Annotated in this window: 47 protein-coding genes and 4 tRNA genes (2 of these 51 cut by a window edge); 34 read left to right on the plus strand and 17 right to left on the minus strand. The window is 57.3% G+C overall.

Going from position 1 to position 57671, the window contains the following annotated elements; translation table 11 throughout:
* On the plus strand, nucleotides 1–2609 hold the 3' portion of the coding sequence (acnD, locus tag FHJ80_RS03285; RefSeq protein ID WP_139525601.1) for a Fe/S-dependent 2-methylisocitrate dehydratase AcnD. It extends 31 nt beyond the left edge of the window; 2609 of the gene's 2640 nt are visible here — the last part of the coding sequence; its start codon lies beyond the left edge, outside the window; its stop codon occupies nucleotides 2607–2609.
* Between the two features lie 79 nt (nucleotides 2610–2688).
* Nucleotides 2689–3867, plus strand: coding sequence for a 2-methylaconitate cis-trans isomerase PrpF (prpF, locus tag FHJ80_RS03290; protein WP_139525602.1), 1179 nt, complete (start codon nucleotides 2689–2691; stop codon nucleotides 3865–3867).
* Nucleotides 3868–3933: 66 nt separating this feature from the next.
* On the opposite strand, the gene FHJ80_RS03295 is transcribed toward prpF, so the two are convergent.
* Nucleotides 3934–4218: a ComEA family DNA-binding protein gene (locus FHJ80_RS03295; RefSeq protein WP_139525603.1), complete on the minus strand. Its 285-nt coding sequence runs from the start codon at nucleotides 4216–4218 to the stop codon at nucleotides 3934–3936.
* Nucleotides 4219–4492: 274 nt separating this feature from the next.
* Here FHJ80_RS03295 and pyrF point away from each other — a divergent pair, with 274 nt between their 5' ends.
* A complete protein-coding gene (gene pyrF, locus FHJ80_RS03300) occupies nucleotides 4493–5194 on the plus strand; it encodes an orotidine-5'-phosphate decarboxylase (RefSeq protein WP_139525604.1) in 702 nt (233 codons plus the stop codon).
* On the opposite strand, the gene lapB is transcribed toward pyrF, so the two are convergent.
* From lapB to FHJ80_RS03315, 3 genes are all read right to left on the minus strand, one after another.
* Nucleotides 5195–6388 carry a lipopolysaccharide assembly protein LapB gene (gene lapB, locus FHJ80_RS03305; protein WP_139525605.1) on the minus strand — a complete coding sequence of 398 codons (1194 nt, stop codon included), beginning with the start codon at nucleotides 6386–6388 and terminating at the stop codon, nucleotides 5195–5197.
* The gene (locus FHJ80_RS03310; RefSeq protein ID WP_139525606.1) at nucleotides 6389–6694 is read right to left on the minus strand and encodes a lipopolysaccharide assembly protein LapA domain-containing protein; all 306 of its coding nucleotides are present in this window, start codon (nucleotides 6692–6694) and stop codon (nucleotides 6389–6391) included.
* A gap of 95 nt (nucleotides 6695–6789) precedes the next feature.
* Complete coding sequence (locus FHJ80_RS03315; protein ID WP_139525607.1) at nucleotides 6790–7086, minus strand: integration host factor subunit beta; 297 nt, start codon at nucleotides 7084–7086, stop codon at nucleotides 6790–6792.
* Nucleotides 7087–7304: 218 nt separating this feature from the next.
* Between FHJ80_RS03315 and FHJ80_RS03320 the strand changes: the two genes are divergently transcribed.
* Together FHJ80_RS03320 and FHJ80_RS03325 are read left to right on the plus strand one after the other, a co-directional pair.
* A complete protein-coding gene (locus tag FHJ80_RS03320) occupies nucleotides 7305–7598 on the plus strand; it encodes a succinate dehydrogenase assembly factor 2 (protein ID WP_139525608.1) in 294 nt (97 codons plus the stop codon).
* The gene (locus FHJ80_RS03325; protein ID WP_231125524.1) at nucleotides 7558–7956 is read left to right on the plus strand and encodes a hypothetical protein; all 399 of its coding nucleotides are present in this window, start codon (nucleotides 7558–7560) and stop codon (nucleotides 7954–7956) included. Before FHJ80_RS03320 ends, FHJ80_RS03325 begins: the two co-directional genes overlap by 41 nt.
* 4 nt (nucleotides 7957–7960) lie before the next feature.
* Here FHJ80_RS03325 and nadB read toward each other — a convergent pair whose 3' ends face one another.
* The 7 genes from nadB to uvrY all read right to left on the minus strand — a co-directional run bounded on the left by nadB (nucleotide 7961) and on the right by uvrY (nucleotide 13292).
* Nucleotides 7961–9547 carry an L-aspartate oxidase gene (gene nadB / locus FHJ80_RS03330; RefSeq protein ID WP_139525609.1) on the minus strand — a complete coding sequence of 529 codons (1587 nt, stop codon included), beginning with the start codon at nucleotides 9545–9547 and terminating at the stop codon, nucleotides 7961–7963.
* 182 nt (nucleotides 9548–9729) lie between these two features.
* A tRNA-Leu gene (locus tag FHJ80_RS03335) sits at nucleotides 9730–9816 on the minus strand.
* Nucleotides 9817–9855: 39 nt separating this feature from the next.
* Nucleotides 9856–9929: transfer RNA gene (locus FHJ80_RS03340), tRNA-Cys, on the minus strand.
* A 31-nt stretch (nucleotides 9930–9960) separates the two neighbouring features.
* Nucleotides 9961–10035: transfer RNA gene (locus FHJ80_RS03345), tRNA-Gly, on the minus strand.
* Nucleotides 10036–10133: 98 nt separating this feature from the next.
* Entirely contained in the window at nucleotides 10134–10682 is a 549-nt protein-coding gene (gene pgsA, locus FHJ80_RS03350; protein WP_139525610.1) for a CDP-diacylglycerol--glycerol-3-phosphate 3-phosphatidyltransferase, read from the minus strand.
* Nucleotides 10683–10780: 98 nt separating this feature from the next.
* The gene (uvrC, locus tag FHJ80_RS03355; RefSeq protein WP_139525611.1) at nucleotides 10781–12595 is read right to left on the minus strand and encodes an excinuclease ABC subunit UvrC; all 1815 of its coding nucleotides are present in this window, start codon (nucleotides 12593–12595) and stop codon (nucleotides 10781–10783) included.
* A gap of 46 nt (nucleotides 12596–12641) precedes the next feature.
* Nucleotides 12642–13292 carry a UvrY/SirA/GacA family response regulator transcription factor gene (gene uvrY / locus FHJ80_RS03360; protein ID WP_139525612.1) on the minus strand — a complete coding sequence of 217 codons (651 nt, stop codon included), beginning with the start codon at nucleotides 13290–13292 and terminating at the stop codon, nucleotides 12642–12644.
* A gap of 174 nt (nucleotides 13293–13466) precedes the next feature.
* Here uvrY and FHJ80_RS03365 point away from each other — a divergent pair.
* Nucleotides 13467–13542, plus strand: a tRNA-Ala gene (locus FHJ80_RS03365).
* Between the two features lie 135 nt (nucleotides 13543–13677).
* Here the strand turns inward: FHJ80_RS03365 and argF are convergent.
* Complete coding sequence (gene argF / locus FHJ80_RS03370) at nucleotides 13678–14598, minus strand: ornithine carbamoyltransferase (RefSeq protein ID WP_139525613.1); 921 nt, start codon at nucleotides 14596–14598, stop codon at nucleotides 13678–13680.
* 218 nt (nucleotides 14599–14816) lie between these two features.
* Between argF and grxD the strand changes: the two genes are divergently transcribed.
* The 8 genes from grxD to FHJ80_RS03410 all read left to right on the plus strand — a co-directional run bounded on the left by grxD (nucleotide 14817) and on the right by FHJ80_RS03410 (nucleotide 20805).
* Nucleotides 14817–15167: a Grx4 family monothiol glutaredoxin gene (gene grxD, locus FHJ80_RS03375; RefSeq protein ID WP_139525614.1), complete on the plus strand. Its 351-nt coding sequence runs from the start codon at nucleotides 14817–14819 to the stop codon at nucleotides 15165–15167.
* A 160-nt stretch (nucleotides 15168–15327) separates the two neighbouring features.
* Nucleotides 15328–17250, plus strand: coding sequence for a DNA polymerase III subunit gamma/tau (dnaX, locus tag FHJ80_RS03380; protein ID WP_139525615.1), 1923 nt, complete (start codon nucleotides 15328–15330; stop codon nucleotides 17248–17250).
* 48 nt (nucleotides 17251–17298) lie between these two features.
* Nucleotides 17299–17625: a YbaB/EbfC family nucleoid-associated protein gene (locus FHJ80_RS03385; RefSeq protein WP_139525616.1), complete on the plus strand. Its 327-nt coding sequence runs from the start codon at nucleotides 17299–17301 to the stop codon at nucleotides 17623–17625.
* Nucleotides 17626–17628: 3 nt separating this feature from the next.
* Nucleotides 17629–18240: a recombination mediator RecR gene (gene recR / locus FHJ80_RS03390; protein ID WP_139525617.1), complete on the plus strand. Its 612-nt coding sequence runs from the start codon at nucleotides 17629–17631 to the stop codon at nucleotides 18238–18240.
* A gap of 47 nt (nucleotides 18241–18287) precedes the next feature.
* Nucleotides 18288–19421 (plus strand): ribonuclease D, encoded by a 1134-nt coding sequence (rnd, locus tag FHJ80_RS03395; protein WP_139525618.1) that lies wholly within the window; start codon nucleotides 18288–18290, stop codon nucleotides 19419–19421.
* Nucleotides 19418–19711, plus strand: a complete 294-nt coding sequence (locus FHJ80_RS03400; RefSeq protein WP_139525619.1) for a YcgL domain-containing protein — start codon at nucleotides 19418–19420, stop codon at nucleotides 19709–19711. The genes rnd and FHJ80_RS03400 overlap by 4 nt, the downstream gene beginning before the upstream one ends.
* Before the next feature lie 25 nt (nucleotides 19712–19736).
* Entirely contained in the window at nucleotides 19737–20315 is a 579-nt protein-coding gene (locus FHJ80_RS03405) for an ACP phosphodiesterase (protein WP_139525620.1), read from the plus strand.
* Nucleotides 20316–20346: 31 nt separating this feature from the next.
* Nucleotides 20347–20805, plus strand: a complete 459-nt coding sequence (locus FHJ80_RS03410) for a YcgN family cysteine cluster protein (RefSeq protein WP_139525621.1) — start codon at nucleotides 20347–20349, stop codon at nucleotides 20803–20805.
* Between the two features lie 60 nt (nucleotides 20806–20865).
* On the opposite strand, the gene FHJ80_RS17295 is transcribed toward FHJ80_RS03410, so the two are convergent.
* A complete protein-coding gene (locus FHJ80_RS17295; protein WP_168444442.1) occupies nucleotides 20866–21036 on the minus strand; it encodes a hypothetical protein in 171 nt (56 codons plus the stop codon).
* Nucleotides 21037–21209: 173 nt separating this feature from the next.
* Nucleotides 21210–25184, minus strand: a complete 3975-nt coding sequence (locus FHJ80_RS03415) for a bifunctional diguanylate cyclase/phosphodiesterase (RefSeq protein WP_139525622.1) — start codon at nucleotides 25182–25184, stop codon at nucleotides 21210–21212.
* A gap of 243 nt (nucleotides 25185–25427) precedes the next feature.
* On the opposite strand from FHJ80_RS03415, the gene FHJ80_RS03420 reads away from it, so the two are divergent.
* From FHJ80_RS03420 to FHJ80_RS03430, 3 genes are read left to right on the plus strand one after another with little or no spacing between them, the layout of a single operon-like run.
* A complete protein-coding gene (locus FHJ80_RS03420) occupies nucleotides 25428–29984 on the plus strand; it encodes an EAL domain-containing protein (RefSeq protein ID WP_139525623.1) in 4557 nt (1518 codons plus the stop codon).
* A complete protein-coding gene (locus FHJ80_RS03425) occupies nucleotides 29981–31471 on the plus strand; it encodes a GAF domain-containing protein (RefSeq protein WP_139525624.1) in 1491 nt (496 codons plus the stop codon). The genes FHJ80_RS03420 and FHJ80_RS03425 overlap by 4 nt, the downstream gene beginning before the upstream one ends.
* Nucleotides 31461–32075 carry a biliverdin-producing heme oxygenase gene (locus FHJ80_RS03430; RefSeq protein ID WP_139525625.1) on the plus strand — a complete coding sequence of 205 codons (615 nt, stop codon included), beginning with the start codon at nucleotides 31461–31463 and terminating at the stop codon, nucleotides 32073–32075. The genes FHJ80_RS03425 and FHJ80_RS03430 overlap by 11 nt, the downstream gene beginning before the upstream one ends.
* On the opposite strand, the gene FHJ80_RS03435 is transcribed toward FHJ80_RS03430, so the two are convergent.
* Nucleotides 32047–34122, minus strand: coding sequence for a S9 family peptidase (locus FHJ80_RS03435; protein WP_139525626.1), 2076 nt, complete (start codon nucleotides 34120–34122; stop codon nucleotides 32047–32049). The genes FHJ80_RS03430 and FHJ80_RS03435 overlap by 29 nt on opposite strands.
* Before the next feature lie 62 nt (nucleotides 34123–34184).
* Here FHJ80_RS03435 and FHJ80_RS03440 point away from each other — a divergent pair, with 62 nt between their 5' ends.
* From FHJ80_RS03440 to FHJ80_RS03475, 8 genes are all read left to right on the plus strand, one after another.
* Complete coding sequence (locus FHJ80_RS03440) at nucleotides 34185–34610, plus strand: hypothetical protein (RefSeq protein WP_139525627.1); 426 nt, start codon at nucleotides 34185–34187, stop codon at nucleotides 34608–34610.
* A 27-nt stretch (nucleotides 34611–34637) separates the two neighbouring features.
* Nucleotides 34638–35417, plus strand: a complete 780-nt coding sequence (locus tag FHJ80_RS03445) for a class II glutamine amidotransferase (protein WP_139525628.1) — start codon at nucleotides 34638–34640, stop codon at nucleotides 35415–35417.
* Nucleotides 35418–35581: 164 nt separating this feature from the next.
* Nucleotides 35582–37255, plus strand: a complete 1674-nt coding sequence (locus FHJ80_RS03450; protein WP_139525629.1) for an AMP-binding protein — start codon at nucleotides 35582–35584, stop codon at nucleotides 37253–37255.
* Nucleotides 37256–37458: 203 nt separating this feature from the next.
* Entirely contained in the window at nucleotides 37459–41370 is a 3912-nt protein-coding gene (gene hrpA / locus FHJ80_RS03455; protein WP_231125545.1) for an ATP-dependent RNA helicase HrpA, read from the plus strand.
* 98 nt (nucleotides 41371–41468) lie between these two features.
* The gene (locus FHJ80_RS03460; RefSeq protein ID WP_139525631.1) at nucleotides 41469–42590 is read left to right on the plus strand and encodes a beta-ketoacyl-ACP synthase III; all 1122 of its coding nucleotides are present in this window, start codon (nucleotides 41469–41471) and stop codon (nucleotides 42588–42590) included.
* A 79-nt stretch (nucleotides 42591–42669) separates the two neighbouring features.
* Nucleotides 42670–43473: a VacJ family lipoprotein gene (locus FHJ80_RS03465; RefSeq protein ID WP_231125525.1), complete on the plus strand. Its 804-nt coding sequence runs from the start codon at nucleotides 42670–42672 to the stop codon at nucleotides 43471–43473.
* An 8-nt stretch (nucleotides 43474–43481) separates the two neighbouring features.
* The gene (locus tag FHJ80_RS03470) at nucleotides 43482–44675 is read left to right on the plus strand and encodes a PP2C family protein-serine/threonine phosphatase (protein WP_139525633.1); all 1194 of its coding nucleotides are present in this window, start codon (nucleotides 43482–43484) and stop codon (nucleotides 44673–44675) included.
* Nucleotides 44665–45183, plus strand: coding sequence for an STAS domain-containing protein (locus FHJ80_RS03475; RefSeq protein WP_139525634.1), 519 nt, complete (start codon nucleotides 44665–44667; stop codon nucleotides 45181–45183). Before FHJ80_RS03470 ends, FHJ80_RS03475 begins: the two co-directional genes overlap by 11 nt.
* 59 nt (nucleotides 45184–45242) lie before the next feature.
* On the opposite strand, the gene tal is transcribed toward FHJ80_RS03475, so the two are convergent.
* Nucleotides 45243–46181, minus strand: a complete 939-nt coding sequence (tal, locus tag FHJ80_RS03480; RefSeq protein ID WP_139525635.1) for a transaldolase — start codon at nucleotides 46179–46181, stop codon at nucleotides 45243–45245.
* Nucleotides 46182–46206: 25 nt separating this feature from the next.
* Nucleotides 46207–47865, minus strand: a complete 1659-nt coding sequence (locus tag FHJ80_RS03485) for a methyl-accepting chemotaxis protein (protein WP_255303847.1) — start codon at nucleotides 47863–47865, stop codon at nucleotides 46207–46209.
* Between the two features lie 156 nt (nucleotides 47866–48021).
* Between FHJ80_RS03485 and FHJ80_RS03490 the strand changes: the two genes are divergently transcribed.
* The 9 genes from FHJ80_RS03490 to FHJ80_RS03530 form a co-directional block, all read left to right on the plus strand.
* On the plus strand, nucleotides 48022–49197 hold the full coding sequence (locus FHJ80_RS03490) for a multidrug effflux MFS transporter (protein WP_139525636.1): 1176 nt from the start codon (nucleotides 48022–48024) through the stop codon (nucleotides 49195–49197).
* A gap of 5 nt (nucleotides 49198–49202) precedes the next feature.
* Nucleotides 49203–49940, plus strand: coding sequence for a sulfite exporter TauE/SafE family protein (locus FHJ80_RS03495; RefSeq protein ID WP_139525678.1), 738 nt, complete (start codon nucleotides 49203–49205; stop codon nucleotides 49938–49940).
* A gap of 166 nt (nucleotides 49941–50106) precedes the next feature.
* The gene (locus tag FHJ80_RS03500) at nucleotides 50107–51126 is read left to right on the plus strand and encodes a substrate-binding domain-containing protein (RefSeq protein ID WP_139525637.1); all 1020 of its coding nucleotides are present in this window, start codon (nucleotides 50107–50109) and stop codon (nucleotides 51124–51126) included.
* 102 nt (nucleotides 51127–51228) lie between these two features.
* Nucleotides 51229–52608, plus strand: coding sequence for a phosphate ABC transporter permease subunit PstC (gene pstC, locus FHJ80_RS03505; protein WP_139525638.1), 1380 nt, complete (start codon nucleotides 51229–51231; stop codon nucleotides 52606–52608).
* Between the two features lie 6 nt (nucleotides 52609–52614).
* On the plus strand, nucleotides 52615–53973 hold the full coding sequence (gene pstA, locus FHJ80_RS03510; RefSeq protein ID WP_139525639.1) for a phosphate ABC transporter permease PstA: 1359 nt from the start codon (nucleotides 52615–52617) through the stop codon (nucleotides 53971–53973).
* A 90-nt stretch (nucleotides 53974–54063) separates the two neighbouring features.
* Entirely contained in the window at nucleotides 54064–54810 is a 747-nt protein-coding gene (gene pstB, locus FHJ80_RS03515) for a phosphate ABC transporter ATP-binding protein PstB (RefSeq protein ID WP_231125546.1), read from the plus strand.
* 124 nt (nucleotides 54811–54934) lie between these two features.
* Nucleotides 54935–55966: an ArsJ-associated glyceraldehyde-3-phosphate dehydrogenase gene (locus FHJ80_RS03520; RefSeq protein WP_139525640.1), complete on the plus strand. Its 1032-nt coding sequence runs from the start codon at nucleotides 54935–54937 to the stop codon at nucleotides 55964–55966.
* Nucleotides 55959–57182 carry an organoarsenical effux MFS transporter ArsJ gene (arsJ, locus tag FHJ80_RS03525; protein ID WP_139525641.1) on the plus strand — a complete coding sequence of 408 codons (1224 nt, stop codon included), beginning with the start codon at nucleotides 55959–55961 and terminating at the stop codon, nucleotides 57180–57182. The genes FHJ80_RS03520 and arsJ overlap by 8 nt, the downstream gene beginning before the upstream one ends.
* Nucleotides 57179–57671: the 5' end (the start) of an MFS transporter gene (locus tag FHJ80_RS03530; protein WP_139525642.1), read on the plus strand. It continues 659 nt past the right edge of the window; only the first 493 of its 1152 coding nucleotides appear in the window; the start codon lies at nucleotides 57179–57181; its stop codon lies off the right edge, out of view. Before arsJ ends, FHJ80_RS03530 begins: the two co-directional genes overlap by 4 nt.

Here is a 57671-nt window from a genome sequence, read left to right on the forward strand (position 1 = left end):
GCGTTCTGGTAGAGGGCGAGCCGGTAGAGTTCTTCGATGCACGTCAGGCGGTCGAGGACACACAGCCCGGCGCCTATGCCACGCTGCCCTATACCTCACGGGTATTGGCCGAACAGTTGGTGCGTCGCTGCGACCCTGAGCTGCTTAGCGATGCGCTAAAACAGCTCATCGAGCGCAAGCAGGAGCTGGACTTTCCCTGGTATCCGGCGCGGGTGGTGTGCCACGACATTCTCGGCCAGACGGCGCTGGTGGATCTGGCGGGGCTGCGTGACGCCATTGCCGAAAAAGGTGGCGACCCCGCCAAAGTGAATCCCGTGGTGCCTACCCAGCTCATCGTCGATCACTCCTTGGCGGTGGAGCACGCGGGGTTCGAGAAGGATGCCTTCGAGAAAAACCGTCAAGTGGAAGATCGTCGCAACGATGATCGCTTCCATTTCATCAACTGGACCAAGCTGGCGTTCGAGAACGTCGACGTGATTCCTCCCGGCAACGGTATCATGCACCAGATCAATCTGGAGAAGATGTCGCCGGTGGTGCAGTGCCGCCCAGATGAACAAGGGTTGCGTATTGCTTATCCCGATACCTGCGTGGGCACCGATAGCCATACGCCCATGGTCGACGCGTTAGGCGTGATCTCCGTGGGTGTGGGTGGCTTAGAAGCCGAAAGCGTCATGCTGGGGCGCGCCTCCATGATGCGCCTACCGGATATCGTCGGTGTCGAGCTCACCGGTAAGCTACAGCCGGGCGTCACCGGCACCGACATGGTGCTGGCGATTACCGAGTTTCTGCGTAAAGAGCGGGTGGTGGGCGCTTATCTGGAGTTTTATGGCGAAGGGGCCGATGCGCTGACCGTGGGCGACCGTGCCACCATCTCCAATATGACACCGGAGTACGGTGCCACGGCGGCGATGTTCTACATCGATGATCAAACCATCGAGTACCTCAAGCTCACCGGGCGGGAAGACGAACAGGTGGCGCTGGTCGAAGCGTACGCCAAGCAGACCGGCCTATGGGCCGATAGTTTGACGACGGCCGAGTACGAGCGGGTACTCCGCTTCGATCTCTCCCGCGTGGCACGCACGTTGGCGGGCCCCTCGAACCCCCACGCCCATTTGCCGACCTCGGAGCTCGCCAAGCGCGGCATTGCCATCGATTTGGATAAAGCCCGAGCCGATGAACAGGCCGGGAAAATGCCTGATGGCGCCGTCATCATTGCCGCCATCACCAGCTGCACCAACACTTCCAATCCGCGCAATATGGTCGCGGCAGGGTTGATTGCCCGCAATGCCAACCGATTGGGGCTGACGCGCAAGCCGTGGGTGAAATCGTCCCTGGCGCCCGGCTCGAAAACCGTCAAGATGTACCTGGAAGAGGCGCACTTGATGGACGAGCTGGAAAACCTCGGCTTTGGCGTCGTGGCCTATGCCTGTACGACGTGTAACGGCATGTCGGGGGCGCTGGAGCCCAGCATTCAGCAGGAGATCATCGACCGCGACTTGTACGCCACGGCGGTGCTGTCCGGTAACCGTAACTTCGATGGACGTATCCACCCCTACGCCAAACAGGCGTTCTTGGCCTCGCCGCCGCTGGTGGTGGCGTATGCCATTGCGGGCACGATCCGCTTCGATATCGAAAAAGACGTGTTGGGGTACGATCCTCAGGGGAATCCGGTCACGCTCAAAGACATCTGGCCCGACGATAGCGAAATCGACGCCATCGTAAAGTCGGCGGTGAAGCCCGAGCAATTCCGCCAAACCTATATCCCGATGTTCGACCTGGACAAGAGCGCGCGTACCAAGGTAAGCCCGCTGTACGAATGGCGGCCCCAAAGCACTTACATCCGCCGCCCGCCCTATTGGGAAGGCAACATGGCAAAAGAGCGTGGACTAAAGGGCATGCGTCCGCTAGCGATTTTGCCGGACAACATCACCACCGATCACCTGTCTCCCTCCAATGCCATCATGCTCGATAGTGCGGCGGGGGAGTATCTGCACAAGATGGGCCTGCCGGAGGAGGACTTCAACTCCTACGCCACCCACCGTGGCGACCACCTGACCGCCCAGCGGGCCACCCTGGCGAATCCAAAACTGTTCAACGAAATGGTCCACGATGAGCAGGGTAAGGTGCTGCAGGGGTCGCTGGCGCGGATCGAGCCGGAAGGCAAGGTGACTCGCATGTGGGAAGCCATCGAAACCTATATGGCACGTAAGCAGCCGCTCATCATCATTGCCGGGGCGGATTACGGGCAGGGCTCATCCCGTGACTGGGCGGCAAAAGGCGTTGCCCTTGCGGGGGTAGAGGCCATCGTCGCCGAGGGCTTTGAGCGTATTCACCGCACGAACTTGATCGGTATGGGTGTTATGCCGCTGCAGTTCGAGGAAGGGACCACGCGGAAAACCCTAGAGTTGGACGGCACGGAAGTCTTCGATGTGGAAGGCACGCCCGAACCGCGCGCCATGCTCACCCTAGTCATTCACCGTACGAGTGGCAGCACCGAGCGCGTGCCAGTGGTTTGCCGATTGGATACGGCCGAAGAAGTGACCATCTATTCTGCCGGTGGCGTGCTGCAGCGTTTTGCTCAGGACTTTTTGGAATCCTCCGTTGCCTAGTCGTCTCAGCGCGATGGTAAGGGGGTGATGAATAGCGAATAGCCTGGCCGTAGCCAGGCTATTGTTTAAGAGGTGCGTCATGGCTCATCAAGCACAAATGCGTATTCCCGCCACCTATATGCGGGGCGGCACCAGTAAAGGGGTGTTTTTCACTTTGAGTGACCTGCCCACCGCCGCTCAGGTGCCGGGTGAAGCGCGCGATAAGCTGCTACTGCGCGTGATCGGTAGCCCCGATCCTTATGAAAAACAGATTGATGGCATGGGAGGAGCTACGTCCAGCACCAGCAAAACGGTGATTCTCTCGAAGAGTGACTCGCCCGATCACGATGTGGATTACCTATTCGGCCAAGTCTCGATCGATAAACCCTTCGTGGACTGGAGCGGTAACTGCGGAAATCTATCCGCGGCGGTAGGGCCTTACTCTATCGCCAACGGCTTGGTCGATCCCGCCAAGGTGCCTCGAAACGGCATCGCGGAAGTGCGTATTTGGCAGGTCAATATTCAGAAAACCATCGTTGCCCAAGTACCCATGGCGGAGGGTGAGGTGCAAGAGACCGGTGATTTCGAGCTGGATGGCGTCACCTTTCCTGCGGCGGAAATTCCCGTCGCGTTCATGGATCCTGCCGACGGAGAGGGAGCGATTTTCCCCACCGGCAGCGTGGTCGATGACCTAGAGGTGCCGGGCCTTGGTGTCCTGAAGGCGACGCTGATCAATGCCGGTATCCCGACGGTGTTCGTCAATGCCGAGGCGTTGGGTTACACCGGATGCGAACTGCAAGACGCGATCAACGGGGACGCCAAGGCGCTGGCGATGTTCGAGACGATTCGTGCCCACGCGGCGGTTAAAATGGGGCTCATTCAGCGTGTGGAGGAGGCGGCTAGCCGCCAGCACACCCCGAAAGTCGCCTTTGTCGCGCCGGCCTCGAGCTATACCGCGTCAAGCGGTAAAGCCGTTCGTGTGGAGGATGTCGACCTGGTCGTACGAGCCCTATCGATGGGTAAACTGCACCATGCCATGATGGGCACAGCGGCGGTGGCGATTGGCGCAGCCGCGGCCATTCAAGGCACGTTAGTGAACCTGGCCGCAGGAGGCATCGAGCGCGAGGCGGTCACGTTTGGGCATCCGTCAGGTACCCTTCGAGTGGGAGCAAAAGCCAGCTTGGTTGATGGCCGTTGGCAAATCGATCAGGCGTTGATGAGCCGCAGTGCCAGGGTATTGATGGAGGGTGAGGTCCGTATCCCCAGCGATACGTTCTGATCGGTAGAGGTAGTCTGCCGCCGCTGGCTATCGTCAAGCGGCGGCAGAGCGCGGTGATGGCTCACGTTACTCTTCGAACGTGACCTGGTCGCGCATACGGTCTACCGTGGCAGGGCCAATGCCGCTCACCCGAGTGAGGTCATCGGCATTCGTAAAGGCGCCGTTGGTTTCGCGCTCTTCGATGATGGCGGCGGCGCGGCTTGGGCCGATGCCTGGTAATTCAGCTAACAGTTCTTCATCGGCGCTGTTGACGTTGATGGGAGCCACGGTTTGGGCAAATGCTGCACTGGAAAGTCCTAGGCTCAGACTGATGAGAAGTGCAACGACAAAGCGTTTGACGGCTGTGTGCATGGTTCATGTCCCTTATTTGGTGCTTAGGTGCCAGCCACGTGCTCAACGTGATGGCGAGTAGTCGCGGTCACCTTCATGGTCGCCGCCTTAATGAACTTAAACTTTTCAAAACGTAAGTGCTGTAAGCGATCAACGATAACTTTTGTAAGTCTTTCGCTACAGGGTAATGGCGAATCGCTTACACAGCTTATATGGCGAGGCTGGTACACTAGGCGCTTGCCCCTGCGTCCAAGACGTGATTTTTCAACAGCGTTCACGAACACGGAGTAAGCGCGTGTCCACCGATTCCCCACTGATTATTGCCCTCGATTACCCCTCGCTCGATGCGGCGCTCTGCATGGCCGACCAGCTCGACCCGGCTCGCTGTCGTGTCAAAGTCGGTAAAGAACTCTTTACGCGCAGTGGCCCTGCGGTGCTGGAAGCGCTTCACGGCCGTGGCTTCCAGGTATTTCTGGATCTTAAATTCCATGATATTCCCAACACGGTGGCCAGTGCCGTTCAGGCGGCAGCGGAACAGGGGGTTTGGATGGTGAACGTACACGCATCGGGCGGGCGTAAAATGATGGAAACAGCCGCCAAACGGTTATCCGATCATCGACTCGCGACTCACTTGATCGCCGTCACAGTGTTAACCAGTATGGGCAAAGAGGATTTGGCGGAGGTGGGCTTAACGGCAAGCCCTGCTGAGCATGTCATGCACTTGGCGGCTTTGACGCAGCAAAGTGGTTTGAACGGCGTCGTCTGTTCGGCCCAGGAGGCGGCCCAAATTCGTGCGAAGTGTGGCGAGGCGTTTTTGAAAGTCACCCCAGGCATACGGCCAAGCTTTGCTGCAGCGAACGATCAACAGCGCATCATGACACCCGCTGATGCGATGCGCGCGGGCAGTACGCATTTGGTGATTGGTCGTCCGGTGACCCAGGCCGAGGATCCCATGGCAGCGTTGGCAGCCATCGAGGCCGAGCTTTCGGGCGTGTGATCACTCGCCCTCTACGCCGGTAATCGGTTTGATCGTTCCCCAGCGGCGACAGCTTGGGCACTGCCATGCCAAACTGTCGCTGCTAAAGCCGCAGCGGCGACAGCGTTGGCGGGGCCTCCCGCCCATCAGGGCCTTGGTGTGATGTTTGAGCAGCATCAAGCGTGTATCGGGCGTCTCTTTACCCATGAGGCGCTCGCTTTCCAAGTAAAGGTCTACCAGATAATCCAGTCCCCCCAAGCTAGGGGCTTCTGCTAGCCATTCGCCGGTGCGCTCGATAGCGCTGTCGACGCCATCTCGTTGATGTACCAGTGCGCCTAGTGCCACGATGACGCTAGTGTAGGGGGCTTCGCCTAATAGTTGGTAGAGGTGGGTTTCCAATCCAGCTAGGTCGTCGTGGCGTGCATAGGCGCGTTGCAAGGCTGGTAACATGGTCGGGATGTGAGCGATATCCTGTTGGGGAATATGGCTGAGACGTTCGATGGCTTTGGCGTATTGGCCATTGTCCATGTCCAGATCGGCAAGCATCAGCGTCGCACGTACACAACGCTCGTCTAGCTGTAGCGCTTTTTTGAGATGTTTACGTGCCAAAGCACGGCTGGATTGGTCGATCTCTTGCTGAGCAAGCTCGCATAGCCAGTGAGAGGCAGGTCGGCGCATGGCAGGCTGCTGTTTCATGAGCGGTTGAACGATTTCTAAGGCATCCTGCCACTCTTTTTCACGCTCGAGCAGGTCGATCAATAGTCGTTTAGCCTCCAGGCGCAGGTCCTCTTGGCTGGAGTGCTCCAGCAGTGCCCGCAGCAAACGCTGCGCTCTATCATGCACGCCCAGGGCGATGAAATCCCGTGCGAGTTCGAGCTGAACGATTTCATTGGTCGTGGTAGAGAGGGCGGGGCGGGCGAGCAGGTTTTGGTGGATGCCGACGGCTTTGTCCGCTTCACCCCGCGAGCGAAACAGCTTCCCCAAGGCAATGTGTGTCTCAACGGTTTCGCTGTTGACATCTAGTGCATGGATGAACGTTTTGATGGCTTCGTCAGGCTGCTCGTTCAATAAGTAGTTCAGCCCGACGAAGTATTCTCTGGAGAGGCCCGGAGCGCGGGAGGGTCGCTGGGCGCGGCGGTGGGCGTAGCGAAAACCCAGGCCAAAGCCAATGGCTATGGCTGCCAAGAGAACGCCTAGCAGCACCGCATCCTGCATTTAGGCAAGTTCCTTAAACCCCTGCGTACGTAAACGGTCTAGCTCTTTACGCTGCTGTTTGTTGTGGCGCTCGCTACGGGCGAGCTGCGCTTTTAGGCGGACGTACACACCGAGCATGGCCAGCATGCCGACGATGACGCCAACCGCCAACGTGGCCAGCAACCACACCGATAGCGAGACCGGAGGCAGTTCGGCCCAGATCAGGTTCAAGGGGATGGCCTGCTGATTATTGACGGCGAACAAAATGCCGACCAGCAGCACTACCAATAAAATGACGGCCAGAATCAGCCCTTTGATCCAACGCATGAGAGTTTCCTAGTCAGTGACATTCATGGTGCTATTGTGTCTGAGTCTCGGCACGGCGTCATCCCGCAGAAGGTCGGATACCGCTACTTTCGCGGTCAGTAGCCGAGCGCACGACTGGCGTCGACTTGCTCGCGCAACTCCTTGCCCGGTTTGAAATGCGGGACGTACTTGCCATCCAGGTCCACCGGGTCACCGGTTTTAGGATTGCGCCCTGTGCGCGGCTCGCGATAGTGAAGCGAGAAACTGCCAAAACCACGTATCTCCACTCGCCCTCCGTTGGCAAGCGCATCGGTCATATCGTCCAAGATAATACGCACCGCCGTCTCGACTTCTTTGGCGGATAGCTCCGGTTGACGCATCGCAATTTGTTCGATTAATTCAGATTTGGTCATCGGTTGGCTCCCTGCGAACTTTAAAGGCCGTGACGCACATGCGACCTCGATAACATCGAAATCAGCATACTGCGCATAAACGCATAAAACAATTCAGATAAAACAAGGTACTAGGTAAGTACAAAGCTGATTAACAGCATAGGCGATGCTCGGCGCTGGCGCGACCCTGCAGCTTCGGTATACTGGCCTTTCATTTCACTGACTCGGAGAAGCGACCGTTGAGCGACGACACTTCCCCTGCTGCCGTTCTACGAAAGCGGCTTTACTGGCACTCCCGACGCGGTATGTGGGAGCTGGATCTGCTGTTGATTCCCTTTTTGGAGCAGCGATTCGACGCGCTAAGCGAACAGGAACAGCGCACCTACCAGCGCTTGATCGAAGAAGAGGATCAAGATCTGTTCGTGTGGTTGATGCATCGAGAATGGCCCGAAGACCCTGAGCTTCGCCATCTCGTCCAGATGATCGTCGAGCATGCTGAAACCACCGATAACGCTGCCTATCGTACGCTCTAAATTAGCCGTTGGTGTTCAAGTTGCTTTGGTGCTGGGTTTGGCACTACTCACCGCTCGGGCATTAAGCGTCTGGGTGTCGTCAGGTATGCTCGTGATCAGCGTGTGGCTGATCGTTAGGGCTTATCGTACACAACGGTGTGGTGAGCTTCATCTGGTGCAAAACGGCAGTCAGTGGGAAGGTTACTGGCTGCAGAGCACGGGTGAGCCGGGCGTGAGATTAGGTGTAAGCTGTGACTACCTTGGGCCTTGGCTGGTCGGTCTGCGTATCGGTGCCCGGCGAATGTGGGTGTGGCCCGACTCATTGCCGAATGCCAGTCAGCGCGCATTGCGTCGCTGCTTTCATCGGCCGGGCCGCTGATCCTTTAGACCAGGTCATCTAGCTTTATCCACGATGGCTGAGTATCCAGTGCGGGGCGCGGCCAATCCTTCGAGTAGTGCAACCCCCGTGATTCGTGGCGCTTTGCGGCGGCCATCACCGTCATTTTGGCCAATGCCAGGGCCTGCTGGAAGCGAATGCTCTCTGGATGTGCCTTGGCGGATTCGTTCGACTCCCATTCATCGCTCAGAGCGGCTAACGCTCTGCGGGCAGCTTCTAGGCCTTGATCGCTCCGAACGATGGAAACATGTTGGCTCATGATGCTACGCATCGTGTGGCGATACCGGTCGAGCTGCTTAGCGTCAAAAGGGGCGTCTGGGGTTAAGGGAGGGGGGCTTACGGTTTCTTGCGTGACCGTCTCGCGTGCGTGCTTAGGGGACGCAAGGATGTGCTGCGCACAGCTTCTAGCATACACCAAGCACTCTAGGAGTGAGTTACTGGCCATACGGTTGGCTCCGTGAAGGCCGGTGTAGGCGGTTTCTCCGATCGCGTAGAGGTTGGCGACCTGTGTGGCGCCCACGTGATCCGTTGCGACACCGCCGCAGCTATAGTGGGCGGCGGGAACAACGGGGATCGGCTGGCGCGTAATGTCGATTCCCCGTGAGGCGCAATGCGTCAAAATCGTGGGGAAGTGATGGCGTATGGCTGCCTGCCCGAGGTGACGAATGTCTAGCCAAACGTGCCCCAGTGTGCCTTGCTGAATGTGCGCGTCGATGGCGCGCGCCACCACGTCTCGCGGGGCAAGTTCGGCGCGCGGGTCCAGGTCGGGCATGAAACGGTGGCCCGTCTCGTCGAGCAAATGTCCCCCTTCACCTCGTACTGCTTCGCTAATGAGGAAAGCCGGGCCGTGCGGGTCGTAAAGGCAGGTGGGGTGAAACTGCTGAAACTCGAGGTTGCAGAGCGAGGCGCCCAGCTCGGCTGCCATTATCATCCCTTCGCCGCTGCTGGGCGAAGGGGTGGTGGTGTGGCGATAGAGCCCACTCGCTCCGCCGGTCGCCAGTACCGTGTGTTGGGCGAAAAGCAATTGTCGCCGCTGGCTACTGTCGACGCCCTGGGCGCCAATGCAACGGCCCTTGGCATCTTGCAACAGGTTGACGATGGTGAGATCGCTGCGTTGGGTAATGCGTGGGTGCGCGGTGACGCTGCTGACCAGGGTATCGACGACGGCGCGGCCTGTTGCATCGTCGGCGTGAATGATGCGCCGCGCATTGTGCCCGCCTTCTCGGGTGAGGTGGTAGGGGTAGCGAGCCTGAGGGTCGGGGTCGAGGGTGAAAGGCACGCCCCTGTCGATGAGCCACTGAATGGCCTCAGGTCCGTGAGATACGGTAAAGCGAACGGCTTCTTCGTCGCACAGACCGTCGCCTGCAATCAGCGTGTCCCGTACATGATCATCCAGGCAATCATCTGGGGAAAGCACCGCTGCGATGCCGCCTTGAGCCCAGCGACTGGCCCCTTGATCATCCTGTTTAGGACGAACCAGGGTAACGGACAAATGATCAGCAACTTCCAACGCCAAGGTTAGACCAGCGACACCGCCGCCAATAATCAATATGTCAGATGCTGGCGTGCTCATTTGGCCCGCTTCCTCTCTTTACGACAATAGTCAGGAGGGCATGATAGCGTGACGTTTCGGACTAGGCGATGTGTTTGGTCAAAAAAACAGGGAGTTGGAGGGGAGGGGCAGATACAAAAAAAGCCGCGTAGATAGCCTCTATCTCGCAGCGTTACTTTCAATCTAAATTAATGGTTTATCAATGGTGCCCGGAGCCGGACTTGAACCGGCACGGAGTTACCTCCGAGAGATTTTAAGTCTCTTGCGTCTACCAATTTCGCCATCCGGGCAGTGTATCGATGCTATGAAAGCCATCGTTACACTGAAAATGGAGGCTGGAGTCGGAATCGAACCGGCGTACACGGAGTTGCAGTCCGCTGCATAACCACTCTGCCATCCAGCCAAGCAAGTCATTTCATTGGGGTCAACCAAATTGGAGCGGGAAAGGAGATTCGAACTCCCGACCCTCGCCTTGGCAAGGCGATGCTCTACCACTGAGCTATTCCCGCTCGACTCGAGGGCGAATTATACGCATCGCCACGCGCTTGTCAAACAATCAATTTACCAATGGGTTCAAAGAGCTATTGTAAAACTGAGGCAATGCCCTTTACATGGAGCGGCTAAGGTGAGGCCAAGCAGCTTTGAGGTATTGGACCATGGAGAGCAGTGTCAGGGCGGCGGCGATGTAAAGCACCACCACTCCTAAAAGGGCAATAAAATGTCCTGGGGGGAAGGCCAGAAGTACCAGAATGGCCATCATTTGCAGCGTGGTTTTGAGTTTGCCAATCCAGGACACAGCGACCATGCCGCGTTTGCCCATCTCTGCCATCCACTCTCGAAGCGCCGAAATGACGATTTCACGCCCAATGATGACCAAAGCTGGGAGCGTCAAGACCAGCGTGTCGAAGCGTTCGATCAGCAGGGCGAGTGCCACGGCGACCATGAGCTTATCTGCAACAGGGTCTAGGAAAGCGCCAAAGGGAGTGGATTGATTCCAGCGACGGGCGAGGTAGCCGTCTAACCAATCCGTCACGGAAGCAAGGGCAAACAAGCCCGCAGCGACTGGCATGCTCCAGCTAAAGGGTAGATAGAACAGTACGACCAGTAGCGGAATGAAAACGATTCTTGCCAGTGTGAGTATGTTGGGTATATTCATCGCAGGGCGCGATCCTTGCCGGAGAATCATGAAAGTCGGAGTGAAGCGTGGGGTCATTCTATCCCCCTTAGCGCATTGCATCCATGTTAAGAACGCGTTTATCCGTTCAATGACGTATAAATCGTCTCAGCCAGCGCGGCGTTGATGCCAGGCACTCTGGCCAGCTCATCGCGGCTTGCCTTTTGTACGCCCTGTAGCCCCCCGAAGAAGCGCAATAGTTCGCGCCGCCGTTTTGGCCCAATGCCGGGGATGTCTTGCAGAGTAGAGGTGCGCCGCGCTTTGTCTCTGGCGGCGCGGTGCCCGGCAATGGCAAAGCGGTGCGACTCGTCGCGAATGTGCTGTATCAGGTGCAGCGCTGGGGAAGCAGGGTCCATCGGTAACGGGTTATCGCTGGTCTCTAAGAATAGCGTTTCTAGACCCGCTTTACGGGTAGTGCCCTTGGCGACGCCCAGCAGCACGATGTTGGTAACGGCTAAGTCGTTCAATACGCCACGCGCCATATTGAGCTGCCCTTTGCCGCCATCCACAATCAAGATGTCTGGAGCCACCGCTTCACTGCTTTTTACTCGCTTCAGCCGCCGAGTGAGCGCTTGCTGCATGGCAGCGTAATCATCCCCGGCGGCAACGCCTTCGATGCGAAAATGGCGATAGTCGCTCTTACGCGGGCCTTGATGATCAAAAACGACGCATGACGCTACCGTCGCCTCGCCTTGGCTATGACTGATGTCAAAGCACTCCAGCCGTTCTGGCAGGCTGTCAAGGCCGAGCGCTCTTTGTAGGGCCTCGAAACGCTGGGTCAGTTGAGACTTGTTGGCAAGCAGTGAGGCGAGCTGCTGCTCGGCGTTGGTCATGGCCAAGTGCTGCCACTGGGCGCGATGTCCGCGTACCTGGCTGGCGACCCTGATTTTTTTGCCCGCCAGTTGCGAGAGCGCATCGGCAATCAGCGCACTATCCTCTAGGGGGTGGCTCGTAATCACTTCCCCAGGAACATTATGGGGCTGTCCAAAGTAGTACTGGCTGACGACTTCGGTCAACAGCATCTCCGGCGGTAGGTCGAGATCGTTTTTTGGCGTGTGATGGCGCGCGCCTAGTAAGCGTCCATCTCTCACGCTTAGGATAGAGATGCCGAGTGCACCCGGTCGCTTGGCCAGCGCAAACACATCGGCATCGCCACTCTCGTTATCGACGAATTGGCGCTGCTGAAGCTGACGCAGCTGCTGAATTTGATCGCGCAGACGAGCGGCTTCTTCGAAGTCGAGCGCCTGGCTGGCGATTTCCATCTCTTGGGTCAATAGCTGCGTGACGTGCTCACTCTTGCCTTCCAAGCACATGACGGCGTGCTCCACATCTCGCCGGTACTCTTCCTCGGAAATATAGTCCACGCATGGGGCGCTGCAGCGCTGGATTTGATACTGCAAGCAAGGACGAGAACGGTGGGCAAAGACGCTGTCTTCGCAGTTGCGGATGCGGAATATTTTCTGCATCAGCGTGAGGCTCTCCTTGACCGCGCCGCTGCTGGGGTAAGGGCCTAAGTAGCGGCCGTCATCGCGACGCTGGCGTGCACGCTTGTACTCCAGAGCCGGGTAGGGGTGGCGGTCAGTGACGAAGACGAAAGGATACGACTTATCGTCGCGCAGCAGAATGTTATAGGGCGGGCGAAGTTCCTTGATCAGCGTTTGTTCGAGTAACAGGGCCTCGGTTTCACTGCGGGTCACAGTGATTTGAATGTCGGCAATGCGCGCCACCATCGCCTGAGTTTTCGCATTGAGCTGGCCACGGAAATAGCTTGCCAGCCGAGCTTTCAGGCGTTTTGCTTTCCCTACATAGAGCGTATTTTGCTCCTCGTCGAGCATGCGGTAAACGCCCGGCGACGAGCTGACGGAGCTTAGAAACTGCTTGGCATCAAAAGTCATGGCTGGGCATCGGCGCTCTCAAACGTCAGAAGAGGCGATGGTAGGTCTATCCCAGGATCGCGTCAAAGCCCTCGACGAGCCCGTGGCGTAAGGCAAGGTGAGTGAGTTCGACGTCCGTGGCGACTTGCAGCTTGTCAAACAGGCGGTAACGGTACGTGTTGACGGTCTTTGGGCTCAGGTGCAGGCGATCGGAAATGTCTTGTACACGCTGGCAGTTGACGATCATCAGCGCTATTTGTAGTTCACGGTGGGAGAGGTGGCTAAAGGGGTTATCCTCGTCAGTGAAGTGCGCCAAGGCAAGCCGCTGGGCAATCTCTTGGCTGACATAACGGCGTCCGTGGAATACCTGCCGAATGGCTTCGGTCATTTCAACGGCGTCTGCCCCTTTGCTAAGAAAGCCTGATGCGCCGGCCTCGAGCATCCGTCGCAGCACGCTATCCTCCAAATGCGCGGTAAGAATAATCACTTTGACATCGGCCAAGGTGCGGTGGATACGGCGTGTGGCTTCGAGCCCGCCGATTCCCGGCATGCGGATATCCATGAGCACGATATCAGGCTTTAACTGGCGACACTGAGTCACGGCGCTTTCGCCATCGTCAACCTCACCCACGATCTTGATATCGCACTCTTCGTTGAGCAGGTGGGCGATACTGGTTCTCACCAGGTGGTGATCATCGGCAATTAAAACGTTGATCAAGGGTCTGGCTCCTGCAGGTAGTCATCGTTGGCTCGGGCGATACGCGTGCTGCGAAACTATAGAGTGCCACAGCTCTTGGCAAAGGAGAATTAGTTGATGCTTGTTTACTTTAAACCTTGACCTTGCACTGCTTGTCGCTTAGTATTCGCTCCGCTGCAGGTTGCTGCAGTGATTGGGGCCTTAGCTCAGCTGGGAGAGCGCAACACTGGCAGTGTTGAGGTCAGCGGTTCGATCCCGCTAGGCTCCACCAAATTTTAAACGCCGCGTTATTTATAACGCGGCGTTTTCGTATGCCTGCTCTCGAGCTTTGCTCCTCTGCTTTCCACCCGAGTGTGGGTGGAAAGCACCAGAGCTTAGGCTTCGAGGAGCTTGGGTTACGAAGAACTTAGCCTTCGATTTGCCCGAGCAGCAGGAATTCGATCAGTGCCTTCTGGGCGTGCAGACGGTTGCCTGCCTCTTGCCAAACCACGGCGCGCGGGTCGTCCAGCAGTGTATGGCTAATCTCTTCGCCGCGGTGAGCTGGTAGACAGTGCAGGAAGAGGGCGTCGGGCTTGGCGGTATCGAGCATGGCTTCGGTGACTTGAAAGTCGGCGAAATCTGCCTCGCGCTTTGCTTGCTCTGCTTCCTGGCCCATCGATGCCCACACGTCGGTGGTGATCAAGTCAGCGTCTTTGGCCGCTTCTTTGGGGTCGTGGAGTAGCGTGACGCAGTTGCCAGCCGCTTCCATGATGTCAGCGCGAGGCTCGTATCCTCTCGGACAACATACCCTCAAATGGAAGCCGAACTGGCGAGCGGCATTGATCCAGGAGTGACACATATTGTTGCCATCGCCCACCCATACGGCGGTACGGCCTTTCACGCTGCCGCGAAGCTCGGTCCAGGTCATGACGTCTGCCAGCAGTTGGCAGGGGTGATAGTCGTCGCTGAGCGCATTGATCACCGGCACGCTGCTGGCACTGGCGTAGGTTTCCAATCCTTCGTGGGAGAAGGTGCGAATCATCACGGCGTCGACCATTTCAGAGAGCACGCGAGCGGTATCCTCGATGGGCTCGCCGCGGCCCAGCTGGGTATCGCGGGGAGAGAGGAAGAGCGCGTGGCCACCAAACTGCGCCATACCCGTCTCGAAAGAGACACGAGTACGCGTGGAGGATTTTTCGAAAATCATTGCCAGCGTGCGGTTGGGCAGCGGTGTATAAACCGGACCGTTGGCTTTCAAATCCGTTTTGATCTTGATGGCACGCTGGATCAAATACGCCAGCTCGTCTGGGGATAAATCCAGTAAAGTAAGGAAATGGCGTGTCGCCATGATGACTGCTCTCCACACAAAAACACCATCCTAGCGATGCGGCAGGGGATGCGCAACGCGAGCAGCATGCGTAGAATGGCGGCCACGCGTTAAGACCGAGTCGTTTGCTCGGGTATTGGCGGCAGCCGCGCCTACCTTACTCTGCCGGTCATGGGGTTAAAGCCAGTGAGCGGATGGCGTAGACTGGCGCGGAACACAACACTCGTTAGGAGCACATCATGAGCACGACTGCCGAAAACATTCAGCGTCAAATCAGCGAAAACCCGATTCTGATCTACATGAAAGGCACACCTCAGTTGCCCCAGTGTGGTTTCTCCGCGCAGACCGTTCAGGCGCTGATGAGCTGCGGTGAGCGCTTTGCCTTCGTCAACGTTCTGGACAATCCGGATATCCGTGCAGAACTTCCCAAAATTGCCAACTGGCCGACATTTCCGCAACTGTGGGTAGAGGGCGAACTGGTTGGCGGTTGCGATATCGTGGTCGAAATGCATCAAAACGGCGAGCTGGAAAAACTCGTCAAAGAAGCCGCCCAGCGCGCTGCAGCCGCCGAAGGTGGTGAAAACGCTTGAGCGTGATGCCACAAGCCGTTTGAAGACCGCCCGGCGGTTGGCGGGCTGCGGTGCAGCCGCTAGAATGGTGCGCAATCACTAAGCGCTTACTCTTAGCAAACGCGGTTCACGATGGGCCGCGTCGCACCGATTGTCAGCCCGCCAAAGGAAGTGTTGCTCAATGAGCTATCAGGTTCTGGCCCGCAAGTGGCGGCCACGTACATTCCACGAGCTCGTGGGCCAGGCCCATGTTCAACGCGCCCTGGTCAATGCTCTTGACCAGGGCCGTTTGCATCATGCCTACCTCTTTACCGGCACGCGAGGCGTCGGCAAAACCACCCTGGCGCGCATCTTGGCAAAGTGCCTCAACTGCACGGCGAATGGGCGCGGCGACGAAGGCATTACCTCGACCCCCTGTGGTCAGTGTGATAGCTGCCAAGCCATCGACGAGGGGCGCTTCGTCGACCTGATCGAAGTCGATGCTGCCTCGCGTACCAAAGTGGAAGACACCCGCGAGCTGCTCGATAATGTCCAGTACGCGCCTACACAAGGGCGCTATAAAGTGTATCTCATCGACGAGGTACATATGCTGTCCACCAGCAGTTTCAACGCGCTGCTGAAAACGCTGGAAGAACCCCCGCCCCACGTCAAGTTTCTGCTGGCGACGACCGACCCGCAGAAACTCCCGGCCACCGTTTTATCACGTTGTCTGCAGTTTACGCTCAAGCACATGCCGCCTGAGCGTGTCGTCGAGCATTTGACCTACGTGCTGAGGCAAGAGGGCGTCGATTACGACGAGAGCGCGCTGTGGCTGCTGGGCAAAGCCGCCGAAGGCTCCATGCGTGACGCTATGAGTCTGACCGATCAAGCGATTGCGTTCGGCCAAGGCGCCGTTCGGCACGCCGATGTGGCGGCCATGCTGGGTACGCTGGATCATCGCCATGTGCTCGCGCTCGTCGATGCCTTGGCAGATGTGGACGTGCAGAAGCTGTTGGCGGAAGTGGCGCAGTTGGCCGAACAGGGGCCGGATTTTGCCGCCGTGCTAGACGAGCTGACGGCCACTCTTCATCGCTTGGCCGTGGCGCAGATGGTGCCCGATGCTGTGGATAACAGTCACGGTGATCGTGCGCAGATCCAGCAGTTGGCCTGCCGTTTTACCGCCGAAGACATTCAGCTCTACTACCAGATTGGTATTCAGGGACGTGGCGACATGGTGCATGCCCCGGATTTGCGCAGCGCCTTGGAAATGACCTTGTTGCGTATGCTGGCCTTCCGCCCCCAGGGCGTGCCGAAACCGCCGGTAACGCCGTTACCGCTACGCCGCGAGCCCGCCGAGGCATCAACCGAGACCGCTACTTCTGTCGACGGATCTAGCACAAAAAAGCCTGAGCCTGCATCCGTAGTCGCCGGGGACTCGCCCCAAGCGCCTGCTGAGGTGCAGGCCTCAGCGGCTCATGAGGATGATGCGGGCTCGGCCTTGTCTTTGCCGACTGGCGCCGAACGAGACGAGTCGGAGCCCCCGCCCTGGTCGCTTGAAGAAGTGGAACATACGGCTACGCTCGCGCCAGAGCCAGAGCCAGAGCCAGAGCCAGAGCCAGAGCCAGAGCCAGAGCCAGAGCCAGAGCCAGAGCCAGAGCCACATGACGCCTCTTTGGTTGCTGCTACGTCTGAAGTCACACCCGAACCCGTGACCGAGCTTGGTCGTTGGGACCATAAGACGTGGTTAGCCCATTTTGACGCGTTGGGCTTGGGAGGCTTGACGCGCAATTTGGCGGCACATTGCCAGTTGGAGAGCGATGATGGGCAGACCGTGATACTGCGGCTCGACCCCAGTCAGTCGGCCATGCAAGCCGATGTGCACAATGGACGAATCGAGCGTGCGCTCAAGGCGTTGGGGTTGACAAGAAAGCTTCAGTTCAGCGTCGCCGAGCTAGACACGGCGCTGGAAACGCCTCGCCAGCAAGAAGAACGCCTGCTGCAGGAGCGCCACGCACAGGCAGTTGATCTATTGCATCACGACCCCAATATCCAGAAGCTACAGCAGGCGTTTGGGGCTACGCTCATTGAGTCGTCCGTCAAACCGACGCCAGCGGCACGCTCTTAATGGCTACCGGCTATCTTTATCCGTTTCAATAATTGAGGAGAACACCGCATGTTCAAAGGCGGAATGGGCAACATCATGAAGCAAGCCCAAGAAATGCAGGAAAAAATGCAGCGTGTACAGGAAGAAGTCGCTCAGGCGGAGGTACATGGTGAGGCAGGCGCTGGGATGGTCAAAATCACCATGAACGGCCGTCACGATGTCATCGATGTGACGATTGACCCTAGCGTGCTGGAAGAAGACAAGGAGCTTCTGGAAGATTTACTGGCCGCCGCAGTGAACGATGCCGTTCGCAAAGTAGAAGCCAACTCTAAAGCGAAGATGGAAGAAGCAACGGCCGGCCTGAATTTACCGCCTGGCTTTAAGATGCCCTTCTAAACCATGCGTTTTTCTCCGCTTGTCGAGCAATTGATGGACGCCTTTCGCGTGCTGCCCGGCGTTGGGCCGAAAACGGCTCAACGTATGGCCATGCATCTCTTGGAGCGTGAGCGCCCGGGGGGTAAGCGTTTGGCCGCCGTGATCCAGCAAGCGATCGATGAGGTCGGTTATTGCCAGCGCTGTCGAACGCTGACTGAAGCCGAGATATGTGCGCTGTGTGAGAGTCCGCGCAGAGACGATGCGCTACTTTGTGTCGTCGAGTCCCCTGCTGATCAGCTAGCGATCGAAGAGGCCGGTGGCTTTCAAGGGCGCTATTTCGTGCTACATGGCCATCTCTCGCCGCTCGACGGTATTGGGCCAGATGCTATTGGGCTCGATGTGCTCGAGAGTATCGTGGCCGAGGGCAGCGTTCGTGAAGTGGTGTTGGCGACCAATCCCACGGTAGAAGGTGAAGCGACCGCCCACTTCATTGCGTCTCAGTTAGCACATTACGGCGTCGCTTTCTCACGTCTTGCTTACGGGGTGCCCATGGGCGGTGAGCTGGAGTATGTCGATGGTGGCACACTGAGTCGCGCCTTTAACGGTCGCCAGCCTTTCGCTAGCGACGAATACTGACAAGAAACGCAAGCGCTGATGCGGTTGTGCCAACCCGGAAAACTGCTTTGTCCTCTTCAAGCTCTTCTTACTATCAATGGATTGATAATGCCGAGGCATTGGATGCCGCCTGTGAAGCGGTGGCCGGTGCTAGTGTCATTGCCCTCGATACCGAGTTTTTCCGTGAGAACACCTTCTTCCCCGTCCCAGCGTTGATTCAGTTTGCCAATGATGACGTCGCTTATTTGGTCGATCCGCTCTGTACGCCCTGCACGGCCTCGTTCAAAGCGCTGCTGCAAAACGATGCGGTGAAACTGCTGCATGCTTGCAGCGAAGATCTGGAGGTTTTCCAGCATTGGGCGGGCGTTCTCCCTACACCGCTGGTGGATACCCAAGTCGCGCAGGCCTTTTTGGGGGAAAACCCCGGCATGGGCTATCAAAAGCTGGTCGAGCATTGGGTAGGTGAGACGCTGCCAAAAGAAGAAACGCGCTCCAACTGGTTGGAGCGGCCGTTGACGCCGTCTCAGTGTGAATATGCGGCGCTGGACGTCATCTATCTACTCCAGGTATGGCAACTTCAATCTGAGAAACTGGACGGTCTAGGACGACGGGAGTGGCTAGACAGCGAGTGCACCCATTTGATTGAGCAGGCAGGGCGCAGCGAGGAGAACGATGGTCAGTGGTATACTCGCCAGCGTCAGTTGTGGCGGCTTTCACCACGCCAACTCGAGGCGTATCGGCTGATGACCATCTGGCGTGAGGGTGAAACGCGTCGCCGCGATCTACCGCGTAACTGGCTGGTGAGCGATAAGCTGCTGTTTGCCATCGCCGAGAAGATGCCGAAAAACCGCTATGAGCTCGCCGAGATAGACGGCGTCAAACCGTCGCTGGTCAAAAAAGAGGGCGATGCCCTGTTGGCGCTCGTCAAACAGGCGCTTCACTGTCCCGATAACGCGTTGCCAACACCCTGGCCTGACCCGTTGCAACCTGCTTTCAAACGCCGATTCAAAATCATCAAAGGCGTGGTGACGGAAACGGCGTCTGAGCTGAACATCGCGCCTGAAATGTTACTGCGCCGACGGGATATCGAGGCGCTGGTCATGCAGCGGCTCGCGCACCAGCCGCTGACGGAGCTTAGCGGCTGGCGGGCCCGCTGCCTTACCCAGGCGATTCACCAAGCGCTCGAGGAGTCATCTTTATGAGTGAAAAGTTACTTTGCGAGATCTTTAAAAGTTCGCGCAAAGACGAAATGTATCTTTATGTGGACAAGCGTCAAGGTCTGGATAGTGTGCCTGACGCGCTGATGGCTACGTTTGGTAAGCCATTGCCCGTGCTGACCATGATCCTGACGGCGGACAAGACGCTTGCCCGCGTCAAAGCAGCCGACGTAATGACGGCCATCGATGAACAGGGGTTTTATTTGCAAATGCCGCCTGCCAAAGAGCCTTACTTACTCGACATTCATCGAGCACAGTCAGCTGACCGCTCGTGAACGAACGAAGGCAGCGTAGGGCATTATGAACTTTCTGGCCCACGCCTGGCTGGCACAGCCAGGCGACGATGGCTTTTTGTACGGCAATTTGATTGCCGATGGTGTAAAAGGCAGCGATCTCTCTGGGTGGTCGCCGAGTGTTGCAGGCGGTATTCGTCATCATCGCCGGGTCGATGCCTGGGTAGATCAGCACCCGAGTGTTTTGTTGGCCAAACGGCGTGCCCCGAAGACGCAGCGACGCTACGCGGGCATTGCGCTGGATATCGTCTGGGATCACTTCATTGCGCGCCAGCATGCAGGGGCCGAGCAATCCGCGTTGGTCGAGCGCTGCTATCGTTTACTGAGTGCTTGGCCTGCACCCCAGCGGCTGTCGACGATGATGCCGGTCCTGGTCGAGCAAGACTGGCTTCGCCGCTATGCGGATTTCGACTTTACCTGCCGTGCGGTATCGGGCATTGGGCAGCGGCTGTCAGGCGCTAATCGCTTGGCCGAGCTCGTTCCCTGGCTGTGTGAAGATTACGCTGCACTGGAACGCGATTTCAGTCGACTGTGGAGCGAGTGCCGCGCAGAGCTAACCAGCGATGGCGCTGAGAGTATTCACTAATAGACGTAACGGTTTGCTGAGGTGATAAGAGATGAATACCGCGCTTCGCGAGCGCTTTTGGGAGCGCTACCCGCTGGAAGAGCTCACTCAGCCCGAGTGGGAAGCGCTGTGTGATGGTTGCGGCCAGTGCTGTTTGCTCAAGCTGCACGATGACGAGACGAAAGAGCTCGCCATTCTGAACGTAGCTTGTAGGCTGCTGGATACCCATAGCTGTCAGTGCAGTGATTATGAGAACCGCTTTGACAGCGTGCCGGATTGTACGCAGCTAACGCCTGCGCTGGTCAAAGAGTTTACTTGGTTGCCGCAAACCTGTGGTTATCGGCGCGTAGCGGAAGGGCGAAAGCTGGCGGGTTGGCACCCATTGTTGAGTAACGATGCCGAGCGGGTGCACCGCAAAGGAGTGAGTGTGCGTGGGTTTGCCGTGTCGCAGGATGACGTGCCAGAGAAATATCTCGAAGAGCACATTATTGCCGTGATCCCGATGACATGATGTGATGCTCGTTGTGGTGTTTGCCTTCCTTGGCAATTCGGCCACTAGCTGCCCTCTGGGTTAGCTGGCGGTTTTGCTTTTCGTGCTGTCCCAAATCGTTAGGAACGCTTCTTTCAGCGCCGAAGATTGAGGCCTGTTGGCACGCTGCTGAACGCTTTGCTTGGCTTTTTCTTGCGCCGCTGATGTGACCGGTGCGTCCCAGATGGTCAGAAACTTATCTTGATAATTCATGGTGTGCCTCGTCATGTTAGTTAGACGTTGGTATATGAAACTTATGGCTAGTATGACGTAAAAAAAGCGCCCTGTGAAGTTTTATGGAAAATGTTTTCATAAATAAACTCGACGCCAACACGTACTCATAAAAAAGCAGCGCCTCGGCGCTGCTGGTTTGCTGGTGTCAAGACTCACCCTTGGGGAGTCCTATGCTTGGCTAGCCAACCAATGAGGGTATTGAATGGCATGGGTTTGGCGAACAAATACCCCTGTAGCACGTCGCACTCCAGCGACAGTAAATGTCGCTCCTGTTGGCGGGTTTCGACACCCTCGGCAACCACGGTGAGCTCTAAATGATGAGCGAGTGCAATGATTCCCTGCACGACGGCGGCATCTTTGCCGTTGTCACCAATATTGATAATGAAGCTGCGATCGATCTTGATTTTATCGATGGGTAAGTGGCGTAGGTAGCTAAGACTCGAAAACCCCGTGCCAAAGTCATCGATCGCAATACTGATCCCCATGTTTCGTAGCGCGTGCAGCGTATCGATGGCGGCGTCGGTGTCGTTCATTAAAATACCTTCGGTCAGTTCCAGCTCCAGTGCGGTGGGCGGGAGACCTGCGGCGTCGAGGGTGTTGCGTAGCGAGCTCAAAAAGCTAGGGCGATGAAATTGCATGGGAGATAGGTTGATCGCCATGCGGCAGTCGCTTGGTAGATCTGGTGGCAGTTTCATGAAGTCTTGGGCGGCACGCTCCATGACCCACTGACTCAAGCCGATGATTTGTCCCGTCTCCTCGGCGATGGGAATGAATAGCGCAGGTGAAATGGGGCCTTTGACAGGATGATTCCAACGAAGAAGCGCCTCGAAACCGCGTACATCGCCCTCTCGACCCAGCAGTGGTTGATAATGCAGTTCGAATTGCTCTTGGCTGATGGCTTCTTGAAGGTCGTTTCTCAACGTGACGCGCTGTGTCAACTTCTGATTGATATCGTGTGTAAAGATTTGCTGGGTATTTCGCCCTTGCTGTTTGGCTTTGTACATCGCCATGTCTGCCTGTTGAAGCAGAGCCGCCGGATTATCGAGGCCCTCATCGCCGAGCGCGATACCGATACTCGCCGAGAGATAGAGTTCGTGCCGGTCGATGCGATAGGGCTGGGCGAGTTCTAAGAGCAAGCGTTCGGCCACCTCTTGTGCTTGATGGGGAGCGTCCAAATCAGGCAGCAGAAGCACGAATTCGTCGCCGCCAAAGCGACAAAGCGTATCCGAAGGGCGAATCACGTCCTCCAAACGACGTGCCACGTGGATCAATACTTGATCGCCGATGGCATGGCCCAACGTGTCATTGATCGGCTTGAATTCGTCCAAATCGATGAACAGCACGGCGAGCTGCTGATGGTGTCGCTTGGCTAAGTCGACGTCATGGCGTAAACGATCTTCGAACAGCGCCCGGTTGCCAAGTCCAGTAAGCGCATCGTGCGTTGCATGAAATGCCAGCTCGTTTTCGTGATCTTTTCGTTCTGAAATATCGTTGATAATGCCCACAAAGTGGGTCGCTTTGCCATCTTGCGCACGCACGGGGGATATGAACACGTTGTTCCAGAATGCGCGTCCATCTTTACGATAGTGACGAATCGTCAAGCTGATGTCTTGCTGACGGGTGAGCGCGTCTTGGATCTCTTGTACCTGTTTGGGGTCAGTATCTGGTCCCTTTAAAAAGTCATAATTTTGTTGCTGGGCATCGTCGAGTTCATAGCCGGTGATCGCAACGAAGGCGGGGTTGACGTAAATGATTGGGAAGTCGTCGCCGCGAGCCTCACAAATCAACACGCCATTACTGCTCGCCTCCAGGCTGCGCTGAAAGATACGCAATTGCGCCTCGTTGAAACGCAGGGCGGTCATCTCTTTTACCACGCCGTACACGCCTACCACCGTTTCCATGACCACTGTCGGTAGAAACGAGATATCGACGAAGTGCAGTTGCCCCGTTTGGCTAGGAAGCTCGATTTCTATACGCTGTGCCACGCCGGTGAGCGCCTGGCCAAAGACTTCGTCGATCGATTCGCGCTGCTCGGTGGGCACGAAACTGTCAAGGTGTTGACCGATGATATCGGCTTCGCTCATGCCCATCAGCGTCAGAAGTGATTGGTTCACGCTGAGGAAGTGGCCGTCGATATCGAGCGAAAACACGCCGTCTGGATTTTGAGTAAACAGTGAGCGAAAGCGCTGTTCGCTGTCTTGTAGGGTTTGCTGGTGGTGATAACGCTCGATAGCCAAACGCATTAATCGCAGAGCGCTAGGTAGCAGCGTTGGTTCGGTATCGGCGGTGTGGTTGGCTGCCGATGCGGGCATCTGCTGCGACAGCAGTACCACCACGCCCAAAGGCAGTTCCTCTGAGCCGCTTATGATATGTACGTCGGCGCAAACATAGCCATTCTCGGCCGCCATTTGGGTAAACGTCAGCGACATGTTGGTATCTGGGGTAAGACGCGTCGTCGATTGCCCTTGCTGATGTAGTTCTCTGGCCAGCGTGACGAGGCTCTCGCTGAAGGATAGCGAGTCTTGGAGGGCAAACGGTAGACTGCTGGAGAGTACTTCCACTCGGTAGGTCGCTGTGTTGTCTAGCCGCCATATGGCCGCGTGGCAGTGTGGGCTTTGTTGTTCCAAGAGCCGGCAAATTTGCAGAAGGGTGGCGCTGCAGGGCTCGTCGCGAGCAATCATGGCTTGAATGCGGTGCTGATCCTCCAGTGCCTCTTTGGCTTTGGCAAGCTCCCGTGTCCGCTGAGCTCTTGCCGCGATCAAGGCGAAGCTAAGCACCAGTTGATAGGTGAGTAGCAAACCCGCTATGCCGATACTGGCAGCAAGGAATTGAGCGACATCGAACGTAGGTGAAGGGCGCGGCCAAAGGCTCAAGTTTAGCGCCGCATCACCTGGCAGCCCAAGGCGCTTCTCGCTAAGGGGGGCGTCCTGTGGTCGTGCTTCTTGCTCATCTGTCGCGGTGTCGGCTGAGAGGATGGAACCGCCTGCATGGCTGATCGAAAGCGAGAAAGCTTGATCCGCAATTTGGGTCTCTTGAGTAATGAGATAGGCTATATCGATGACGGCCACGAGCTGAGCCCGCTCCTCGACCGAGGGGGTCACTGCCAAAAGAGCCATATCAGGGCGCTGTGGATCAGGAAAGAGCCACTGAACGGTTCGTGGCTGATTCAGCCAGCGTAATACCGGCTGACTGACGAGCTGGTCATCCAGCCATAAAAGTTCGTTTTCCTGCTGAGCATGTCGCCAGACGTCTCGCGCTGAGGGGAGGAAGTAGGCCAGGGCGCGGATGCTGGGATAATCACGCCAGTAGCGAGCCACTTCCTGTTGGCGAAAGATCTCCTCTTCGGGCAGGTTTTGCCAGCGTTCAGCGAGACGTTCAAGGATGACGGCACGAGAGTTCAGTGTACGTTCGACACTGGTGGTGACACTGGCGAGCGTGTTCTCTGCTTCTGTGCGGATGGTGGCATGCTGACTCCAACTCAATAAAAACCAAGCGCTCATGCTCAGCGCTACACCCACGATGCCTGCAGCAACAGCGGCTTTGCTCAACGAGGCCGCCAAGTGTGGGACGTGCCGACTCACCATGATCATGGCCAAGCCAAACGAGAAACACAAAAAAGCGGGTAACGGAGCACTGGCGCGAGGCAGCCAGTTAGGCAGTGCGACACCTAAATTGTGGAGGAGCGTTATTGCACCGATCCCCCACAGCACCATCCCCCCGCTCTGCCATATGCGACGTTGCCAGGCACCTTTGGGTCCGACCCATAAACAGAACGCCGCGAGCAGGGAAATAGGCGCGGCTTGGCTGGGTAGCCTGGGCTGCCCGGTGAGCCAAGAGACGCCCGAGCTGCCAGCAAAGGTGTTATGGATAGCCGTATAAAGCGCCAACAACAACAGGGTAATGCCCGCGATACGTCGCCAGCGAGGGGCGTTTGCCATGACGGCGCTCAAGCCCAATCCCGAGAGTAGGATGACGAGCGAACTATCGGGAAGTATCGCCAGTGCTTGCGGCTGGGGCAGGCGAGGCACAGTACCAAATATCAAGTTGGCACCACCGATAATGACCGTGGTGGTTAACAGCATGAGTAGGCCCGTCTGTAACGCTAACTCACGGTTATTGACATCCATTAGGCAGCGGCCACCTAAAACAGGGTGGGAATCGATATCGATATAGCGATTGCACAGTACAGGCCAATACTCTCAGCGATCCCCTAGGCTGGCAAGGCGCCATCCGTCGAAAGTCGGCTCTACAAGGTGCGCCTATCAACGCTAAATAGCGACTGCGTTTATAGTTTATCGGTTGGGGACATATAGCTTTACCATAGAGCTGTGTAGACTGGGGAAAGACCTCTCGATTTGCAAGGACACCTCATGACCGCTGCAACTTCTGCGCCTGTACCGCCCATTGTGGTAGGGGTCGGAGCCTCGGCTGGCGGGCTCGAAGCCATTTCCAACCTGATCCGACCGCTCGACCCTGCGTTGCCTATGGCGTTTGTTGTGCTGCAGCATGTGTCTCCTAATCACAAGAGTATGCTGGTGGAAATCCTCAGCCGAGAAACACGGCTGCAGGTGGTGAGGCTCGAACATCTACAGCGCCCTGAGCCAGGGGTCATCTATGTCGTGCCCGCCAACACCAACGCGACGATCAAAGAAGGTGCGTTTCACACGACGCCCGCGTTGCCCCATATCGTGCCTAAGCCCTCAATCAACGATTTTTTCTCATCATTAGCCAGTGATGCACATGAATCTGCCGTCGGCATCGTGCTATCTGGGACGGGATCGGACGGCACTGCCGGGTTGCGGGCGATCTTAGCCGCCGGTGGCATCACCATGGTGCAAACGCCAAGTAGCGCCAAGTACGATGGGATGCCCCAATCGGCGATTGATGCCGGGGTCATCGACTATATTCTCGACGTCGACGAGATGGCTGCTCGGCTGTCTGAGTTGGCGCGCCTAGAGTGCGCGAGCCTCGAAGGAAACCAAATAGCGGTGCCTCCGCGGGTGCTTTCGTTGTTAAAAGAGCGTCGCCATCTGGATTTTTCCGGCTACAAACTGGGCACGTTGAGTCGCCGGATCCGCCGTCGTATGGTGGCCACTCACGTCGCGGACATTCAGCAGTACGTTGCATTGTTGGAGCGCGACCCCTCTGAGCTTGAACAGCTTGGACGCGATATATTGATCTCCGTAACGGCTTTTTTTCGAGATACCACGGCGTTTGACGCGCTCAAACGAGTGATTCATTCCATGGTAGAAGAGGCCGATGCGGGCCCGCTGCGTATCTGGGTAGCGGGCTGTGCGACCGGCGAGGAGGCATACTCCCTTGCGCTGTTGATCGCTGAAGCGAAGCGCATGCTCGATAGCAGCGTGGTGGTGCAGATTTTTGCCACGGACATTGACGAATATGCACTAGAGATAGCCCGGCGTGGTCGTTACCTAAGCGCTGCATTAGAGGCGCTATCGCCCGACCTATTGGCCCGCTATTTCACACGCCTCGAACACTTTTATGAAGTGAACAAAACCTTGCGGGATATGATTGTGTTTGCAAAGCACAATTTGGTCGACGACCCACCCTTTTTGCGCTTGAGTCTGATTACCTGCCGGAACGTCTTGATTTACTTCGATAGTGAGCTTCAGTCTAAAGTCCTGCAGCGCTTCCATTTTGGTCTCAGGGTAAAAGGCACTCTGTTTTTAGGGCGTTCCGAGAGCATTGGACACTGTGAGCCACTGTTTACTCCAGTCGACCGTCGCGAACGACTATTTGCCAAACAGGGCGAAAGTCACGAGATCATGAATAACGCGCCGACGTCCAGAAGCATCATGTCTCCCGTGAAGCGCCAAGATCGAGACCTGCAGCAGCTATTGGATGCCCTAGTTGCGCACATGGGGATCACCGTGGCCTTATGCGATGCTCAGGGTAACGTTCAGCATACCGCCGGGGAGGTAAAACGTTTCTTACGCTTTCCTGCCGGACGCACGCAGGTGGGCATTCAGGATGTCATGATCGACCCTTTTTGCGGTGAACTGATGTCCTTGTTACACCAGTTCAACAAACAGCGAGCGCCACAGCTAGGGCGACGTCGGCGGCTTGACGATGAGTGGTGGCAGCTCAGCGTTCGTGGGCTTACCGACCAAGGAGACGAGCGGCGTATCTTGATCGTTTTGGCACCGCTGGCGGATATCGAAAAGCCAACTCGAATGCCGCTCGACCAGCTCATGGAGCCACCTTTACTCGATGGCGCCGATAGTTTAGAGGATGAGCTAGAGGCCACTCGCGAACATTTACAGTCGCTCATTGAAGAGCTAGCGACCGCCAATGAGGAGATGCAGTCGCTCAACGAAGAGGCCCAAGCGTCTAATGAAGAGCTTCAGGCCACGAACGAAGAGTTGGAAGCGTCCAACGAAGAGCTGCAAGCGACGAACGAAGAACTGATCAGCTTGAATGAAGAGCTCAACGTGAAAACCGGCGAGCTGACGAAGCTCAACGAAGAATATACCTATCTGTACGATGCGCTCGATTTTCCGCTACTAGTATTCGATGGTGCACTTTTTCTCAAACGCTACAATGCGCCTGCTGCACGCTCGTTCAATGTTCGTCCAACCGCGCTGATGCGCCATGTGTCGGGGCTTCGCTTACCGCAGGTGTTCGATGATCTAGAGAACGCCATGGCAGACGTTGCCCGGCAGGCTGCACCGGTGGAGAGCGTTATCGAACTCGAAGGGCGACTACTACAGCGGCTGATCACCCCCGGCATCAATCAGCAAGGGACGGTGGAGCTACTGGTCGTTACGTTGATGGACGTGACCGACCTGAGCCAAGTGCAAGCGAAGCTCAGACAATCTCAAGCGCAAATGCAAGCGCTGATGGAAAACAGCACGATCATGGTCGCGTTGAAAGATCTCAACGGACGCTACACGTTTGCCAATCCGCAGTTTCTCAAAACGTTTGGTCTCACGAAAGAGCAATTGATTGGGCGAAGTGTCTTCGAGCTTTTCCCAGACGCATACGCAGGCTCGGTATGGGCGCGGGACATGGATGCGGTGCGCTTTCAAAAAATCGTTGAGGCTGAGCATACGCTCCCCAGCGATCACGGCACTGCGCGTGTCTTGTCCTGCGTGCATCAAGTGCTACGTGACGAGCAAGGCCATCCCTACTTGATTTTGACTGAGTCTGAAGATATTACCGCGCGTAAACACGCCGAACGAGAAATGCTGGTGGCCTCGAAGGTCTTCGAGCAAGCTGGCGAGGCGATTGTCGTCATCGATGCCCAAGGCAATGTTAGGTCGGTCAATAATGCGTTTAGTCGCATTACGGGGTACGCGGCTGACGCTGTCGAGGGACAGCCCGCGCTACCCTTGCTGTACCGCGACGATGACAGCCAGGAGGGTAGGCAACGACGGGGCACTTGCTATGTGCTGTGGGACATCGTCAAACAGCACGGATATTGGCAGGGTGAAGTGTTCAACAAACGCCGAGACGGCACGTTATTTTCGCAGTGGCTAACGCTCAATATGATCGAGCCCGATAGCCAAGACGAAGCGCTATGTGTAGCGGTCTTTTCGGACATCAGCCATATCAAGGAGTCGCAGCGCCAAGCAGAGTATTTGGCCACCCACGATGCGCTGACCGGCTTGCCGAATCGAACGCTGTTTCAGGACCGTCTCAAAGTAGCGATTGCTCACGCCAAGCGTAGTGAGCAGGCCAGCGCACTAATGTTTTTGGATTTGGACAACTTTAAGAGTATCAACGATACCCTGGGGCATGACGTTGGGGATGAGCTGCTCATTCAAGTCGCGCATCGTCTGAAAGAGCTGGTGCGGGACATGGATACCGTTGCCCGCCTAGGCGGTGACGAGTTTACGGTCATCCTCGTGGATACCTCCATCGAAGGGGCCGAGCAGGTCGCTAAGCGGATTGTCGAGGCACTCTCCAAGCCTTTCGACGTGCGCCGTCATGCGCTGTTCGTGACCTCTAGCGTTGGCTTGGCGTTCTGCCCCGATGATGGTGACGACGTGGCTGGGCTCACCAAAGCCGCTGATACGGCAATGTATCGAGCCAAAGAGAATGGTCGTGATCGGTTCGAATTGTTTAAACCCGAGCTTCAAGCACGCCTGATGCGTGATGTCGCCATCGAGCATGCCCTGCGCGACGGAATGGAACACGACCGTTTACAGCTGGTGTACCAGCCGAAATTCGTCTGTGTCGACCAAGGCGCGTTATCCGGAGCCGAGGCGCTGCTGCGGTGGGTCGATCCCACGCTGGGACAGGTAAGTCCTGTCGATTTCATACCGGTGGCCGAAGCGACCGGCCTGATTCTGGAGCTGGACCGCTACGTAGCATTGCAATTGATTCGCCAATTGGCCAAGTGGCGTGACGATGGACTGACGCCGCCGCCAGTGGCCATGAACGTATCCGCGCGTAGTTTTCAAGAGGAGCGCTTCATTACGCATCTGTTCGGCTGCTTGAAACAGTACCGGGTGCCTTGCTCGCTCATTCAGGTGGAAATCACGGAAAGTACCCTAGTGGATCGGTCGAGTTCGGCGTTGGGCAATATCGAAAAACTGCGTGAAGCGGGCATTAAACTGGCCGTGGACGACTTCGGCACTGGTTACTCATCGCTAGCGTACTTGAAGCGGCTGCCCTTGGCCGAGTTGAAAATAGACAAAAGCTTCGTGGATGGTTTAGGGGAAAAAGACGAGGGTGATCGCGCCATTGCGCTGGCGATTTTGGGTATGGCAAAGGCCTTGGGCATTCGCACCGTGGGGGAGGGGGTCGAAACCTCCTCTCAATTAGCGTGGTTGATTGAAAACGACTGTGACTTTGTTCAAGGTTACCTACTCTCGAAACCGTTACCGCTGGCCGAATTCACGGCCTTGATTACCGGCAGTGGTCACCCCCACGATGCCCCCTCTCAGGATGTAGTGTCATGACCCAATCCCGTGGCTTTATCCACCACTGTGAGCAGGAGGCGCTACACCTTTCTGGCGCCATTCAGCCCCATGGTGTGCTGCTGATTACCGATGTCGATGGCACGGTCTCACACGTTTCGGCCAATGCAGAGACTCTATTGAGGGATGTGGAGCCCCAAGTAGGCCTGGGAAAGCCGTTGCCCGCCTTTCTTGACGGTATCGTCAAAACGCTCCCCAACCTAGGTCCTGGAGAGCGGCATGCGGGTCAATGCGAAACGCCCCGGCAAGAGTTCGATGTCGTGGTGACTCAGCATCATGGGCGCGGTTGGATCTATGAATTGTATCCTGTCGATGCCCATGCCGCACCGATGGTTGCCGTCAGCCCTCCTACGGCTGTGCCGGAGAGTGCTGATGAGCTGGCAAGCCAGTGTCAGGCGCTAATGGATAGCCTGCTGGCGGTGAGTGGTTTCGACCGGGTGCTCTATTACCGTTTCATGCCAGAGGGTGATGGTGAGGTGATCGCCGAGGCGCGTCGCGAGGGCGTGACGGGCAGCTATCGTGGGCTGCGTTTTCCCGCCAGCGACATACCCTATATCGCTCGCCAACTCTATTTGAAGAACCCGTGGCGTACGATTCCCGATGCCACGGCCGCCCCTGTACCGATCTATGCGACCCAGGCCGATGCAACGCCTGACTTGAGCTACGTCGACCTGCGCAGTGCCTCGCCAGTGCACTTGGAGTACATGGCCAATATGGGCGTTGAGGGTGCCGTCTCGCTACCGATCATCCAGGGGGGAGAGTTGGATGCGCTTATCTCTTGCCATGCTGCTATGCCCAAACAGCTTACGCTCAGCCAGCTTGAGTCCATACGTACGTTGAGTGAGGGGTTTAACTTACGTCTGCGCGATTTCAAAGCGCGTCGGCGTCAGCAAGTCATCGATGGTCTGCAGCGCTACTTCGATCACGCTAAGTCGGTGCTGATGCGTCACGGCGAGCTTGAAAGCGCCTGGGACGAGTTGAGCGAGTGGTTGATGGACACCTTCAGTGTAGATGGCGTCATACTGCAGATGGGGGAGGAGTACTACCAGCAAGGCGTAGGATTGACGCCTCATGTGATGGCGATGGTCGCGACCCAGGCTGCGAAGGAGTCCAGCAATGTTTGGGTCAGCGAGTGTCTGCAGCGTGACTGCCCGGGGATGCCGCTTAGTGAAGTGGCGGGTGTGGCATTGATCAGCGATCTTCCCTTCGACTCGCATCATACCGTCAATCTTTACTTATGCCGCGTGGAGCACATTTACAACGTCACCTGGGGAGGTAATCCCGATAAGCCGGTGGATTACCGCGAAGGAGGCAGCATGGTGTCACCAAGGCGGTCCTTCGAAGCTTGGGTCGAACAGCGACTGGGGCACAGCCGACCCTGGACCAAAAGTACCCGTCTTCATCTTTTAAAACTACGTGCGCTGCTCCAGCAAGCCAAGACAATACCGTGGCGGCAAAATGAAGCATAAAGATGCAGGGGGGCTACTGGCGCAGACACTAAGGCTCGCGACGAAAGCCGACCATCGCTGCATCGACCATCATCCGGCATTGGTGACACTGCTGAGTCCTCACCTTGATAGGACCCGCTTTGGACGTGGGCTTGCGGCGCTTTATCCTGCCATTGCCGGGCTGGAGTTTACGTTAGATCAGTCGCCAGTAGATGACGAAGCGCGCTATCCATTGACCCTGCGGGAGCCACTGCTTCGCCAGGACCTCGTAGGCCTGAATCAACCGCAGCAGTCGGCTTGGCCGTTCACCGCCCCCGCCAACGCATACGAAAAGGTGGGAATGATGTACGTGCTAGAGGGGTCTCGACTGGGCGGACAGCTGATTGGTCGGCATGTTCGGCGCTTACTGGGGGAGCAGGTGCCATGCCGTTTTTTTACCGATGTGCCGCTGACTCCCCACGCATGGGCTGCTTTTTGGCACTATGCCGAAGCCGTGTGTCCTGAGTCCACATGGCCCGACGTCGTTATGGGCGCTCGCCAAGCCTTTGGTGAGTTCAACCAAGCGCTCACTGCGGCGCTTCCCGCCGACGACGCCATTACGCCAGCCCTAGCGCCCATAGAATGAATGCGTCTTGGCGTGCGGCATCCCGCCAGGCTTTGAACCTGCCCGAGGCGCCACCGTGCCCACTGCTCATGTCGGTATGCAGTAGAATGGGCGCGTCTCCCTGCTGCGCCTGTGTGACGCGGGCGTAGAACTTGGCAGGCTCCCAGTAGCTCACCCGAGTATCGAACCAGCTTCCTTCGACCCATAGCGCTGGGTAGCGCTGCGGTTGGATGTTGTCGATAGGCGAGTAGCCCGCGATACGCTTGGCGACATTTGGGTCTTCCGGATTTCCCCACTCGGTATACTCGGCCGTGGTGAGCGGCAGCGCTGGGTTTTGCATGGTGCGCAGCACATCCAGAAAAGGCACATCCAATACGGCGGCACAGAACGCCTCGGGCGCGCGGTTAAGGCACGTGCCTACCAGTAGCCCACCGGCGCTGGCCCCATAGGCGACCACCCGCTCAGGTTGACTGACATGGGCGGTGACGAGGGCCTCACGGGCGGCTAAAAAGTCGTGAAAGCTGTTTTCTTTGTGGGCCATCTTGCCCTTCAAGTACCACGGTTCGCCGCGCTCACCACCACCCCGCACATGAGCCACGGCAAACGCGACGCCGCGTTCCAGAAGCTCCAGTCGGGCAATCGAAAACCAGGGGTCCAGTGCGTCCCCGTAGGCACCATAACCGTACAGCAGAGTGGGCAGCGGTTGGTCGGCCAAGTCGGTCCGCATGACCACCGAGATGGGCACCTGCTCCCCATCGTGGCTGGTCGCCCATACTCGGCGACTGGTCAATTGCTCAGGTGTCAGGTGGCCGTGAACGGCGACGCGCTTCAACAGTTTGCGTTGACCGCTATCGAGATCCAGGGCGTACCAGCTTGGCGGGCGGGTGAACGACTCTTCTCGTAGATGCAGCGTGCGCGTATCGAAGTGGGGCGAGTCTTCCAGAAGCTGTGAGCAAAGCGTTTCCGGCAGCGCCAAATAGCCATCGAATAGGAAATGATGTTGCGCATCCAGTTCCACACGGCGCAACCTTACCTGTGCATCTTGATGGCTGCGCTCGGCCAGAATTAGCCCCCATGAGAATGCATCCATACCTTCGAGCGTTGCATCGTCGCGGTGAGGAATCAGCGTTTGCCAAGGCGCCTGTGGGTTGCTCAGCGAATCGGTGCGGATGTCTAACTGGAAGTGTGGTCCCGTTTGGTTGTTCAAGCGATAGAACGTGCCAGGGCGATGATCGATACTTACCTCTACACCCGGTTGGCGAGCATGAAGACATACCGGCGGGACGGCTGGCCGGTGGGCTGGAAGAGCAAGCACTTCCGTGGTCTCCTTCGAGCCAGTTTCGATCATTAACCAGGCTTTCGAGCGTGTTTTGCCCACGCCGACCCAGAATTCCGGATCGGCTTCGCGGAAGATCAATTCAGGAGATGGCTGACCCCCGTCCTTGGCAAAAGCGACCCACAGACGCCATAAGCTGTCTGGTCGTTGGGTATCGTCGAAGCGGGTGAATAGAAGCGTGGCACCCTCGGCGCTTTGGTCTTCCGCCCAGCATACGCTAGGGCCGATATCGCTAAGTAGCTGACGGGGCGCTCCGTTAGGCAGCCTTTTCAACCACAGCGTAAAGCGCTCGTCACCCTGAGTGTCTTCCGTCCAGGCCAGCCACTGCTCGTCGGGAGAGAGGGCCATGTCCCCCATATCAAAGAACGGCTGATGAGCAGCGCGCTCGCGGACATCGAGAAAACAGGTTTTTTGCTCTGGCTGGCCGTTGGGGTAACGCCACCAGCAAGGGTAATCATCTTCCGCGCCGGTCTCGCTCCAGAACGTAAAGTGGTCAAGCGCTGTCTCTAGACTCTTGACCGCTAACTCCCTACGTGCAAGGTGCGAACGGTAGAGCGTATCCGCTAGGGGTGAGAGGGGGGCAAACCAGTCGGCATGCTGCTGGTTGGCCGCAGTGATGAAATCGCTGACGTCAGTGCTCTCGCGGTCTTCTAACCAGTGCCATTCAGGATCATCGGCGCGATAATAGTGCGCGACGGGCGAGCCTTCGTGCATACCAGGCTGTGCTTTCATAAATTGACAGGTACCATAACGGGAAATCAACGTCGGGTGATTCCACCCACATGAGGGGTATTATGCTGTTTGCAGACTCAATGTCACTGCTGTGGTTAAGTTATTACGGTCTTTCACTGCTGGTTCTGTTAGCGGTGTACTTTGCGTTGGCCCTGTTTCCACGTCTGCCAAGATTAGTGATCACCTGGTGCGTGGCGGGCGCCATGTGGATGCCTGCGAACTACCGCTTGCCGCTGGTTGAGGAGGGGGAGTTTTATACCGGCTGGGCGCCCTCGGCGATGGTGGCGGCCGTTGGTTTCTTTGAGCACAGCGCAAGCGCCATGCGCACCGGGCTGCTGTGGGCCGTGCTGGGCGTAGCGCTGGGGGCAGGCATTGGCATCGCGCTGTGGTGGTGGCGTCGCCCGTTGCCTGAAGAGCACACCCCGCCGCGCCATCAAGCGGAAGAGGCCCCCCAGCCGACACGTCGCCGTGAACCGGTCATCCGCTAGTGGGAGAAGCAGCAAAGGAGCGCGCCCATGTGTGAATTGCTGGGCATGAGTGCCAACGTGCCCACCGATATTTGCTTCAGCTTCTCAGGCTTCTTGCACCGCGGTGGAGGCACAGGCCCGCACCGCGACGGTTGGGGTATCGCCTTTTATGAGGAGGGCGGCTATCGCGAATTCAGAGACCCTCACCCGTCCGTGGATTCACCGATTGCCCGCTTGATCTGTGAGTATCCGATCAAATCCAACGTCGTCATCAGTCATATTCGCCAAGCCAACGTGGGCGGGGTAAGGCTGGCCAACACGCATCCGTTTACCCGTGAAATGTGGGGTCGGCCTTGGTGTTACGCTCATAATGGTCAACTGAGCAACTGGCAGTCGCTGCCCTTAGGGATGTACACCCCGGTGGGCAATACCGATAGCGAGCATGCGTTTTGCTGGATCATGGGTGAACTGCGGCGCACGTTTCCTATGCCACCGGCTTCGCCAGAGGCACTATGGGAAACACTGCATTCACTATGTGAGCAGCTCAGGGGTTTAGGCGTTTTTAATTTACTCCTTTCTGACGGCGTCTATCTTTATAGCTATTGCACCACCAAGTTGGCGCACATCACTCGGCGTGCGCCCTTTGGTGAGGCGGAGCTATCTGATGCTGAGATGACGGTCAATTTCATCGAGCATACGACGCCCAACGATATCGTATCGGTCATTGCGACTGAGCCGCTCACTCAAAACGAGGCATGGCAGCGCATGGTGCCAGGGGAGTTACTGGTATGGCGTGAGGGAGAAATCAGCGCGCGGTATTGTCCATAATGCAATAGGGTTCGAAGGGTATAAGCTAAAGTTGAAACGTAAGTTTCAATCGATCGTTTTACAGTGCCCTAAACGTCGTATATCGTTGGCATTTAGTCGCTTTATACAACCCCACCACAATAACAAGGTCGGTCTCATATCGACACGGATAGCGGAGATAGCCCATGAGCGAACACGCCAACACCTCTATTTTAAGCGGACCAGCGCTTGAAGGGTTGGAAGACTACCACTCTATTACGGATGTTTTTCACTCAGCCGTCTCACGTTTTTCAAGCAAGCCCGCGTTTACCTGCATGGGCAAAACGCTGAGTTTTTCCGACCTTGACCGTCTTTCGGCTCACTTCGCGGCTTGGCTTCAGCATGAGACCGACTTGGTGCCAGGAGACAGGATCGCCATCCAGTTGCCGAACGTGCTTCAGTTCCCCGTGGCAGTGTTTGGTGCCTTGCGGGCGGGGCTCGTGGTGGTCAACACCAACCCGCTGTATACCGAGCGGGAGATGGCGCACCAGTTCAAAGACTCCAATGCCAAGGCCATCGTGATCTTGGCCAATATGGCCGACAAGCTAGAAAAAGTGCTCGATAAAACGGACATTAAGCATGTATTGGTAACGCAGCTTGCCGACCTGCACGATGCCCCCAAGCGTTGGCTCATCAATGCCGTCGTGAAGCACGTCAAGAAAATGGTGCCTGCCTACTCGCTGCCCAGCGCCGTTGGCTTTAGAGACGCACTGAAGAAAGGCGCGTCGCTAAAGCACACCCCCGTGGAGCGCACGTTGGAGGATTTGGCAGCGCTGCAGTACACGGGCGGCACGACCGGTATGCCTAAAGGGGCCATGCTGACCCATCGCAATCTGGTGGCGAACATGCTACAGGCCCGTTCAGCCATCGGTGAACATCTCACCGATGGTGAAGAGCTGGTGATTGCGCCGTTGCCTGTCTACCACATCTACACCTTTACCGTGAACTGCTTGTTCCTGATGGAAACCGGCAATCACTCGCTGCTCATCACCAATCCTCGAGATTTGCCCAATTTCGTTAAAGAACTCAAAGGGCTGCCGTTTACCGGTTTTATCGGCCTCAATACGCTATTTAATGCGCTATGTAATCGTGATGACTTCAAACAGCTCGACTTCTCCAAATTGAAACTGACCATTTCCGGCGGCATGGCGCTGACCAAGGCGGCTGCTCAGCGCTGGGAAGAGACCACCGGTTGCCCGATCGCCGAAGGCTACGGCCTTACCGAGACGTCGCCTATCGTCAGCTTCAACCCCAACGATGCCATTCAATTGGGCACCATTGGCAAACCGGTCGCGGGTACGTCGGTGAAAGTGGTGGATGGCGATGGCCAAGATATGCCGTTTGGAGAGCCAGGGGAGCTGTGTGTGAAGGGCCCTCAGGTCATGAAAGGTTATTGGCAGCGTGAAGAGGAAACGCGTAACGCCATCGATGATGACGGCTGGTTCCGGACAGGAGATATCGCTGTATTACAGAGCGACGGCTACATCAAAATCGTGGATCGTAAGAAGGACATGATTTTGGTGTCGGGTTTCAACGTCTACCCCAATGAGGTCGAGGACGTCGTCGCAGCACATCCAGATGTGTTGGAAGCAGCGGCCGTGGGCGTCGCCGATGAGAACGCGGGTGAGGCCATCAAGCTATTCGTGGTGTCGAAAAACAGCCAGCTCGATGCCGAGACGTTACGGGCTTGGTGCAAGAAAGAGCTAACTGCGTACAAAGTGCCCAAATACATCGAGTTCCGCGATGAGCTACCGAAGACCAACGTTGGCAAGGTGCTGCGCCGCCAACTGCGTGATCAGGAAAAGCCTTCTACGCCATAAAGCTTGAGTACTCGGTCAAGCGGACGTTAGGCGTCTCGTTCGCGAAAGCGTTACAATGGTCGGCCCACTTGCAAGTGGGCCGACGTTTATTCTGAGATGGAACCGAGCCTAACGTGACCACCGACACGCACTCATCCCGTATCGACATCCTGCAAGACAACGCTTCCTCACTAGCAACGCTCAAGGCGTCGCTAGATCACGTCATGCGGCGTGATCAGGAGCGGCTCTCGCGTCGGGTGGCGGGCCTACGGCGGCGGCAGCGAGAGAACAAACCGATCGACCGCGGTTTGAACGAGGTGGAGCGGGAGGTCGACCAAGCCAAGCAATTGCTGGCCCAGCGGGAAAGCCTCCGCGTGACGCTGGATTACCCGGCAGAGCTGCCGGTGGTAGAGCGCCGTGAGGATATTCTCGCCGCGATCCGTGACCATCAAGTGGTGGTCGTGGCCGGGGAGACGGGGTCGGGTAAAACCACTCAGTTACCTAAAATGTGTCTGGAGCTGGGTCGTGGCCGTAAAGGGTTGATTGGCCATACTCAGCCACGGCGTCTGGCGGCGCGCAGCGTCGCGGGGCGTCTGGCGGAGGAGTTGAGCGTACCACTAGGCGAGCAAGTAGGCTATCAGGTCCGTTTCAACGACCAAAGCTCACCGAGCACGCTCGTCAAGCTGATGACCGACGGAATCCTGCTGGCCGAGACTCAACACGATCCTCTGCTGCTCCGTTACGACACGCTGATCATTGACGAAGCCCACGAGCGCAGCCTGAACATCGATTTCTTGCTTGGCTACCTCAAACGGTTGCTGCCTAAGCGTCCTGATCTGAAAGTCATCATCACCTCGGCCACAATCGATGTGGAGCGTTTTGCGGCGCATTTCGGCACGCCTGAAACGCCAGCGCCGGTGGTCGAGGTGTCGGGCCGAACGTTCCCGGTAGACGTGCATTACCGTCCGTTGGCGCGCAGCGATGAGGATGAAGAGGACCGCACACTGCAAGAAGGCATCGTTCACGCCGTGCGAGAAATCGAAACGATCGAACGAGAAAAAGGCTGGCTGCATGGCCCCCGGGACGTACTGGTGTTTTTACCCGGCGAGCGGGAGATCCGTGAAACTGCCGATACGTTGCGCCGTGCTGACTTGAAAGGCACCGAGATTTTGCCGCTGTACGCGCGCCTCTCCAACGAAGAGCAGAATCGGGTGTTTGCTCCTCACCGGGGACGGCGGATCGTACTGGCGACGAACGTGGCCGAAACCTCACTCACCGTGCCGGGGATACGCTACGTCATTGACCCGGGCCTTGTGCGCATCAGCCGTTACAGCTACCGGGCAAAAATTCAGCGACTGCCCATCGAGCCAGTCAGCCAGGCCAGCGCCAATCAGCGCAAGGGCCGCTGCGGCCGGATCGCCGAAGGCGTCTGTATTCGTCTTTACGACGAAGAGGATTTTCTGTCTCGGCCCGCGTTCACCGACCCGGAGATCCAGCGTACCAACCTGGCGTCGGTCATTTTGTCGATGCTGGCACTCAAGCTAGGCAGTATCGAAGACTTCCCCTTCGTCGACCCGCCCGATAGTCGCTTCGTCAAAGATGGCTTTAGGCTGCTTTTCGAGCTCGGTGCCGTCAACGAGAAGCAGCAACTGAGCACACTGGGCCGTAAGCTGGCGAAGCTGCCCATCGACCCTCGCTTGGCCCGTATGGTGTTGGCTGGTGCAGAGCGGGGCTGCCTGCGTGACGTACTGATTGTCGTATCGGCGCTGGCGATTCAAGACCCCCGCGATCGGCCCGCCGACAAGCGCCAAGCCGCCGACCAGGCGCATCAGCGCTGGCACGATCCGGATTCCGACTTCGTGGCGTTGTTGAACTTGTGGCATGGCATTGATAACGCCCGCGATGCGCTATCCGGCAACCAGCTGCGCCGCTGGTGTCGCGAGCACTACATCAACTACCTGCGCATGCGCGAGTGGCACGATACGTTTCGCCAGCTACGCCAGCTGTTGCGGGATATGGATATCGAGGTGCCCGCACCGCTACCCCGTGATGAGAACGAAAGCGAAGAGCAGGCCAAGCAAGCCAGACGGAAAACGTCCGGTAAGCTGCATCAGGCGTTACTATCGGGTCTGCTCTCCCATTTGGGCACGTTACTTGAAAACCGCGAGTACCTCGGCGCGCGAAACCGCAAGTTCATGATTCATCCAGGCTCAGGGCTGGCCAAGAAAACCCCCAAATGGGTCATGGCCTTCGAGTTGATCGAAACCACCAAGCTGTTTGCCCGCACCGTCGCCAAAATCGACCCCCAATGGATCGAACCGCAGGCGGAACACTTGGTGAAACGCAGCTACAGTGAGCCTCACTGGGAGATGAAGCGTGCCCAGGTGGTCGCCTTCGAGCAGGTCACTCTGTTTGGCCTACCTATCGTAGCGCGCCGTCGTGTTCATTATGGGCCCATTGCGCCACAGGAGTCGCGGGAGCTGTTCATCCGCCGGGCGCTAGTGGAAGGCGAGTTTCAAACCAAAGGGGCGTTCTTCGCCCATAATCGTGCGCTAATCGATGAAGTCGAAGCGCTAGAAGATCGCGCCCGTCGGCGGGATATTCTCGTTGACGAAGAGACGCTCTTTGCCTTCTACGACGAGCGCATACCCGCAGATGTCGTCAATGGCAAGGGCTTCGAGCACTGGCGTAAGCAGGCCGAGCGTCAGGACCCTGAGCTGCTCAAGTTCGATATCGATGCTCTCAAGGCCCGGGATGCCCATGACGTCACTCTGGCGCAGTATCCAGATCATTTAACGCTGTCTGGCGTCGCGTACCCGGTCAGTTACCACTTCGACCCGGATGCCGCCGACGATGGCGTGACCCTAACCGTGCCTGCGGCCATGCTACCGCAGTTGCCCGTTCATGCCCTTGAGTGGTTGGTGCCGGGGCTTCTACGCGAGAAGTGTATTGCGCTTTTGAAATCGCTGCCGAAAAGCATTCGTCGTCAGGTAGTGCCCATTCCTGACTGGGTCGATGCTGCATTGGAGACGCTAGCGCCCGATGAGCGGCCGCTTACCGAAGCGTTGGGTGAGTTCATTCGCCGACGTACCGGCACCCGTGTTCATCCAGACGATTGGCGTCTCGATTTGCTACCCCCGCACCTGATCATGAACGTGCGAGTGGTCGATCATGCGGGTGACATGCTTGGCCAGGGGCGCGACGTGAGGGCACTAGAGAAGCGTTTCGAAGAGGCGGCTAGTGCAGGGGCCCAGGCGTTGGCCGATCAGGCAAGCCAAGCGCCTTCGATGGACGAACTACCTCAGACACCGCTGCCCGAGTCGCGTGTGACCACGCAAGCGGGCATTCGTGTAGAAGCCTATCCAGCGCTGGTCGCCAATGGGCATCATTTCAACGTCAGCCTGTTCGATCACCCTGCGAAAGCCACTGCGGCCCACCAAGAGGGCGTTGCCCGGTTAGCCATCGCAAAGCAGCCCGAGCAAGTGAAAGCGATCAAACGCTTGCCTGGGGTGGAAAAGTGCGCGCTGCTATTTGCTAAAGTAGGCACTAAGCAGGTGCTCGTGGACGACTTGCTGCTAGCAGTGTTTACCCAGGTGGTGGCGACACATCCGCTGCCGCGCTCTGCCCCTGAGCTCGCCGAGCGTCTCGATAGGACCGGCGACTCGCTGATTCCCTATGCGGTAACGCTTTTGGAGCGGGTTGAAAACGCCTTGAAAGGGCATTTAGCCGTCACCAAGGTGCTTAAAGGGAAGCTCAATTTTGCGTTAGCGCTCGTTTACAGTGATGTGAGCGCACAGATGCAGCGGTTGGTCTATCCTGGCTTCATTCGCGATGCTGGGGAGTGGCTTGATGAGTATCCACGCTATACCGAAGCCGCGTTGATTCGCCTTGAAAAGGCGGCCCGCGAACGAGGTCGTGATCAAATGATGATGCAGGATGTCCAGGCGCTCGAAGAACGCTTCGACGCGCGACGCAAAAGCGAGCGACGCGGTAACGCTGAAGACCCGGCACTCGTGGTATTCGGCTGGTGGCTCCAGGAGCTGCGTGTTTCTCTGTTTGCGCAGCAGCTCGGAACAAAAATGCCGGTGTCAGTAAAGCGCCTGGAAAAACGCTGGGAAGAGATCACGCATCCCTAACACAGCGTTCGTCAGCACAGAGCAGGATGGTCTGCCTGCACGATACTATTTGACTGATGGTTTCGGCTTGACGTGTCGAGGCCTCTTAAGGAGACAGCATGACCAACGTAGTGATCACCGGTACTGGGCTTTACACGCCGGAAAACGCCATTGACAACGCGGCGTTGGTCGCTGCTTTCAATGCTTGGGTCGATCAGCACAACGCCCAGCATGCCAACGCCATCGCACGGGGCGAACAAGAAGCATTGGCATATTCTAGCAGTGAGTTCATCGAAAAAGCCTCGGGTATCAAAAGCCGCTACGTGCTCGATGCTGACGGCATCCTTGATCCCCAGCGCATGCGACCCAAACTGCCACAGCGTCGTAATGACGAGCCCTCCATCCAGTGTGAGATGGCCACCCAGGCGGCACGCCAAGCCTTGTCGGCGGCTGAGGTGGATGCCGCAGATATCGAGCTGGTCATCGTGGCGTGCTCTAACTTAGAACGCGCTTATCCAGCGGTAGCGGTAGAAGTACAGCAAGCATTGGGTACGTCTGGCTACGGATTCGATATGAACGTTGCCTGCAGCTCCGCCACGTTTGCGCTGGAAACGGCGGCGAATGCGATTGCGGCAGGCAGTGTCAAGCGGGCCTTGATCGTCAACCCGGAGATCTGTTCGGCGCATTTGAACTTTAGAGACCGTGACAGCCACTTTATTTTCGGCGATGCTTGTACGGCTATGGTACTGGAAAATGACGACGTGGCGGTGGCCCGGGAACGCTATGAGATCCTTGGCACGCGGCTAGTCACCAAATTTTCCAACGCGATTCGCAACAATGCTGGGTTTTTGAACCGTGTGACCGACAGTGATCCGCAGGCGTTGGACAAGCTATTCGTGCAAGAGGGACGACGCGTTTTCAAAGAGGTCTGCCCGATGGTGGCTAAGCTCATCACCGACCATCTTGCCTCGCTCGAGCTGTCGGGTGCTGATCTGACGCGTATGTGGCTTCATCAGGCCAACCGCCATATGAATGATTTGATTGCACGTAAAGTGCTGGGTGTAGAACCTAGCGAGACACAGGCCCCGATCATTCTCGATCGCTATGCCAACACTAGCTCGGCAGGCTCGATCATCGCTTTCCACCTTCACCGCGAGGCGTTAACGGACGGGGATATCGGCGTTATCTGCTCGTTCGGTGCAGGTTACAGTGCGGGCAGCGTGGTGGTGCGCCGTCAGTAAGCGTGTGGCGATTCGAGAGTGAATGTTGAGAAGCGCGAGCAATACGGGAAGAGGACAACGCATGCTGAAGGGGTGGGCAATGCAAAGACAAGCGGGAAATGGATGGCAGAAGCTGTTGCCGCTTCTGCTATTCACGATGCTCGGCATGGGCGGCTGCGCGAGCACAGGGGCTTCTCAAGAGGAGGGAGCGGCGGAGGCGCAAGTGGCCGCTGATCCACAGGATCCATGGGAAGGTTTCAATCGACGCGTGTTTGCGTTCAACGACGTATTGGACCGCTACGCTCTCAAGCCGGTAGCGCAGGGGTATAAAACCATCACGCCTGAACCTGTTCAAACAGGGGTAGGTAACTTTTTCTCCAACTTGGCAGAGATACGCACGGCGCTCAACAGCTTACTCCAGGGCAAGCCTGCTAATGCAGGGCTCGCGACCTCTCGCTTTTTGATCAATTCTACGGTAGGTATCGGCGGCTTGCTGGACTACGCCACTCTGATGGAGATCACTGCCGATGAGGAGGACTTTGGTCAAACCCTAGCCGTATGGGGCTGGGAAGATTCGCGCTATTTGGTTCTTCCGCTGTTTGGCCCTAGCACGCTGCGCGATGCCACCGGTCGACCTGCCGACATGGCCGCCTATCCGCCCACTTACCTAGACGAAGATCGTGTCAGGATCGGTCTGACAGCGCTGAACATCATCGATATACGTGCGGGCTTGCTGGATCAAGAGTCGTTGATTTCGGGAGATCGCTATCGGTTCGTACGCGATGCCTATTTACAGCGCCGACAGTTCGAGGTGAATGACGGAGCGCTGGGCGATGACCCGTTTGCCATGGATGATTTTGATTTCGACGATACCGACTTTGGTGACGACGATTTCGCCGATTGAGGCCCAACATGGATCACGCTAAGCAGTTGATCGCAGTAATCGATGAGCCTGGCCCCGAGCGCGATGCGCTGGCCGAGGCGATTACTTGCGACGGCATGTGGGTGTACGCCGCCGATAACATAGCCCATTTGCCTAACGGCACTGCGTTGATCGTCGCCCATGCGCGCGCTGTGCCGCGGCAGCAATGGTCGCCGTTAACGCTTCGGCTGCCCACGCTCATCGTGAGCGACTCTCGCCAGGATGCTGACCTGATCAAGGCGATCGATGTGGGGCTGGTGGATTATATCGTGCACCCGCTACGCCATACTGAACTACTGCGCCGGATGATTCGCAAAGCGATCGAGCTGCACGCTTTGGCGCAGGAGCGTGACCGTGACCGTGAGCGCCTGGCAGAGCTCAACGAGAGCCTCGAGACGCACTTGGCGCTATTGCGCATGGATCAACAAAGCGGGGGCCATATTCAGCGCCGATTGTTGCCCGCGCATCCCAAAGTGATCAGTGGCGTTTACTACGACTACTGGTTTGCGCCATCGCTGTATTTATCAGGCGACTTTCTTGACTACCAACGTTATAACGATCGCTTCAGTGCGTTCTACTTTGCCGATGTGTCGGGGCATGGCGCGTCGTCTGCTTTCGTGACGGTGCTGCTCAAATATCTGTGTAACCGTTGGCTCAACGAGTGGGATGGCCAAGCCCCAGAGCAATTGCCCCCCCACTGGCTCGCGGCGATGAACCGTGAGCTGCAGGATACCGATATTGGAAAACATGCCACTTTATTCGTCGGTGTTATTGACCATGAGGCGCATACTCTTCACTATTCGCTCGGTGCTCAGCTACCGATGCCGCTGCTCGCGGCCGACGGTAAACTAGAGCGTCTTGCTGGGGAAGGGATGCCGGTAGGCCTTTTCCCCGATGTGGAGTATCCTTCGCTTAGCTGTGCTTTACCGGCCAATTTTCGTTTATGGCTGTGTTCAGACGGTGTATTGGAATGCTTGCCGGGTAAAACGCTCGACACGCGGCTCACGGAACTTGAGCAACTCGTTAGCGAAAGTGTCACGCTTGAGCAGCTGCGCGACCGGCTAGCCAGCACCAACTCGCTCCTCGAAAAGGGCGATGCGGATGATGAGGCGAACCAAGACCGCGATGCTTTACCCGATGACCTGACAATCATGATGGTGAGCGGATTTGGTCATGCTGATTGAAGAGGGCCGTATCAAAGCGGCGTTCGACTCTGGTGTTTTTGTCTTGAAGCTCTGCGGAGACGTGCGACTGACGCTGTGTGCCACGCTCGATACGCAAGCGCAACGCCTTGCCCAAACCCCTGGGCTCCAGGCGGTGATGATCGACCTGCGCGAAGCGACCAACGTGGATTCCACCGCGCTCGGCTTCCTTGCGAAAGTCGCTATGGCCGTCAAAGGGCGGTTGGAACAGCCGCCGACGATCATTGCCGATAACCCCGACGTGCGGCAGATGCTCGACGTCATGGGATTTGCGCGCTTTTTTACGCTAATGGAAGCGCCTCTGCAGCCCACTACCCCGCTCAGTTCATCGATGCAAGATTTGCCAGCCGAGCCTGCCGATGAAGAGGGCCTGCGCACACGTATTTTGGAAGCGCACCGTATTTTGATGCACATGAACGAGCATAATCGTGAGCAGTTTCAACCGCTGGTCGAAATGCTCGAATCGCAATCGACGGTGACACATAAGTAAAACGCCCTCTTAGCGAGCGGTTAAGAGGGCGTCCTGGTTGGGGGCTGCCGAGGCAGCGCTTACCCTTGGCGTAGCGCGCTCAGCAGCTCCTCGAGCTTACGCTGATCGGCCATGAATTTGCGAATACCCTCGGCCAACTTGTCTGTCGCCATTTCGTCTTCGTTCATCTCCCACCGGAAATCAGCCTGCGCTAGCGCTTGCTCGATGGAGCTGCTAGCACCCATGGGCGTTAACTGCCGTGGCAAGTCACCCTGCAGCTCGTCGAGTTCGTTGAGCAGAGCAGGGGAGATGGTGAGTCGATCGCAGCCAGCGAGTGCCTGAATTTCATCGACGTTCCGGAAGCTCGCTCCCATGACGATCGTGGGGTAGCCATGGCCTTTATAGTAGTCGTAGATACGTTTTACCGACTGTACGCCCGGATCATTGGCGCCGCTAAAGTCGGCTTCCGGCGAACGGGCTTTGTGCCAGTCGAGGATGCGGCCAACGAACGGTGAAATGAGCGTGGCACCGGCGTCGGCACATGCCTGCGCCTGAGCAAAGCCGAATAGCAATGTCAGATTGGTACGAATGCCGTCGCGCTCCAACTGGCGGGCGGCCTGAATGCCTTCCCAGGTAGAGGCCATCTTGATCAGAATACGCTCAGGACCCACGCCGCACTCGGCATAACGCTCGATCAGCGAGTGCGCCTTGGCAATCGTGGCGTCACGGTCAAACGAGAGGCGGGCGCTGACTTCGGTCGATACGTAGCCGGGTACCAGCTTGCTAATTTCGCTACCGATATCCACCGCTACACGATCGACCGCGTCGTCCAGATCGGTGCTGTCTTTGGCAATACTGGCCAAGCGAGCCCGTCGTTCCTCTTGCTGGGCAGCTTGAAGAATCAGCGATGGATTGGTGGTGGCGTCCTTGGGCTGAAAACGGCGGATGGCCTCCAGGTCTCCCGTATCGGCCACCACAGTGGTCATCTCTTTCAATTGGTTTAATAGGCTAGTGGCCATGCAGTGCTCCTTGTTTGAGTCAAGGTTACTCTAACAAGGCTGACTCACGTTGAGTATGGTTGATCGGTAACGTTGGCGAAGAATCTGCGGCGCGCCACTGGTAATCAGATGCCCGGCGCTGTTGGTTTACCTTGAATTGGGCCGCTTGCTCGCGCATCCCTTCGGCGGCCGACTCCAGCGACATGGCGTCTTGTGCGGTGGCATCGACCTGCCGAGCATTCGCCTGTGTCACATGGGTTTGTTCCTGTAATGTTTTGTTGATCTCTTCGATGTGCTGGTGTTGCAGGTGGGCAGCATCGGCGATGTCGGTGATTACTCGGCGGGTCGAGGAGATCGAGCCCACCATCTCTTCGAACTGTTGACTGGCATCGCGGGATAGCTGATTACCCCGCTCGATACTCGCATTGGAAGATGCCAATAAGTGACGAATTTGGGTCGCGGCTTCCGCGCTGCGGGTGGCCAGTGAGCGTACTTCTGCAGCCACGACGGCAAAGCCGCGGCCCTGCTCACCCGCTCGCGCGGCTTCTACCGAGGCGTTGAGAGCGAGCAGGTTCGTTTGGAACGAAATGCTATTGATGACATTGACGATGTCGTTGACCTGCTTGGCGTGGGTGTCGATCTCTCCCATGGTCGACAGAAAGGCTTCCATGGTCTGGTGGCTCCGCTGTGCCTGCGCCGTCGCATGTTCGGTTAACTCTTTAGCCTGGAGAGCATGTTCAGCGGTATGCGCCACACTATCGGTTAACGTATGGACGTTGGTTGCCGTGCTGTCCAACGAGGTGGTTTGCTGATGAGTGCGTGTGGCGAGGTCCTCATTACCCAATGCCAAACGCTGAGCGCTTTGGAAGACGTGCTGACTGTTGTCATGTAGCTGGGTGACGGTGCCAATGAGAGAGGTTTGCATGACGCCCAAGGCAGCATAGAGCTGGCCGATTTCATTGTTACCTCGAGCGGGAACCGCCTTGCTCAAATCCCCGTCGGCCATATGACGGAAGTGGACGATCAAGTGGCGAATGGGCTGAAGCAACTGGTAATGCCCAAGCCATATCAGCGATCCCATGAGTGCGAGTGAGATCGCCATACCCAGGGCCAAGCCAACGGCGACCATGCCACCACGCTGCTCGGCCTTTTGCATCAGACTGACGCCTTGCTGATCGGCGACCTGATAAAATGCGCGTGCATGACTGGCTAGCGCCTCGCTGTGCGCCATGGCTTCCAGCGTGATTTGTCGATAGCCACTGCGGTCACCGGAGGTGATGGCATCGTGCTGCGCATCCATGCTAGCCAGCAGTTGATGGGCTCTATCATCGATGGCATCGCGTAGCGCTGAATACGGGCTGTTCTGTGTGGCTTGCAGAAAGCTATCAAGTGCCTGTGACATTTCGTTCAACTCGTACTCGACCGCTTCAAGCGCTGCAATAGGATCACCGAGCGAGGGGCGCAGTTGTCGCTCTAAAGCGCGATCCATGCGATTGAGTCCTTCTAAACTGGCGATGTGTAGTCGATTCAGCGAAGACGCTTGCTGCACGTTGACCAGCTCCAAAGCGGCCAGATCACGCTGGCTCTGCTGCATGATGTGCCATGCTAGCGCGGCAAACATCAGCAGGCAGCCCGCCATCAAGAGCAGTGCCGATAGGCTTAGCTGGCGTAACGAAATGTTTTCAAGTTTTGTGAGTGTCATCATGCCCCCAGGTATTCCTCATTCGACTCATGAAGCCAGCTTAATAGGCAAATGTTTCAGTTCTGAGTGAACGGTGCGAGATCCTGGGGTTGAGTGTATGATTAGCGTCCTATCTAAATGGCCGCCAGGCGGTCGACCAGCGTAGCTGTGAGGAGATGTATGGAACTCAATCCGCGTCGCGTGGCGCTTTTGGTGGCGGCGAATACGGCATTGGCCCCTTTTGCGATAGATGCTTATCTGCCAGCCATGGGCGTGTTGGCGGAGAGTATCGATGCCAGCATTCACCATACCGAGCTTTCCATTAGCATGTTCTTGTTCGGCTTTGCGCTGGGGCAGCTCTGTTTTGGGCCTTTGTCGGATCGTATAGGACGCAAACCCGTCCTGCTGAGTGGGCTGGTTGTCTTTATGCTGTCCAGCTTGATGATCACCACTGCTGATAGTTTGACCTCACTGTTGATATGGCGATTCGTACAAGCACTGGGAGGCGGGGCTTGCGTGGTGAATTCGGCAGCCATTGTGCGTGACTGCTTCAGCGGGCGTGAGGCTGCCAAGGTCATGTCTACCATGGCCATGATCATGATGCTGGCCCCGCTGGTGGCTCCGGCGGTTGGGAGTCTGCTGCTGCATATTGCAGGCTGGTGGCTGATCTTCGTCTTTCTAGCGGTCTATGCTGGGTTCTTATTATGGCTGTTGGGCACGCGATTGCCCGAAACCCGTGACCCCAGTTGGCCCGCCGCCACCCCACGTCAGGTGTTGGGCAACTACGCCAGCGTGCTGCGTCACCGAGAGGGAATGGGCTACATTTGTGCGGTGGCCGCCTCTTTTGCAGGCCTGTTCGCTTTCGTGACGGCATCACCGTTTCTCTACTTAGACTACTTCTCCCTCTCTCCGGGAATTTACCCGCTGGTGTTTGGTGTCAATGTGGTCATCATTGCTCTCTCTAATCGGCTGAATATTCATCTTCTGCGTAAGCGGACGCCGCAGCAGAACCTGCGGTTTGGTTTGGCGGTACAGCTATTCGCGGCGTTGGCGTTAGTCGTCACGACGGCGCTTGGCCTGGCTTCATTACCTGTCGTGGTGGTGTTGGTAATGCTCTTCACTGGGATGATTGGACTGATTACACCCAATGCCATTTCGTCGCTGCTGGATCATTTCGGTCATATCAGCGCCACGGCCACGGCACTACTGGGGGGCATCCAGTTTAGCTGTGGCGCGTTGGCGGGTGTACTCGTGGGACTCTTCCAGGTCGAGCATCTTTGGCCAATGGTGCTAACCATGTTAGGGGCGGCGCTGCTTGGGAATATTGGGGTGAGAAAGCTTACTCGGGTGTCTTGAGCGTGATGGTATTGGAAGGGTTGGAGCTCTCGCTAGGACTTTCACTGGATAGGTGGCTTGCCTGTGCCGGGGTGCTGCTACTAGGTGCCTTCGTACAGCGTGCGACGGGGTTTGGCCTTGCCGTCGTTGGGGCGCCGCTGCTGCTGATGCTGGAGCCTCGGTTGGTGCCTGTCGTACTGGTGCTGTTTGGTTTTACGGTATCGCTAATGATGGTACGTCGCTATTGGCACGAAGTGCATCTGAGCGAGATCGGCGTGGCACTGGTGGGGCGGCTGCCGGGTAATGGGCTGGGCATCTGGCTGCTGCTGGCGGCGCCCATGGCCGTGCTGGAAACGCTGATTGCCGCCATCGTGCTGTTTGCGGTCGGTGTCACGCTGTGCCGTTTTCATGTGCCGGTGAATCGCGTCACGCTGTTCGTGGCCGGTGTGCTGTCGGGCATCTTCGGCACCGTGGCGGCGATTGGTGGGCCGCCCATCGTGCTATTGATGCACGGCTTTTCGCCCGATCGAATGCGCGGTAATTTGGCGGCCTTTTTCGTCATCACCTCGCTGTTGACTCTGGCGACGCTGGCGCTGGCGGGGCAGCTCAGCGCATGGCATTTCAAGCTGGCACTGACGTTTTTGCCTGCCGTATTGGTCGGCAATGCGTTGGCCGATGCAGTGGCCCACCGGCTGGATAAAGTGCTGCTGCAGCGCTGTTCATTGGCACTATGCACGCTAGCAGCACTGGGGCTGCTGCTTTGAAGTCCTTGGGCCAACGCTTCGTTAACATTCCTTGCTAAAAAAATTACCACTGTCATATTTCTGCAATCGTCACTGTGCAAACTCCTCGGTGTGAAAGGCCAATCGCCAACATTGCCGAACGGGTTAATTCAAGCAGCCCGGGCATGAAACCAGAGGGGACATGACGATGAAAGTAACGAAAAAGACACTTGGTGTTGTTGTTGCTGCCGCACTCGCTACCGGCGTATCGACTGCCGCCGTAGCTCGTGACACGGTGCAGATTGCCGGTTCTTCCACTGTACTTCCGTTTGCCAGTATCGTTGCCGAAGAGTTTGGTAACACCTATCCCCAGTTCAACACGCCGGTCGTCGGTTCTGGCGGCTCCGGTGGCGGTTTGCGTCAGTTCTGCCAGGGCGTTGGCGAAAACACCATTGACATCGCCAACGCTTCTCGCGCCATTCGCAGCGGCGAAGTGGCCAGCTGTAACGAAAATGGCGTCAACGAAATTCTCGAAGTGATGTTCGGCTACGATGGTATCGTGTTTGCTTCTCGTATCGACCGTGGAGAGTTCGCGTTAACGCCTGAGCACGTGTTCAAAGCCGCTGCCGCACAAGTCACACAAGATGGTCAGCTGGTCGACAATCCCTACACCCGCTGGAACGAAATCGACAGCAGCCTACCCGATCAGGAAATCGTGCTGGTGATTCCGGCTTCCAACCACGGCACCCGTGAAGTATTCGAAGAGAAAGTCATCCACGCTGGCTGTGAAAGCGATGCCAACGTAGAAGGCGATGCCTGTAACTCACTGCGTGGCGATGGCCGTATCGTCGAGATCGCGGGTGACTACACCGAAACGCTGGCTCGTCTGGATGCCCAGGCAGATGCCGTTGGCGTCTTCGGTCTGAGCTTCTACGACCAGAACCGTGACCGCCTGCAAGTGGCTACTGTGGATGGCGTAACGCCCAGCCTGGAAACCATCGGTTCTGGCGAATACCCCGTTTCTCGTCCGCTGTTCTTCTACGTGAAGGGCGAGCACCTGGACGTGATTCCTGGTCTGGCCGAGTACACCGAGTTCTTCCTGAACGACATGATCTCTGGCTATGGCAGCCCGCTGGAAGACGCTGGTCTGATCCCGATGAGCGAAGAAGAGCGTGCTGAAGCACTGGCTGAGTTCCAAGCCCGTACCGTGGTAAGCGTAGAAGAGTAAGACTGCCCTTGTCGCTTGACAGCGATGTGTAGGTAGGTATCGCGCCAGCATCATGAAAATGATGCTGGCGCTTGAACGTAGGAAATCATGGGCGGAGAGAGAATGAGTAACATTGCCTTGATAGCCACGCTACTCGTGATAATGGCCTTGGCTTACCACTTAGGGTTAACACGTAGTCGCGCGGTTGCGGCAGAGCACGATGTGCGGATGCATTCGCGCCCCGGTTATTATGGAGCGTTGGTGGCCCTTTGGTGCGGGTTGCCAGCGCTTGCACTGTTTATATTGTGGTCGCTGCTGGCGCCACAATTGATGGATATGCTGGTCGTTCAACAACTGCCCCCCGAGCTAGTGGCGGGTATGAACGAACGTGAAATGGCTACCTTGTTACGGCGCATTACTGCGCTAGCCAACGAGCGAAATGTGGCGGGTGGCGGAAGCCCCGAAGAATTAGCGGCGGCCGCTCACATGGCTCGCTTGCAGACCTTTCAGAACACGACCCTGATCGCACTGATGGCCGTTGTGGCGGTGGTGGGGCTGGTGCTTGCTCGCCGTCGCGTTTCTCCCCAATGGCGTGCACGTAACCATGTCGAAAAAGTGATCTCTATTGCGCTGGCTTCTTGCTCGGCCATTGCGATTTTCACCACCGTGGGCATCGTGCTGTCGATGCTGGGCGAAGCGCTGAAGTTCTTTAGCTTCATCAGTCCAGCAGAGTTCTTCTTTGGAACGACCTGGAATCCTCGCTTCAGTACCTCGGGTACCGATGCGCAAGGCGAATTTGGTTTACTGCCTCTGCTATGGGGCACCATGATGGTGAGTATCATTGCTTTGTTGGTGGCCATTCCTGTGGGTCTGATGACGGCGATTTACATGGCCGAGTACGCTCCCCCTTGGCTGCGTAGTGTGGCCAAGCCGATCATCGAAGTGCTGGCGGGTATTCCCACGATCGTTTACGGTTTTTTCGCGTTGATCGTCATCGGTCCGTTTTTGTCTAGCCTTGGGGATGTGGTGGGTATCAACATTCGCACCACCAGTGCACTAACGGCGGGTTTGGTGATGGGCATCATGATCATTCCATTCGTCTCGTCCTTGTCAGACGACATCATTACCCAAGTGCCTAAGTCGTTGCGCGATGGTGCGCTAGGGTTGGGTGCAACGAAGTCCGAAACGATTCGCCAAGTCGTGTTGCCTGCTGCGCTTCCAGGTATCGTCGGTGCGTTTTTGTTGGCCGCCAGCCGCGCCATTGGTGAAACCATGATCGTGGTATTGGCGGCTGGTAATAATCCGGTGCTTCACGGCAATCCGTTCGAAGCGGTGTCGACCATTACGGTGACCATTGTCAACCAGCTGACAGGGGATATGGACTTTGCCAGCCCGCAGTCGCTGGTGGCTTTTGCTCTGGGGCTGACGCTGTTCGTCATTACCCTTGGCCTGAATGTCATCGCACTGGTTGTGGTGCGTAAATACCGCCAGCAATACGAGTAAGCGACCATGTCTATTACGATTGAGCAGCGCCGTCAGCACCGTCTGACAACGATCGAAAATTCGCTGGCAAGACGTCATCGTCAAGAAAAGCGTTTCCGCTTTGCGGGTTTGGCCGCGGTAGTGATTGGCCTCACGCTTGTCACCATTCTGTTCATCAGTATTTTGATGCGCGGTGTGCCGGCATTCTGGCAGTCAACTCTGTATCCAGAAATTTACTTCGATCCTGAAGTGATTCAACTTGACGAGAAGCCCGAGCGTGCCAGTGGTGAAAGCCAGGCGGCCTTCGATGAGCGCTACACACAGTGGTTGATTCAAGCGGGAATGGTAAATTGGCAGTCGCTGATCGACCGCGCCATGGAAGAGGCGTTAGGTGTCGAGGTCGAGCCACGCCAACTGCGCGACTTACGTGCATTAGTCGCGTCGGATGAGCGTTTTTCCCTGCGCGATCAGTTCGTCGAGAATCCTTCCCTATTGGGTCAGACCGTCGAAGTTAAAATGCTGGCCGCTGCGGATGTCGATGTCTGGATAAAAGGCAATATCGACCGCTCCCTGCCGGATTCACGCCAGCAGCTAAGCGCTCAAACGCGCGAGTGGGCGGATCGTCTTTACGATGAAAATGTCATTCGTAACTCTTTCAGCACCTCGTTGTTCCTCAATACGGACTCGCGCAGCTCGCCTGCGTCGGCAGGCCTGGCAGGCGCGTTTATGGGGTCGCTGTTCATGATGCTGATCGTGATCGTGCTATCGGTACCAATTGGTGTGGCTAGCGCCATCTACCTCGAAGAGTTCGCCCCTAAGAACCGGCTGACCGATCTCGTCGAGATCAATATCAATAACTTGGCGGCAGTGCCCTCCATCGTGTTTGGCTTGCTGGGGGCCTCCATCTTCATTGGCTATCTGGGCTTGCCGCTATCAGCCCCGCTGGTGGGTGGCCTTGTGCTGACGCTGATGACCTTGCCTACCATCATTATCGCGACTCGGGCGTCGCTGCGCTCTATTCCTCCCTCCATACGCCAGGCGGCCTTGGGAATTGGAGCGTCGAGAGTGCAGACCGTTTTCCATCATGTGCTGCCTTTGGCGCTGCCCGGTATTCTAACGGGTTCCATTCTGGGCGTTGCCCAGGCGCTGGGTGAGACGGCGCCGCTGCTATTGATCGGCATGAATGCATTCGTATCCAACGTGCCTGCTACGCCGTTGGACCAGTCTGCTGCGCTACCCGTGCAAATCTATCTATGGCAGGGTAACGAGCTACGTAATTTCTTCGAAGCGCGTACGTCAGCGGCCATCATTGTACTGCTGGGGTTGATGCTGAGCCTGAATGCACTGGCAATCTGGCTGCGTAAAAAATTCGAGACGAGGTGGTAAGTGAATACTTCAACAGAGCCAAAGACATCCCCTATGGTGAGCGTGGGCGCTGGCGAGAGCCGCACCAGTAAAGCCACTGACACGGTCAAGATGAGCGCCCAGAACGTCAAGGTCTTTTACGGTGCCAGCCAAGCGATCAACGGCATCGACTTGGACGTGTACGAAAACGAAGTGTTGGCGTTCATCGGGCCTTCTGGCTGCGGTAAGTCTACCTTTCTGCGCTGTTTGAACCGTATGAACGATACCATCGACATCTGTCGGGTGGAGGGCAAGATCACCCTGGATGACAAGGACATCTATGCGCCGGATCGCGATGTCGTGTTGCTACGCGCTCAAGTCGGTATCGTGTTTCAAAAGCCTAACCCGTTCCCCAAGTCGATTTATGAGAACATCGCCTATGGTCCGCGTTTGCACGGGCTGGCAAAACGCAAGGCGGAGTTGGATGACATCGTCGAAAGTAGCTTACGCCGTGCAGGCCTCTGGGACGAAGTGAAAGATCGCCTGGATCAGCCGGGGACGGGGTTATCGGGGGGGCAACAACAGCGCCTGTGCATTGCCCGTACCGTGGCCGTTAGCCCGGACGTCATTTTGATGGACGAACCCTGTTCGGCCCTGGACCCCATCGCGACGGCCAAGGTCGAGCAACTGATCGATGAACTCAGCGAGAGCTACACCATCGTCATGGTGACGCACAACATGCAGCAGGCGGCACGCGTGGCGGATCGCACGGCGTTCTTCCACATGGGTGACCTGGTGGAGGTCGATAGCACCGACGAAATCTTCACTAATCCGCAAGACCAGCGTACCCACGACTACATCACGGGGCGCTTCGGATGATGTAGCGCCGCTCACTCCCTATCGCGCAGGCGGCTTGTCGCCTGCGCGATAGAACACTGCTTTTTTTTGATCTTTAATATATGATTTTTCATATATCTAGCTCGCTTTGCTCTGGAGGTTCAGCATGTCACTACGCATTGGTATCAACGGATTTGGCCGTATTGGTCGTTTGGCACTACGCAGTCTGTGGGCGCGAGCCGCTGCCGACGAGGTAACGTTGGTGCGCATCAACGACCCCGGCGGCGATGCGGCGACGTTTGCCCATTTGCTGGAGTTTGACTCGGTACATGGTCAGTGGGCGCCGGGGCAGGGCATCGACGCCGCCCCAGAGGCGATCACCATCGATGGCCGTACTATCGCCTTTAGCGCCCACAAGACGATTGCCGAAGGTGATTGGTCCGGGTGCGATGTGGTGATCGAATGCTCCGGCAAAATGAAAACCACGGAGAAGCTGCAGGCCTACCTGGATCAGGGGGTCGATCGTGTGGTGGTGAGTGCGCCGGTCAAGGAGGAGGGCGTGCTCAACGTGGTGGTGGGTGTCAACGATCATCTGTTCGAACCCGCTACGCACCGCATCGTCACCGCGGCCAGCTGCACCACCAACTGTCTGGCCCCCGTGGTCAAGGTCATTCTAGAGACGTTCGGCATCCGTCATGGTTCCATGACCACGGTGCACGACATTACCAATACCCAGACGATTCTGGACGCACCGCACAAGGACCTACGCCGGGCGCGCGCCTGCGGCATGAGCCTGATTCCCACCACCACCGGTTCGGCCAAGGCAATCACGGCCATCTTCCCTGAGCTGACCGGCAAGCTGAACGGCCATGCGATTCGCGTGCCGCTGGCCAATGCCTCGTTGACCGATATGGTATTCGAGCTCGAGCGCGAGGTAACCGTCGAGGAGGTCAATCAGGCGCTCAAGATGGCCGCAGAGGGGCCCTTGAAGGGGATTCTGGGTTACGAGGAGCGGCCGCTGGTGTCCATCGACTATCGCACCGACCCACGCAGCTCGATCATCGATGCACTCTCGACCATGGTGGTGAATGGTACGCAGTTGAAGCTCTACGCCTGGTACGACAACGAGTGGGGCTATGCCAACCGCACCGCTGAGCTTGCCTGGATGGTGGGCAAGGAGCAGGCGCGCCGTGGCTGAGTCGCTCAGGGCACGCATCGGCGCACTGCCTTTCGACGTGCGCCAGTACATGTTGATTACGGGCAACTACTGGGCGTTTACCATCACCGATGGGGCCCTGCGGATGCTGGTGGTGATGTACTTCCACCAGTTGGGTTACTCGCCGCTGCAAATCGCCATGCTGTTTCTGTTCTACGAAGCGTTTGGCGTGGTGACCAATCTGGTGGGTGGCTGGTTGGGCGCGCGGTTGGGGCTCAACCGCACCATGAACGTGGGGCTGGGGCTGCAGATCGTGGCGCTTGCCATGCTCATGGTGCCTGCCGGGATGCTCACCGTCGTTTGGGTCATGACGGCCCAGGCGCTGTCGGGTATTGCCAAAGACTTGAACAAGATGAGCGCCAAAAGTGCGGTGAAAGTGCTGGTGCCTGCAGATAGTGCCAATGCCAACAGCGCTCTGTACCGCTGGGTAGCGATGTTGACCGGTTCCAAAAATGCCCTGAAAGGGCTGGGCTTTTTTGTGGGCGGCGTGCTGCTGACGCTGATCGGCTTTCGCGGCGCGGTGGTGGCCATGGCGCTGATGCTGGGTGCCGTGCTGGGGCTGTCGCTGTGGCGGTTGAAGGCTGATCTCGGCAAACAGAAGGTCAAGCCAAAGTTTTCCGAGATTTTCTCCAAGTCCCGCGCCATCAATGTGCTTTCGGCGGCGCGCTTCTGCTTGTTTGCCTCTCGAGACGTGTGGTTTGTCGTGGCCTTGCCAGTATTCCTCTATGATCAACATGGCTGGAGCCACTGGACCGTGGGAGGGCTGTTGGCCGCCTGGATCATTGGTTACGGCGGCGTGCAGACCCAGGCGCCCAGGCTCACCGCACTGTTCCATGGAGATGCTCGTATGCTCACGGCTGGCTGGGCAGCCGCGCTTGCCGTGCTCGCCATTCTGATGGCACTGTTGCCTCTGGTTCAAGTGGGGTGGTTGGTGGTGGGGCTGCTGGCCTTTGGCGTGCTGTTTGCCGTCAACTCCAGCTGGCACAGCTATCTGATCGTCCACTACGCCCGTGCCGATGGCGTGTCCATGGACGTAGGCTTCTATTACATGGCCAACGCCATGGGCCGCCTGGTCGGCACGCTGCTCTCGGGCTGGCTCTACATGGCCTATGGTTTGAGTGCGTGCCTGTGGGTGGCGGCGGCGCTGGTGGCTGCCAGCGCACTCATGGCACTGGCGCTGCCCCGGCAGGTGGCGTGATTCGTTCGCCTGGCGCTGGTCTGACGCTCACCCTGGGGAGTGCCCAGACCCTTGCCTGGGCATCCAGCTACTATCTGCCCGCCATTCTGGCGGGGCCCATGGCGCTGGAATTGGGGCTGTCCACTCGCTGGGTATTTGGCGCCTTCTCGGCTGCGTTGCTGCTGGTCGCCATGTTGGGACCCAGCGTCGGGCGTCTGATCGATCGCCAGGGCGGGCGCGGTGTGCTGATGGCCTCGAACGCCATCATGGCGGTGGGCTTGTTGGCACTGGCGTTGGCGCAAGGGGCGGTGACACTGGTGCTGGCATGGTTGCTGATGGGCGTGGGCATGGCGCTGGGTCTTTACGATGCGGCCTTTGCTACGCTGGGGCGGCTGCTGGGGAGTCACGCCAGGGCATCGATTACCGGCGTGACCCTGGTGGCAGGATTTGCCAGTACTCTTGGCTGGCCCATCACTGCCTTCATCGAGAGCGAGTGGGGCTGGCGTGCTG

It is taken from the genome of Halomonas sp. BL6 (assembly GCF_006228115.1).
GTDB classification, from domain to species: domain Bacteria; phylum Pseudomonadota; class Gammaproteobacteria; order Pseudomonadales; family Halomonadaceae; genus Vreelandella; species Vreelandella piezotolerans.

Bases quoted from the DNA above. Each gene is read 5' to 3' on its own strand.
- FHJ80_RS03295 (WP_139525603.1), bottom strand. From the start codon at position 4,218: ATGCACACAGCCGTCAAACGCTTTGTCGTTGCACTTCTCATCAGTCTG.
- hrpA (WP_231125545.1), top strand. From the start codon at position 37,459: ATGCGGCGTGATCAGGAGCGGCTCTCGCGTCGGGTGGCGGGCCTACGG.
- FHJ80_RS03385 (WP_139525616.1), top strand. From the start codon at position 17,299: ATGTTCAAAGGCGGAATGGGCAACATCATGAAGCAAGCCCAAGAAATG.
- dnaX (WP_139525615.1), top strand. From the start codon at position 15,328: ATGAGCTATCAGGTTCTGGCCCGCAAGTGGCGGCCACGTACATTCCAC.
- pstA (WP_139525639.1), top strand. From the start codon at position 52,615: ATGTCTATTACGATTGAGCAGCGCCGTCAGCACCGTCTGACAACGATC.
- FHJ80_RS17295 (WP_168444442.1), bottom strand. From the start codon at position 21,036: ATGAATTATCAAGATAAGTTTCTGACCATCTGGGACGCACCGGTCACA.
- pstB (WP_231125546.1), top strand. From the start codon at position 54,064: ATGAGCGCCCAGAACGTCAAGGTCTTTTACGGTGCCAGCCAAGCGATC.
- FHJ80_RS03420 (WP_139525623.1), top strand. From the start codon at position 25,428: ATGACCGCTGCAACTTCTGCGCCTGTACCGCCCATTGTGGTAGGGGTC.
- FHJ80_RS03445 (WP_139525628.1), top strand. From the start codon at position 34,638: ATGTGTGAATTGCTGGGCATGAGTGCCAACGTGCCCACCGATATTTGC.
- FHJ80_RS03325 (WP_231125524.1), top strand. From the start codon at position 7,558: ATGCTGAAACCACCGATAACGCTGCCTATCGTACGCTCTAAATTAGCC.
- nadB (WP_139525609.1), bottom strand. From the start codon at position 9,547: ATGAGCACGCCAGCATCTGACATATTGATTATTGGCGGCGGTGTCGCT.
- FHJ80_RS03495 (WP_139525678.1), top strand. From the start codon at position 49,203: ATGGTATTGGAAGGGTTGGAGCTCTCGCTAGGACTTTCACTGGATAGG.
- FHJ80_RS03440 (WP_139525627.1), top strand. From the start codon at position 34,185: ATGCTGTTTGCAGACTCAATGTCACTGCTGTGGTTAAGTTATTACGGT.
- lapB (WP_139525605.1), bottom strand. From the start codon at position 6,388: ATGCAGGATGCGGTGCTGCTAGGCGTTCTCTTGGCAGCCATAGCCATT.
- FHJ80_RS03415 (WP_139525622.1), bottom strand. From the start codon at position 25,184: ATGGATGTCAATAACCGTGAGTTAGCGTTACAGACGGGCCTACTCATG.
- prpF (WP_139525602.1), top strand. From the start codon at position 2,689: ATGGCTCATCAAGCACAAATGCGTATTCCCGCCACCTATATGCGGGGC.
- FHJ80_RS03310 (WP_139525606.1), bottom strand. From the start codon at position 6,694: ATGCGTTGGATCAAAGGGCTGATTCTGGCCGTCATTTTATTGGTAGTG.
- FHJ80_RS03475 (WP_139525634.1), top strand. From the start codon at position 44,665: ATGCTGATTGAAGAGGGCCGTATCAAAGCGGCGTTCGACTCTGGTGTT.
- FHJ80_RS03465 (WP_231125525.1), top strand. From the start codon at position 42,670: ATGCAAAGACAAGCGGGAAATGGATGGCAGAAGCTGTTGCCGCTTCTG.
- FHJ80_RS03520 (WP_139525640.1), top strand. From the start codon at position 54,935: ATGTCACTACGCATTGGTATCAACGGATTTGGCCGTATTGGTCGTTTG.
- FHJ80_RS03400 (WP_139525619.1), top strand. From the start codon at position 19,418: ATGAGTGAAAAGTTACTTTGCGAGATCTTTAAAAGTTCGCGCAAAGAC.
- FHJ80_RS03500 (WP_139525637.1), top strand. From the start codon at position 50,107: ATGAAAGTAACGAAAAAGACACTTGGTGTTGTTGTTGCTGCCGCACTC.
- FHJ80_RS03450 (WP_139525629.1), top strand. From the start codon at position 35,582: ATGAGCGAACACGCCAACACCTCTATTTTAAGCGGACCAGCGCTTGAA.
- FHJ80_RS03470 (WP_139525633.1), top strand. From the start codon at position 43,482: ATGGATCACGCTAAGCAGTTGATCGCAGTAATCGATGAGCCTGGCCCC.
- FHJ80_RS03315 (WP_139525607.1), bottom strand. From the start codon at position 7,086: ATGACCAAATCTGAATTAATCGAACAAATTGCGATGCGTCAACCGGAG.
- FHJ80_RS03425 (WP_139525624.1), top strand. From the start codon at position 29,981: ATGACCCAATCCCGTGGCTTTATCCACCACTGTGAGCAGGAGGCGCTA.
- FHJ80_RS03460 (WP_139525631.1), top strand. From the start codon at position 41,469: ATGACCAACGTAGTGATCACCGGTACTGGGCTTTACACGCCGGAAAAC.
- recR (WP_139525617.1), top strand. From the start codon at position 17,629: ATGCGTTTTTCTCCGCTTGTCGAGCAATTGATGGACGCCTTTCGCGTG.
- FHJ80_RS03410 (WP_139525621.1), top strand. From the start codon at position 20,347: ATGAATACCGCGCTTCGCGAGCGCTTTTGGGAGCGCTACCCGCTGGAA.
- FHJ80_RS03430 (WP_139525625.1), top strand. From the start codon at position 31,461: ATGAAGCATAAAGATGCAGGGGGGCTACTGGCGCAGACACTAAGGCTC.
- FHJ80_RS03405 (WP_139525620.1), top strand. From the start codon at position 19,737: ATGAACTTTCTGGCCCACGCCTGGCTGGCACAGCCAGGCGACGATGGC.
- FHJ80_RS03435 (WP_139525626.1), bottom strand. From the start codon at position 34,122: ATGAAAGCACAGCCTGGTATGCACGAAGGCTCGCCCGTCGCGCACTAT.
- uvrC (WP_139525611.1), bottom strand. From the start codon at position 12,595: ATGACTTTTGATGCCAAGCAGTTTCTAAGCTCCGTCAGCTCGTCGCCG.
- FHJ80_RS03485 (WP_255303847.1), bottom strand. From the start codon at position 47,865: ATGATGACACTCACAAAACTTGAAAACATTTCGTTACGCCAGCTAAGC.
- tal (WP_139525635.1), bottom strand. From the start codon at position 46,181: ATGGCCACTAGCCTATTAAACCAATTGAAAGAGATGACCACTGTGGTG.
- argF (WP_139525613.1), bottom strand. From the start codon at position 14,598: ATGGCGACACGCCATTTCCTTACTTTACTGGATTTATCCCCAGACGAG.
- FHJ80_RS03490 (WP_139525636.1), top strand. From the start codon at position 48,022: ATGGAACTCAATCCGCGTCGCGTGGCGCTTTTGGTGGCGGCGAATACG.
- pgsA (WP_139525610.1), bottom strand. From the start codon at position 10,682: ATGAATATACCCAACATACTCACACTGGCAAGAATCGTTTTCATTCCG.
- pstC (WP_139525638.1), top strand. From the start codon at position 51,229: ATGAGTAACATTGCCTTGATAGCCACGCTACTCGTGATAATGGCCTTG.
- grxD (WP_139525614.1), top strand. From the start codon at position 14,817: ATGAGCACGACTGCCGAAAACATTCAGCGTCAAATCAGCGAAAACCCG.